At 46.7% G+C, this 57,671-nt stretch carries 53 protein-coding genes (2 of these 53 cut by a window edge); 28 read left to right on the top strand and 25 right to left on the bottom strand.

All coding sequences use genetic code 11. The features are described 5' to 3' along the window. Both BC343_RS23550 and dapF read right to left on the bottom strand, forming a co-directional pair. Window positions 1-137, bottom strand: the 5' end (the start) of a protein-coding gene (locus BC343_RS23550) for an acyltransferase family protein (RefSeq protein WP_078350257.1). The gene continues 898 nt to the left of window position 1, outside the view; the window shows 137 of its 1,035 coding nt (coding positions 1-137); the start codon lies at window positions 135-137; the stop codon falls past the left edge of the window. Continuing rightward, window positions 137-925 carry a diaminopimelate epimerase gene (gene dapF, locus BC343_RS23545; protein ID WP_078350256.1) on the bottom strand — a complete coding sequence of 263 codons (789 nt, stop codon included), beginning with the start codon at window positions 923-925 and terminating at the stop codon, window positions 137-139. The genes BC343_RS23550 and dapF overlap by 1 nt, the downstream gene beginning before the upstream one ends. 195 nt (window positions 926-1,120) lie before the next feature. Here dapF and BC343_RS23540 point away from each other — a divergent pair, with 195 nt between their 5' ends. Together BC343_RS23540 and pdeM are read left to right on the top strand one after the other, a co-directional pair. Then, complete coding sequence (locus tag BC343_RS23540; RefSeq protein WP_078350255.1) at window positions 1,121-2,659, top strand: Do family serine endopeptidase; 1,539 nt, start codon at window positions 1,121-1,123, stop codon at window positions 2,657-2,659. A gap of 100 nt (window positions 2,660-2,759) precedes the next feature. After that, entirely contained in the window at window positions 2,760-3,488 is a 729-nt protein-coding gene (gene pdeM / locus BC343_RS23535) for a ligase-associated DNA damage response endonuclease PdeM (protein ID WP_238381844.1), read from the top strand. A gap of 98 nt (window positions 3,489-3,586) precedes the next feature. Here the strand turns inward: pdeM and BC343_RS23530 are convergent, their stop codons facing one another. Both BC343_RS23530 and BC343_RS23525 read right to left on the bottom strand, forming a co-directional pair. Then, the gene (locus tag BC343_RS23530; RefSeq protein ID WP_078350254.1) at window positions 3,587-4,729 is read right to left on the bottom strand and encodes a TlpA family protein disulfide reductase; all 1,143 of its coding nucleotides are present in this window, start codon (window positions 4,727-4,729) and stop codon (window positions 3,587-3,589) included. Between the two features lie 106 nt (window positions 4,730-4,835). Further along, entirely contained in the window at window positions 4,836-8,639 is a 3,804-nt protein-coding gene (locus BC343_RS23525; protein ID WP_143822323.1) for a carboxypeptidase-like regulatory domain-containing protein, read from the bottom strand. A gap of 199 nt (window positions 8,640-8,838) precedes the next feature. On the opposite strand from BC343_RS23525, the gene BC343_RS23520 reads away from it, so the two are divergent. The 3 genes from BC343_RS23520 to BC343_RS23510 all read left to right on the top strand — a co-directional run bounded on the left by BC343_RS23520 (window position 8,839) and on the right by BC343_RS23510 (window position 12,499). Then, entirely contained in the window at window positions 8,839-9,624 is a 786-nt protein-coding gene (locus tag BC343_RS23520) for a succinate dehydrogenase cytochrome b subunit (protein WP_078350252.1), read from the top strand. A gap of 83 nt (window positions 9,625-9,707) precedes the next feature. Continuing rightward, window positions 9,708-11,642, top strand: a complete 1,935-nt coding sequence (locus BC343_RS23515; protein WP_078350251.1) for a fumarate reductase/succinate dehydrogenase flavoprotein subunit — start codon at window positions 9,708-9,710, stop codon at window positions 11,640-11,642. Window positions 11,643-11,713: 71 nt separating this feature from the next. Continuing rightward, entirely contained in the window at window positions 11,714-12,499 is a 786-nt protein-coding gene (locus tag BC343_RS23510) for a succinate dehydrogenase/fumarate reductase iron-sulfur subunit (RefSeq protein WP_078350250.1), read from the top strand. 142 nt (window positions 12,500-12,641) lie between these two features. On the opposite strand, the gene BC343_RS23505 is transcribed toward BC343_RS23510, so the two are convergent. The 4 genes from BC343_RS23505 to BC343_RS23490 all read right to left on the bottom strand — a co-directional run bounded on the left by BC343_RS23505 (window position 12,642) and on the right by BC343_RS23490 (window position 17,340). Beyond that, entirely contained in the window at window positions 12,642-13,118 is a 477-nt protein-coding gene (locus BC343_RS23505) for a TlpA family protein disulfide reductase (RefSeq protein WP_078350249.1), read from the bottom strand. Between the two features lie 29 nt (window positions 13,119-13,147). Further along, window positions 13,148-14,164 (bottom strand): Gfo/Idh/MocA family oxidoreductase, encoded by a 1,017-nt coding sequence (locus BC343_RS23500; RefSeq protein ID WP_078350248.1) that lies wholly within the window; start codon window positions 14,162-14,164, stop codon window positions 13,148-13,150. 39 nt (window positions 14,165-14,203) lie between these two features. Beyond that, complete coding sequence (locus tag BC343_RS23495) at window positions 14,204-16,633, bottom strand: zinc-dependent metalloprotease (protein WP_078350247.1); 2,430 nt, start codon at window positions 16,631-16,633, stop codon at window positions 14,204-14,206. Between the two features lie 125 nt (window positions 16,634-16,758). Continuing rightward, window positions 16,759-17,340, bottom strand: a complete 582-nt coding sequence (locus tag BC343_RS23490) for a DUF4142 domain-containing protein (RefSeq protein WP_078350246.1) — start codon at window positions 17,338-17,340, stop codon at window positions 16,759-16,761. Between the two features lie 192 nt (window positions 17,341-17,532). Here BC343_RS23490 and gcvH point away from each other — a divergent pair, with 192 nt between their 5' ends. From gcvH to BC343_RS23465, 4 genes are all read left to right on the top strand, one after another. Further along, the gene (gene gcvH / locus BC343_RS23485) at window positions 17,533-17,913 is read left to right on the top strand and encodes a glycine cleavage system protein GcvH (RefSeq protein WP_078350245.1); all 381 of its coding nucleotides are present in this window, start codon (window positions 17,533-17,535) and stop codon (window positions 17,911-17,913) included. 373 nt (window positions 17,914-18,286) lie between these two features. Further along, window positions 18,287-18,502 (top strand): FeoA family protein, encoded by a 216-nt coding sequence (locus tag BC343_RS23475; protein ID WP_078350243.1) that lies wholly within the window; start codon window positions 18,287-18,289, stop codon window positions 18,500-18,502. Between the two features lie 16 nt (window positions 18,503-18,518). Further along, window positions 18,519-20,630: a ferrous iron transport protein B gene (gene feoB / locus BC343_RS23470; protein ID WP_078350242.1), complete on the top strand. Its 2,112-nt coding sequence runs from the start codon at window positions 18,519-18,521 to the stop codon at window positions 20,628-20,630. 200 nt (window positions 20,631-20,830) lie between these two features. Further along, window positions 20,831-21,442 (top strand): SprT-like domain-containing protein, encoded by a 612-nt coding sequence (locus BC343_RS23465; protein ID WP_078350241.1) that lies wholly within the window; start codon window positions 20,831-20,833, stop codon window positions 21,440-21,442. On the opposite strand, the gene BC343_RS23460 is transcribed toward BC343_RS23465, so the two are convergent. Genes BC343_RS23460 through BC343_RS23450 form a run of 3 tightly spaced genes read right to left on the bottom strand, consistent with a single transcriptional unit; the run spans window position 21,405 to window position 24,245 of the window. Next, window positions 21,405-22,001, bottom strand: coding sequence for a zeta toxin family protein (locus BC343_RS23460; protein ID WP_078350240.1), 597 nt, complete (start codon window positions 21,999-22,001; stop codon window positions 21,405-21,407). The genes BC343_RS23465 and BC343_RS23460 overlap by 38 nt on opposite strands. Further along, complete coding sequence (locus BC343_RS23455; protein WP_078350239.1) at window positions 22,001-22,255, bottom strand: hypothetical protein; 255 nt, start codon at window positions 22,253-22,255, stop codon at window positions 22,001-22,003. The genes BC343_RS23460 and BC343_RS23455 overlap by 1 nt, the downstream gene beginning before the upstream one ends. A 13-nt stretch (window positions 22,256-22,268) precedes the next feature. Then, the gene (locus tag BC343_RS23450; protein ID WP_078350238.1) at window positions 22,269-24,245 is read right to left on the bottom strand and encodes an alpha-ketoacid dehydrogenase subunit alpha/beta; all 1,977 of its coding nucleotides are present in this window, start codon (window positions 24,243-24,245) and stop codon (window positions 22,269-22,271) included. A 59-nt stretch (window positions 24,246-24,304) separates the two neighbouring features. Between BC343_RS23450 and BC343_RS23445 the strand changes: the two genes are divergently transcribed. Continuing rightward, the gene (locus BC343_RS23445) at window positions 24,305-25,159 is read left to right on the top strand and encodes a DUF4198 domain-containing protein (RefSeq protein WP_078350237.1); all 855 of its coding nucleotides are present in this window, start codon (window positions 24,305-24,307) and stop codon (window positions 25,157-25,159) included. Between the two features lie 92 nt (window positions 25,160-25,251). Here BC343_RS23445 and BC343_RS23440 read toward each other — a convergent pair whose 3' ends face one another. From BC343_RS23440 to BC343_RS23425, 4 genes are all read right to left on the bottom strand, one after another. Next, a complete protein-coding gene (locus tag BC343_RS23440) occupies window positions 25,252-26,586 on the bottom strand; it encodes an MFS transporter (protein WP_449406589.1) in 1,335 nt (444 codons plus the stop codon). 100 nt (window positions 26,587-26,686) lie between these two features. Further along, window positions 26,687-27,466 carry a molybdopterin-dependent oxidoreductase gene (locus BC343_RS23435; RefSeq protein WP_078350235.1) on the bottom strand — a complete coding sequence of 260 codons (780 nt, stop codon included), beginning with the start codon at window positions 27,464-27,466 and terminating at the stop codon, window positions 26,687-26,689. Then, window positions 27,456-28,148, bottom strand: coding sequence for a cytochrome b/b6 domain-containing protein (locus tag BC343_RS23430; RefSeq protein WP_238381843.1), 693 nt, complete (start codon window positions 28,146-28,148; stop codon window positions 27,456-27,458). The genes BC343_RS23435 and BC343_RS23430 overlap by 11 nt, the downstream gene beginning before the upstream one ends. 25 nt (window positions 28,149-28,173) lie before the next feature. After that, on the bottom strand, window positions 28,174-28,965 hold the full coding sequence (locus BC343_RS23425; RefSeq protein ID WP_078350234.1) for a DUF1223 domain-containing protein: 792 nt from the start codon (window positions 28,963-28,965) through the stop codon (window positions 28,174-28,176). Between the two features lie 178 nt (window positions 28,966-29,143). On the opposite strand from BC343_RS23425, the gene BC343_RS23420 reads away from it, so the two are divergent. The 5 genes from BC343_RS23420 (at window position 29,144) to BC343_RS23400 (ending at window position 31,591) form a co-directional block, all read left to right on the top strand. Then, complete coding sequence (locus BC343_RS23420; RefSeq protein ID WP_078350233.1) at window positions 29,144-29,722, top strand: sigma-70 family RNA polymerase sigma factor; 579 nt, start codon at window positions 29,144-29,146, stop codon at window positions 29,720-29,722. Continuing rightward, window positions 29,698-30,000: a hypothetical protein gene (locus tag BC343_RS23415; protein ID WP_238381842.1), complete on the top strand. Its 303-nt coding sequence runs from the start codon at window positions 29,698-29,700 to the stop codon at window positions 29,998-30,000. The genes BC343_RS23420 and BC343_RS23415 overlap by 25 nt, the downstream gene beginning before the upstream one ends. Before the next feature lie 59 nt (window positions 30,001-30,059). After that, window positions 30,060-30,293, top strand: coding sequence for a hypothetical protein (locus tag BC343_RS23410; protein WP_078350232.1), 234 nt, complete (start codon window positions 30,060-30,062; stop codon window positions 30,291-30,293). Window positions 30,294-30,400: 107 nt separating this feature from the next. Next, window positions 30,401-30,991 carry a peroxiredoxin-like family protein gene (locus tag BC343_RS23405; protein WP_078350231.1) on the top strand — a complete coding sequence of 197 codons (591 nt, stop codon included), beginning with the start codon at window positions 30,401-30,403 and terminating at the stop codon, window positions 30,989-30,991. 87 nt (window positions 30,992-31,078) lie between these two features. Further along, window positions 31,079-31,591 (top strand): hypothetical protein, encoded by a 513-nt coding sequence (locus tag BC343_RS23400; protein ID WP_078350230.1) that lies wholly within the window; start codon window positions 31,079-31,081, stop codon window positions 31,589-31,591. A 140-nt stretch (window positions 31,592-31,731) separates the two neighbouring features. Here BC343_RS23400 and BC343_RS23395 read toward each other — a convergent pair whose 3' ends face one another. From BC343_RS23395 to modA, 3 genes are read right to left on the bottom strand one after another with little or no spacing between them, the layout of a single operon-like run. Next, the gene (locus tag BC343_RS23395; protein WP_078350229.1) at window positions 31,732-32,349 is read right to left on the bottom strand and encodes an ATP-binding cassette domain-containing protein; all 618 of its coding nucleotides are present in this window, start codon (window positions 32,347-32,349) and stop codon (window positions 31,732-31,734) included. Beyond that, window positions 32,346-33,017: a molybdate ABC transporter permease subunit gene (gene modB, locus BC343_RS23390; protein WP_078350228.1), complete on the bottom strand. Its 672-nt coding sequence runs from the start codon at window positions 33,015-33,017 to the stop codon at window positions 32,346-32,348. The genes BC343_RS23395 and modB overlap by 4 nt, the downstream gene beginning before the upstream one ends. Beyond that, window positions 33,018-33,779 carry a molybdate ABC transporter substrate-binding protein gene (gene modA, locus BC343_RS23385; protein WP_078350227.1) on the bottom strand — a complete coding sequence of 254 codons (762 nt, stop codon included), beginning with the start codon at window positions 33,777-33,779 and terminating at the stop codon, window positions 33,018-33,020. It lies immediately after the preceding gene. Window positions 33,780-34,014: 235 nt separating this feature from the next. Between modA and BC343_RS23380 the strand changes: the two genes are divergently transcribed. The 6 genes from BC343_RS23380 to BC343_RS23355 all read left to right on the top strand — a co-directional run bounded on the left by BC343_RS23380 (window position 34,015) and on the right by BC343_RS23355 (window position 43,037). Then, the gene (locus tag BC343_RS23380) at window positions 34,015-35,244 is read left to right on the top strand and encodes a glycoside hydrolase family 5 protein (protein ID WP_078350226.1); all 1,230 of its coding nucleotides are present in this window, start codon (window positions 34,015-34,017) and stop codon (window positions 35,242-35,244) included. A 114-nt stretch (window positions 35,245-35,358) separates the two neighbouring features. After that, window positions 35,359-37,263: a 7TM diverse intracellular signaling domain-containing protein gene (locus BC343_RS23375; RefSeq protein WP_078350225.1), complete on the top strand. Its 1,905-nt coding sequence runs from the start codon at window positions 35,359-35,361 to the stop codon at window positions 37,261-37,263. Window positions 37,264-37,549: 286 nt separating this feature from the next. Next, window positions 37,550-38,065 (top strand): DinB family protein, encoded by a 516-nt coding sequence (locus BC343_RS23370; RefSeq protein ID WP_078350224.1) that lies wholly within the window; start codon window positions 37,550-37,552, stop codon window positions 38,063-38,065. 519 nt (window positions 38,066-38,584) lie between these two features. Continuing rightward, window positions 38,585-40,459, top strand: coding sequence for a glycoside hydrolase family 30 beta sandwich domain-containing protein (locus BC343_RS23365; RefSeq protein ID WP_078350501.1), 1,875 nt, complete (start codon window positions 38,585-38,587; stop codon window positions 40,457-40,459). A 214-nt stretch (window positions 40,460-40,673) separates the two neighbouring features. Continuing rightward, on the top strand, window positions 40,674-41,906 hold the full coding sequence (locus tag BC343_RS23360; protein WP_078350223.1) for a family 16 glycosylhydrolase: 1,233 nt from the start codon (window positions 40,674-40,676) through the stop codon (window positions 41,904-41,906). A 249-nt stretch (window positions 41,907-42,155) separates the two neighbouring features. Then, window positions 42,156-43,037: a hypothetical protein gene (locus tag BC343_RS23355; protein WP_078350222.1), complete on the top strand. Its 882-nt coding sequence runs from the start codon at window positions 42,156-42,158 to the stop codon at window positions 43,035-43,037. Window positions 43,038-43,113: 76 nt separating this feature from the next. Here BC343_RS23355 and BC343_RS23350 read toward each other — a convergent pair whose 3' ends face one another. Together BC343_RS23350 and BC343_RS23345 are read right to left on the bottom strand one after the other, a co-directional pair. Then, window positions 43,114-43,302: a DUF6358 family protein gene (locus tag BC343_RS23350; RefSeq protein ID WP_078350221.1), complete on the bottom strand. Its 189-nt coding sequence runs from the start codon at window positions 43,300-43,302 to the stop codon at window positions 43,114-43,116. A gap of 1 nt (window position 43,303) precedes the next feature. Next, the gene (locus tag BC343_RS23345; RefSeq protein ID WP_078350220.1) at window positions 43,304-43,618 is read right to left on the bottom strand and encodes a rhodanese-like domain-containing protein; all 315 of its coding nucleotides are present in this window, start codon (window positions 43,616-43,618) and stop codon (window positions 43,304-43,306) included. 123 nt (window positions 43,619-43,741) lie between these two features. Here BC343_RS23345 and BC343_RS23340 point away from each other — a divergent pair, with 123 nt between their 5' ends. The 4 genes from BC343_RS23340 to ypfJ all read left to right on the top strand — a co-directional run bounded on the left by BC343_RS23340 (window position 43,742) and on the right by ypfJ (window position 49,306). Beyond that, window positions 43,742-44,860: a DUF4407 domain-containing protein gene (locus BC343_RS23340; RefSeq protein ID WP_078350500.1), complete on the top strand. Its 1,119-nt coding sequence runs from the start codon at window positions 43,742-43,744 to the stop codon at window positions 44,858-44,860. Between the two features lie 240 nt (window positions 44,861-45,100). Beyond that, window positions 45,101-46,966, top strand: a complete 1,866-nt coding sequence (locus BC343_RS23335) for a M61 family metallopeptidase (RefSeq protein WP_078350219.1) — start codon at window positions 45,101-45,103, stop codon at window positions 46,964-46,966. A gap of 4 nt (window positions 46,967-46,970) precedes the next feature. Next, window positions 46,971-48,269, top strand: a complete 1,299-nt coding sequence (locus tag BC343_RS23330) for a M20/M25/M40 family metallo-hydrolase (protein ID WP_078350218.1) — start codon at window positions 46,971-46,973, stop codon at window positions 48,267-48,269. Window positions 48,270-48,460: 191 nt separating this feature from the next. Further along, window positions 48,461-49,306, top strand: a complete 846-nt coding sequence (ypfJ, locus tag BC343_RS23325; RefSeq protein WP_078350217.1) for a KPN_02809 family neutral zinc metallopeptidase — start codon at window positions 48,461-48,463, stop codon at window positions 49,304-49,306. 82 nt (window positions 49,307-49,388) lie between these two features. Here the strand turns inward: ypfJ and radA are convergent, their stop codons facing one another. Further along, a complete protein-coding gene (radA, locus tag BC343_RS23320) occupies window positions 49,389-50,870 on the bottom strand; it encodes a DNA repair protein RadA (RefSeq protein ID WP_078350216.1) in 1,482 nt (493 codons plus the stop codon). A gap of 174 nt (window positions 50,871-51,044) precedes the next feature. Between radA and BC343_RS23315 the strand changes: the two genes are divergently transcribed. Further along, window positions 51,045-52,142, top strand: coding sequence for a carbohydrate-binding family 9-like protein (locus BC343_RS23315; RefSeq protein WP_078350215.1), 1,098 nt, complete (start codon window positions 51,045-51,047; stop codon window positions 52,140-52,142). Window positions 52,143-52,207: 65 nt separating this feature from the next. Here BC343_RS23315 and BC343_RS23310 read toward each other — a convergent pair whose 3' ends face one another. From BC343_RS23310 to BC343_RS23295, 4 genes are all read right to left on the bottom strand, one after another. Beyond that, window positions 52,208-53,008 (bottom strand): hypothetical protein, encoded by an 801-nt coding sequence (locus tag BC343_RS23310; protein WP_078350214.1) that lies wholly within the window; start codon window positions 53,006-53,008, stop codon window positions 52,208-52,210. Window positions 53,009-53,126: 118 nt separating this feature from the next. Next, on the bottom strand, window positions 53,127-54,677 hold the full coding sequence (locus tag BC343_RS23305; RefSeq protein ID WP_078350213.1) for an Rne/Rng family ribonuclease: 1,551 nt from the start codon (window positions 54,675-54,677) through the stop codon (window positions 53,127-53,129). A gap of 219 nt (window positions 54,678-54,896) precedes the next feature. After that, a complete protein-coding gene (locus BC343_RS23300) occupies window positions 54,897-55,751 on the bottom strand; it encodes a tetratricopeptide repeat protein (RefSeq protein ID WP_078350212.1) in 855 nt (284 codons plus the stop codon). Between the two features lie 6 nt (window positions 55,752-55,757). Continuing rightward, window positions 55,758-56,075, bottom strand: coding sequence for an HU family DNA-binding protein (locus BC343_RS23295; protein ID WP_262493464.1), 318 nt, complete (start codon window positions 56,073-56,075; stop codon window positions 55,758-55,760). Window positions 56,076-56,209: 134 nt separating this feature from the next. Here BC343_RS23295 and mutY point away from each other — a divergent pair, with 134 nt between their 5' ends. Beyond that, the gene (mutY, locus tag BC343_RS23290; protein WP_238381841.1) at window positions 56,210-57,280 is read left to right on the top strand and encodes an A/G-specific adenine glycosylase; all 1,071 of its coding nucleotides are present in this window, start codon (window positions 56,210-56,212) and stop codon (window positions 57,278-57,280) included. A gap of 23 nt (window positions 57,281-57,303) precedes the next feature. Continuing rightward, window positions 57,304-57,671: the 5' portion of a single-stranded DNA-binding protein gene (locus BC343_RS23285; RefSeq protein ID WP_078350210.1), read on the top strand. The gene runs 61 nt beyond the window's last position; only the first 368 of its 429 coding nucleotides appear in the window; the start codon lies at window positions 57,304-57,306; the stop codon falls past the right edge of the window.

The raw sequence follows: 57,671 nt of genomic DNA, 5'->3' as shown, positions 1-57,671 counted from the left end.
CAAAGCATGCCGCAAATATTGCGGTACCAATTATCCTTGTATTCGATATAGGCCTGTTGATGAAAAAAGACCACAGCACAGGCGGCAAAAAAGCGCAATAAATCTATCGTATTGTTACGGCCTGCCGGTTTGTTCATCAGGCTATTTCTATCTCCCCTTCAAACACCAACTCGGCCGGCCCTTCTAAAAATATATTAGTGAATTTTTCGCCATTGTTGGTAAAGCGGATATTGAGGTCGCCGCCCAATACCCTAATGGGGGTGCTGATATTACCAAACTGCCCGTTGTGTTTAGCCATGGCGAGCGCTACAGCTGTAACCCCGGTTCCGCAGGCATAGGTTTCGTTTTCTACTCCACGCTCAAAGGTGCGCACAAAGTAGCCCTCGCCGGTTTTCTCCGCAAAGTTTACGTTGATGCCGTTGGCTTTGTAGGTAGCATTATTGCGGATGGCATAGCCTTCGTTGTAAACATCTTTTACGGCTAAGTCGGCAGCCAGCTTTACGTAATGCGGCGAGCCGGTGTTGAGCACGTAAGCTTCGCCGTCTTTGCTGATGTCGTTCACATCTATCATCTGCAGGCTCACCCAATTGCCTTCGTCGGTAATTTTGGCATGATGGGGGCCATCTGTAGCCAGAAAATTTGTCGTATCGTATATAATGCCCAGGTACTTGGCAAAGGCCACTATGCAACGGCCGCCATTGCCGCACATGCTGCCTTCGTTGCCATCGGCATTGTAATAAACCATTTTAAAATCGTAGCCATCCAGGTTTTCCAGCAGCATTAAGCCGTCGCCGCCAATGCCGAAACGCCTGTCGCACAGCTTTGCCACGGTTTCTTTATCAGGCTGATTCACAACGCCTTCGCGGTTGTCTATCAAAACAAAATCGTTGCCGGCACCCTGGTATTTGTAAAACTTTATATTCACGTTAAAATATTATATGTTGGCGGTAGTTTTAATATAAGCTAACAAGCCATAACAAATGTATGCCCTTGTTAATTTAGTTTTAACAATTTTTAACAAAATTGCATATAACTTATCATTGTTTATATCGTCTATATGGTATTAAATTTGAATCCCGGTAGATAATACCGCAAACAATAAATAGAATTGAATAAAAATATGAAAAGATTTGGTTTAACATTACTTACCGCCTTTGCGGGCGGTGCGTTGGCCTTAGGCGTATACAAGTTTGCCGAAAACAAATACGACCAGGGCATGAGTTTCGAAGACAAACAGAAAGTTTATTTTACCAGTAACCGCTCAAATGCGCCTACGGTATCATCTGCCGGCACGGCCGATTTTACACAGGCTGCTGCAGAAGTTACCCCGGCTGTAGTTTACATCCGTACCACGTATTCGCCAAAAAGCAATGGCAACCAGGATCAGTTCGAGCAAATGTTCGGGCAGATGTTTGGTCAGCGTATGCGCCCTCAGGGCCCGCAAATGGCATCGGGTTCGGGTGTGATCATTTCGCCTGATGGTTATATTGTGACCAACAACCACGTGGTTGCCAAAGCGGAGAAAATTACCATTACTACTAACGACCACCGCCAGTTTGAAGCGAAGGTAATTGGTACCGACCCTAATACCGATCTGGCGCTGATCAAAATTAACGGCACTAACCTGCCAATTGTAAAACTAGGTAACTCGGATGCCGTGCGTGTTGGCGAGTGGGTATTGGCTGTGGGTAACCCTTTCAAACTTACCTCTACCGTTACAGCAGGTATTGTTAGCGCAAAAGGCCGCAGCATTAACATCATTGGTAAAGATGATGACCAGGACCAAGACCAAAACCCTTTCGGCCCGGTTACTCAGCAGCAACCATCTTTGCGTAAAGGTATCGAGTCGTTCATCCAGACAGATGCTGCCATTAACCCCGGTAACAGCGGTGGTGCATTGGTGAACACTGCCGGCGAACTGATAGGTATCAACGCTGCTATTGCATCGCACACTGGTTCGTACGAGGGTTATGGTTTTGCTATCCCGGTTAACCTGGCCAAAAAAGTATTGAACGATATTAAAAAATATGGTTCGGTTAAGCGTGGTTACATTGGTATCAGCTTTGCCGACCTGAGCGACCCCGAAGCGGCACAAGGTGTAAAAACTGATAAAACTAACGGCCTTTATGTAAACTCGTTAGTTGAAGGTGGTGGTGCAGAAGCTGCCGGTATTAAACCCGGTGACATTATCACCAAGGTAGAGGGTAACACCGTTTACGAATCATCAGACCTGCAAGAGCGCGTGGCACGTTTACAACCCGGCGATAAAATTAACATCACCGTATTACGTAACGGCAGCGAGAAAAGCTTTGATGTAACCCTGAAAGCCGAAAGCCCTACTGCTAAAACTGCAGCACTTTCTAAATCAGCATCAGAACTGTTCAACAAACTGGGCGCAAGCTTCCAGCCGTTGAGCCAGGCGCAGAAAGCTAAATTCCATGTAAACAATGGTATATTGGTTACGCAAGTACGCCCGGGTGGTATATTTGATGATACCGAAATTCCGGTAGGTTCTGTTATCACATCTATCAACAAGCAGCCAATTGCCAGCATTGATGATATGGATAACGCCCTTACTAACCTTAAAAACGGCCGACTAATCATCACCGGTTACTATCCTAACGGTGGCAGCTTCAGCAACGTTTTTGAGATACAATAAGCGAAATTTTTGGAGTGAATATAAACAGGAAGCCCGGCCGACAGCCGGGTTTTCTGTTTTAGAACCATATTGTAGAGATGCAATACCTTGCGTCTCCCGCATGCAAAACCAGTGTATGGGCACGCCCGATATTGCTACAAATATTAGTATCTTTACCCCCGTTATGACGATGAGTGCGGGAACACCTTTTAACTTTTTGGAGCAAGACCTTTTACTACTGCCGCAAAAAGCTATTTACTGGCAGCAGGAAAAAGCTTTGATAGCTGCTGATGTGCATTTGGGGAAGGTGGGGCATTTCCGCAAGGCGGGTATAGCCATTCCGCGGGATATGGAGCAGGATGACCTGGCCATGCTATCAGACCTTATAGCCGAGCACCGCCCCGAAAAGGTCATCTTTCTTGGCGATCTGTTCCATAGCGACCTGAATGCCGATTGGGATTGGTTTGTGATGTGGCGCAGGCAATTCCCCAAGCTACAGATCATACTGGTAAAAGGTAACCATGATATTATCCACGACAAGCATTACCTCGACCTGGATATTGTATTGACGGAAGAGTTAAGTATGGGCCCGTTCCTGATGTTGCACCACCCTCTTGCAGACGCGGCAGTAAAAGCCGAAGGCGGCTACGTGCTTTGCGGGCATATACACCCGGGTGTTAACTTAGTAGGCCGCGGCAGGCAAAGCATCACCCTCCCCTGCTTCGCTTTCGGGAAAAACCAGGCCATACTGCCATCTTTCGGCAGGTTTACGGGCAGGGTAGCCATCCGCAGCCAAAAAAGCGATAATATCTTCGGGGTGCTGAAGGATAAGGTTATCGCCATTAGTTAAGTTGAAAGCCTAAAGTATGGAGTCGCAAGTCTTAAGCTCTGAGTCAGAAGCCAGTGTTTTTACTTCAGACTCAAAACTTGCGACTTCGGATTTAAGACTTACTTCTGTTTCTTCAGATAATCATGCACTTCGGTATCAATCTCGTTGAAGGGCACGTTAGATTTGATCATCTTCCAATCTTTACTTACTAAAAAGTACATCGGCAAGGTTTTAATTTCCCATGCTGCTACGTTTGGCGATTGGTCGGCTTTGCCATCGCTTAGTTGCTGCCAGGGTTTACCATCGTTCTTGATGATGTTTTTCCAACCGTCAACATTGTCGGTTATAGCTACCGATACTACTTCAAATTGCTCCCTATCGGCAGGCGTGAGGATGATGCCCTTTACCAATTGGTTATGAAACAATTGGCTGGTTTCGTTTTCGGGTTTCCAAAACTCTACCAAAACAATTTTTTTGCTGATGGCGGCTTTGTTGAATGATTTTCCATCAGCCGTAGTTCCGGCAATTTCGGGGGCGCCGGCACCGGAGAACTGGCTAAGCAGGCTGCCCAGTTTGTTGCGTATCTTCAAGCCATCATCACTTAACTGCACCTCATTGGGGAATTTTTGGAAGATGGTGCTATACTCCTTTGCATACTCAGGATAGTATACCTGTTGCATAATATGCGCACCTATTTTGCCTTGCGGATGCTTGTTGGCGTATTCGCCAAGTACTTTCAGGTCAAGCTCGCGGCGGTCTTTTTGTATGGCGCGTGTGCTTTCGTAAAGGGCAGCGCGTTTATCCTTAGGCATTGCAGCAACCTCTGCCGACTCCAAATATTTTGTTAACGAATCTATTTTATGGTCAATAGCTGCGGTATGCCTTGCCTGTAGCTGATAGTAATCGCTCAGTTCTTTTTGCGTTGCCGAGGTAGTGGTAATTGTTGGATACGCGTTGGGCTTGGCGGTGTTGGTTTGTATGGTATAGTTTCCGTTCTCCAAATAAACATCGTAAGCTATTTTGCCGGTAATGGGCTTATTGTTATCAATAACCGTGAGGCTATAGTAACCCGGCGCTTGCAGTTGCATATTTTTGGTTAGCTCGCCATTTTTCAAAGGCTCGTTAAAAGCCTGCTCGCCTGCTTGTTTTAATATGGCTCTTCCGTTGGTAATTCCGTCAGCTTTAATGGTAAGTTCTAAGTGTGGGGTTTGCTTACAGGCTGCAAGTACAAGAAGAATGGGGGCTATGTAGCGTAGTTTCATACGGGTGGTTTAAGCGCCCCTAAATAAGGTAAAAAATCACATCGTCCCAAACAAAAATCCAAGAAACCCCGAAGCGCCATTTAGCACTTCGGGGCTGTAAATACATTTAAAAATCAAGGTCGCCAATGTACACGGCGCCTTTGCTGTCCTTCTGCATTTGCAGCACTATAATTTCCTTTTTTTCCTGCGGCGTACCAAAGCGGGTATACAATTCGGCCATAATAGTAGTAGGCCCGGCTATGGTGGCTTGTGTATCGCCATAGTAGTTTACCTCTATTTTATAGGTACCTTTGATGGCTTTCTTCAGCAGGAATTGTTCGGGGCCGAAGCCCTGGGTCATATCATCGGATATACGGCCGCCTAAGGCAGTACGGTTGTGGCTGTAGAAGCATTTTTCGCCATTAGGGTCGGTTACCCAAAGGTCAATATCAGTATTGTTCTTGTTCCAGTTCATCACAATGCGTATATCGGCAGGCAAGGCTTTGATAACCGTTTTAGGTACAGTCCCGGTTTTGATCTTCTGTTTATGCAACGCAATGATGCGGTTTATCTCCGGCAAAAATATCTCTTCTATACCATCATAAAGGCTTTCGGCTTCGTTGGTGTAGCGGGTAACCATGGCTTTGTAAAGTACATCTAACGCCTGCTGATATTTGCCGGCATCCTCAAGCGCCAGCCCGTAGTCTCGGAAGCTTTGCGGATCCATCGGGCGCAGTTCGGTTATCTTTTTAAAGGCAAATACTTCGCCTTCGTAGTCGCCAAGTTGTTTTAGTTTATAGCCCAGCATTTTGTAAAGCTCATAGTCGTCTAAGCCCATTTCGGCCAGGTTGCTTAAAATGCATCGGCCTATTTCTTTGTTACCGGTTTTTATAAAGTGATCGGCAACATCAAAATAATAAACCGGGTTACCCGCCTGGTTTTGGCGCAGCTCCAGATATTTTTGGTATTGTGCTTCTTTAGCGGTTTTTTGGATAGTTTTTAAGTACTCCATATCGGGGGCCTGGTAGGCTATGCTGATACCATTTGCAGCTACCGGTTCGGCATCTGCAACCGTATCCGCAGCTGGGGCGGAAGGCTTTGCTGCTGCATTGCCTTTTTTGGTGGTGATAACAATTACACCGTTTGATGCCCGGGAGCCATAGATGGCGGCAGAAGCATCTTTGAGAACATCGATAGATTGGATATCATTGGGACTTATTCCCGATACATCTGCAGGCTTGCCATCTACCACGTACAAAGGTTTATCGTTACCGATGCTTGTAGCAGTCCTGATTACAATGTTCGGGCTGCTGCCTGGTGCACCTTGCGGGCTTGTAACAGCAGCGCTTCCCCGCTGTGTATTGCCGGAGTTTTGCGCCCGTACCTGTATTCCCGCAACACGGCCTTGCAATGCGGTACTACCGTTTGGGGTTGGGGCTGCCACTGCCGGCTCCGGTGCTGTATCTTCTCTAACGTCTGCCGCGGCCGACTTATATTCTGCTGCGCTCGCTGATGACGATACCAAACCGGTTACATCCTTCCTCCGTTCGGCGCTGTAACCTGTTACCACCACTTCTTGTAACGAGTTGCTGGATTGCTCTAAGCAGATATCAAAGTTGCGCCTGTTCCCTACGGTTATCTCCTGCGTTTTAAACCCAATAAAAGATACCTGCAAAACAGATCGGGCACCAGCCTGCAAACTAAAATCTCCGGCAGCATTGGTTTGTGTGCCTAAATTAGTACCCTTTAACTTTATGCTTACGCCGGGTAATATTTGCCCGTCGCCTTTATCAAATACGCGGCCATGTATGCCCGGGCCGGTATTATTTGAGGGGCGCATGTTGTTAGCCTGTTGCTGTGCAGGTGGGTTAGGCCTCGCCTGCACGGTATTGTTTGTGGTTTTTATCAGGCTGAAATTCACCACACCATCGTTACCAATATTCATTTCTTCGGTATGATAGCCTGCGTGCGATGCTTTTAGAACTTCGCCCTGCCTTACCTCTAAAATATAATTACCAGATCTATCGGTAGTGGCACGGGCGCCACTGTTACTTACTATAACAGTTGCACCAACCAAAGGCTGCCCCGTGCCCGAATCTGTAACCTGGCCCCTTACGGTACCCCTTGCCACTGCCTTCGGCTGTTTTTCAGGCTCTGCTTTCTTCGGCGTAAAATCGGCGTTCCACCATTCGGTAAGCGTTTTCAGCATATTTTCGGCAGCCCCAAGATTAGCATCTGCGGCAATGGGCTCATTTGCATTATCGTTACCCCGCCTTTTCATAATGGCATTGTATTCGGCTTGCAATTCGGCCGGTGGCTCTATACCATATTGGATATAATCGTTAACCGTTTCCAGTACAATGAGTGAGGTATTGCGCGTAACTATTCCGAAGCGTTTACCTAACGATTCTATTTCCTGCCTGTTGGCATCATAGCTAATATCCAGTTCGCTTATCTTTTTCTGTGCCCACAGTTTGGCAACATTTACCTCGGTGGTTAGGCTGCTTTGCAGATCAAGCGAAACTCGTTTTTCTATACTTACCTTATTGCCATAGCCATATTGCAGCGTGATGCTTTGATTTGGGTTTTTAGTAATACCGGCTATAGAGAACGCGCCGCCAACCGTAACCGGCAGCGACGGGTAACTATCGCTCACTTCGGAGCCTTGCTTTATCCCCATAAACCTAAGTGGCTGAATAGTTAATGACTCCAAAGCTTTGGCGCTGTCGGCGCGGTTAAGGTCTATCAATTCGCCGTATGTTTTCAGCGCTACCATTTTCAGGTTGCTGTAATCGGTCACGGCCGACGAAGTAATGCAATAAACGGGTTTACCATTAAAATGTATTTGCCCCTCACCAAAAGTTTGGTTGCCATCGCTCATTAATAAGTACTCATCGGCAGGGTATTTGGCTAAAGCAAGGTTACCCAGGTTGGTGGCACCGTCATAAGTGGTTTGTTCCAGCTCGGTTTTCAGGGCATCCCAATTACCGTTAGTAACATCGAACGTTTTGTTTTTGAGAATACTATTACTGAATAGAACCAATGACACTTTCACGTTATTTAATTTCCTGAAGTAAGCATCAAGCAGGGCTAACTCTTTTTTCACATTGCGGTTCGCTCCGCTTAGCGAGGCATCCCACAATAAACCAACTGTTTTGGGTGCAGGTTTTCTGATGCTTTGCGCCGGTACCGATGTATTGATGAACCAATAATATTTATTGCCCAACTGCTGCATCATTACTTCAGCAACATCTTTTGGTTTGGGGATAGAGAACGATAGCGGGCGGTTTGGCGTGTAGTTTTCTTTTTCGATAGATGCCGAATAAGTGTTCCGGCGTTTATCAAAAGCAAGTTCGCCGCCATCTGCCACAGGGGCTTCAGCATTTTGGATAACTGATGCCGTAAGCGAGAACTTTTTTACGGTATCCTGCATATTAAGCGGCAGGGTAAATCTTAGGCTGCCATTCGCTTCCATGGGTATTTCTTCTTCGTACCCAATAATTACCGTGCGGGTACTATTAGGGTTTATGGGATATATACGGGTACGGAAGCTGTTGCCTGCTACCTTTTCCAGCAAGCCCGGGTCTACACGCCTGCGTTCTATAGCCTCAAAAACTACGGTACCTTTGCCGCGATCAACCGGCACGGCCTCGCGCATTTTGCCGTTTATATCCAACGCGTAACGGCTTATGGCAACGCCGTCTTTCAAGGGGAATGTTAGCGTCCCTTCCAGTATGCGGTTGGTAGAGTTATAAAAAGTCATTTGCCAGGTGGTGCGGCTTACGTTGCCGTAAACGGCTACGTCAATCTTCAGGTTTTGCAGGGTTACGCCGTTGTTGCTTTTGCCATCAACCGTAAGTTGGGGTGCCTGGGCATTGGCGGTGATAAGCGTAGTTAAAAATAAGAGGAGGGTTAAGGTTAGCCTTTTCATATTTGGTTTGCTTTCCTTTATGATGCAGGCTTTGGGTTCTTTCCATAAACTTTCTTCATTAATATTTTTGCGGCAATTGTCACGCAATTGTTTTTCTTTTAGATTGTTTCTAAATAGCCGATAATGCCTTTTAAAGCCGAAACCATTTATATCTTTTGGCTTTTAATAAATACTTTTGCCAAATAAATCAGAATCAATAATGAGCGAATTCAAACAAACCTTTAACTCATCACTGGGAAAGAAGCTGATAATGGCTTTAACTGGCTTGTTTTTGTGTACTTTCTTAATTGTTCACCTTGGTGGTAACTTATTACTTTTTGTAGACGACCAGGGCTTTGCATTTAACAGCTACGCAAACTTCTTAACGCATTTTCCTCCTATCGAGGTTATTGCCTACATCCTGTACATCAGCATTATCGTTCACGCGGTATACGCATTGGTGTTAACCCTTAAAAACCGCAAGGCTCGCCCTGTTGGCTACGCTGTTCAGTCGGGTTCAAAGGCATCATGGTCGTCAAAAAACATGGGCTTGCTGGGTTCTATCCTGCTATTGTTCATCGTTATCCACATGAGCGATTTTTGGTATGCTTACAAGTACCAGCACGTAATTGGCTTTAAAGAGTACCGTACCGACCTTGCTACCAACCAAACTACTGTTAGCGATTACACGCCTGCAAGCGCCGAGTTCGAGAGGTCTATCTCTACCGAAAACAATGTTGAAATTGTGCGTGTGAAAGATATCCATTCGAGGGTACAGGCAAGCTTTAGCCAGCCTATCTACGTGGCATTCTATGTAATTGCTATGATAGCCGTAGCGTTCCACTTGCTGCATGGTTTCCAGAGCGCGTTCCAAACTATGGGTTGGGTACACCAAAAGTATACACCAATAGTGCGCTTTATAGGTACATGGTTCTTCGGCGTTATTATCCCATTGGGTTTTGCGCTGATGCCGATCCTGTATTACATTCACAGTTTGTCGAAATAGTTTGACCGTTTAGTTCAGGCTAACACGGGCGAACTCACAGTTCGCCCGTGTTAGCCACTCAAAAAATATAAAGAAGAAAGAACATGGGTTTAGATGCTAAAATTCCTCAGGGGCCGTTGGCCGAAAAATGGAGCAAGCATAAATTTAACTTAAAGCTGGTTAACCCCGCTAACAAGCGTAAATACGATGTTATTATTGTGGGTACCGGTTTGGCCGGCGCTTCAGCAGCTGCATCATTGGCCGAGTTGGGTTACAACGTAAAAGCGTTTTGTTTTCAGGATAGCCCCCGCCGTGCGCACTCTATTGCTGCACAGGGAGGTATAAACGCTGCAAAAAACTACCAAAACGACGGTGACAGCGTTTACCGTTTGTTTTACGATACTATTAAGGGGGGAGACTACCGTGCACGCGAAAGTAACGTTCACCGCCTTGCCGAAGTATCGGTAAACATTATAGACCAGTGCGTGGCACAGGGTGTACCTTTTGCCCGCGAATACGGCGGCTTGCTTGATAACCGTTCATTCGGTGGTTCGCAGGTATCGCGTACGTTCTACGCCCGTGGCCAAACGGGACAGCAATTGCTGCTGGGCGCTTACTCGGCGCTTAACCGCCAGATAAACCTGGGAAAGGTGAAAATGTACACTCGTACCGAAATGCTGGACGTTGTAACTATTGATGGCCATGCTAAAGGTATTGTTACCCGTAACTTAATTACCGGCGCTATAGAAACACATGCAGGCCATGCTGTATTATTAGCAACAGGTGGTTACGGTAACGTATTCTACCTTTCAACCAACGCAATTGGCTCTAACGTAACTGCTGCATGGCGTGCACACAAACGTGGTGCATTCTTTGCAAACCCTTGCTATACCCAAATTCACCCAACCTGTATCCCGGTAACCGGCGACCACCAGAGTAAGCTTACGCTGATGTCGGAGTCGTTACGTAACGACGGGCGCGTTTGGGCACCAAAAACGGTTGAGATAGCTAAGCAGCTGCAAACCAAACAAATTACTGCCGCACAGGTAAAAGAAGAAGACAGGGATTACTTCCTGGAACGTAAATATCCATCTTTTGGTAACCTGGTTCCGCGCGACGTGGCTTCGCGTAACGCAAAAGAAATGAGCGACGAAGGCCGCGGTGTTGGTACTACCGGCTTAGCCGTTTATCTTGATTTTGCCGAAGCTATTCAGCGTATGGGCGAAGATACCGTACGTGCCAAATACGGTAACTTGTTTGATATGTACTATCAAATTACCGACGAGAACCCGTACAAACAACCCATGCGTATTTACCCTGCGGTACACTATACCATGGGCGGTCTTTGGGTTGATTATAACCTGAGCACCAACGTACCGGGCCTTTACGCCATGGGCGAGTGTAACTTTAGCGACCACGGCGCTAACCGCCTTGGTGCATCGGCACTGATGCAGGGTTTATCAGACGGGTACTTTGTTATCCCTTACACCCTTGGCGATTACCTGGCTACCATTGGCCCGAAACCGGTTGATAAAAACCACCCTGCTTTCGAGAAAACCAAACAAGAGGTTATTGCCTACAACAACAAACTGTTATCGCTTAAAGGCAACAAAACTGTTGTAGAATACCACCGCGAACTTGGCCACATTATGTGGGAGTATTGCGGTATGGCGCGCACCGAAGAAGGCTTAACCAAAGCTAAAGCTATGATAAAAGAGCTGAAAGCTGATTTCTGGAAAAACGCTATACTAACAGGCGGTAACGACGAAGTGAACGCAGCATTAGAAAGAGCCGGCCGCGTTGCCGACTTTATTGAGCTGGGCGAATTAATGGTTACCGATGCCTTGAACCGCCGTGAATCATGCGGTGGCCACTTCCGTTTAGAATCGCAAACAGAAGAAGGCGAAGCATTACGTAACGATGAAGAGTATGCATACGTAGCCGCCTGGGAATTTAAAGGCGAAAACGTAGAGGAAGAGCTTCATAAAGAGGAACTGGTATTCGAAAACGTTAAATTAACTCAAAGGAGCTACAAATAGTCTGAAGTCCGAAGCCCGAAGTCGTTAACCGACTTTAAACTTTAGACTCAAGACTCAAGACTTTAAAAGAAATGAGCGGAAACATGAACCTGACGCTGAAAGTATGGCGCCAAAAAGATGCGCAAGCAGCGGGAAAATTTGTAACCTACAAAGCCGACAGCATATCGCCTGATATGTCGTTTTTGGAAATGCTTGACGTAGTTAACGAAAGCCTGACCAAAAAGAACGAAGAGCCTATATATTTCGACCACGATTGCCGCGAAGGTATTTGCGGGTCGTGCTCGCTGTACATAAATGGCCACCCGCATGGGCCAAAGCAAGCTATTACCACTTGCCAGTTACACATGCGTACCTTCCACAATGGGCAAACCATCACCATTGAACCATGGCGTTCGGCGGCCTTCCCGGTTATTAAGGATCTGGGTACCGACCGCTCTGCTTTCGACCGTATACAACAGGCAGGTGGTTTCATCTCGGTAAACACCGGGGGTGCACAGGATGCCAACGCTACCCTAATACCAAAAGTTGTTGCCGATGAGGCTTTCAATTCGGCTACCTGTATTGGTTGCGGTGCCTGCGTGGCAGCTTGTAAAAATGCTTCGGCCATGCTATTTGTATCGGCAAAAATTACACAGTTAGGCTTGTTACCGCAAGGCCAACCAGAACGTTACAGCCGCGTACAGGCCATGGTTGCCCAAATGGACGAAGAAGGTTTTGGTAACTGTACCAACACCGGTGCCTGCGAAGCAGAATGCCCTAAAGAAATTAAGCTAACCAACATAGCCCGCATGAACAACGACTACTTCAGCGCGAAATTATTCCGCGAGAACCATGTTCATGATGGCGGCGGCGAATAATAATTGCTTAAGCTATTAATAAAAAATCCCCGGTCATTTGATATGGCCGAGGATTTTTTGTTTTCTACTATCCACCCATGTCATTTCGATATGACATAGTGGTATTAAATCTTCCTGACTTTCCGACTGCGGACTTCCGGCTTTAAGCCTTCTTCACCGCTGCCACCAACTCAGGTATCTTAGGTACTTTCTCAAATGCCTGCACCAGGTGCCCATCTTTACCATAAATGGCAATATACGGTGTAGACCTTAGCTGGTAGTATTTCTGTACCGCGTAGGTGTAGCCTTCGGTACCCAGCGTGAAGTTTTTATAGGCACCCAAGCCATAGTCATCGCTGAAGTTCTTCACCATTTTTATATCGGTGAAGGTTATCATTATTACCTGCATGTTTTTAAAGGCATTCATCACCGGCTTCATATCATATATAAGCTTTTGGCAATGGTTGCAATCGGGCGCGAAGTAGATAAGCATTGTTGGCTTATCCTTTTTCAGGTCGGCAGGGGTTGTCCAGGTGTTATCCAGTTTCAGCATTTTGTATGGTGCAATAACCGGCGGCTGGGCTTTTGAGCATCCTGCTATGGCGATGAGCAGGGTAAAGGCAAATAATAGTTTCTTCATTTCTTTATCAAAAAAAGGGGCTAAGTTTATTATGCTTCCAGCATTTCTATCTGCCAGGCAATTTGTTCTTCGGTTACAGGGTATAACGCATTATTGCGCACCGTATGATAAACAGCATCAAATATTTGCATGTAGCCGCCCTTGTCAGATGGTACAAGCTCTGTGTTTTTCACATTATCTACACCTACAATTGTCAGTACGCCATCTTTGCCTTCCGGCTCTATGCCATAAGCGGCATCATCCGGCATCATGCCCTTATCTAATTGGGCTTCCTGCACGTCGGTGCGGGTTTTTACTAAGCTACCTAAAGTACCGTTGAGAATGAAGCCCGGCTGCTCCTGTGCTATCAGCAGTCCTGACGTTAAGAATACATTCAACTGATTAGGGTAAATTAAATGGAAAAAGAAGTAATCGGGCACTTCCGAACCTTCGCGGTAAATACCTACCGTTTTGTTGTAGGATAGGGGCTTACCGAACAAGGCAATGGCATTATCAACCAAATGCGCCCCTAAATCGTAAACCAAACCGTTTGCCGGGGTTTCTTTGGTTTCCTTAAAGGCTTTTACGTTTATCTGCATTTTGTAACGGTCTAAGCGGAAGATAACCTCTTGCAGCGTACCTAAGCGCCCGCTTTCTATTACTTTTTTGGTAGATATAAAACCACTATCGTAGCGGCGGTTTTGGTATATCATCACATGTTTGTCCGTTTCGCGGCCAACATCAAACAATTCTTTTACTTGCTCTACAGTAGCTGCGGCGGGCTTTTCTACCAACACGTGTTTACCTGCGCGCATGGCTTTTATAGCATGCTCAAGGTGAAGGTTGTTAGGTGTGTTTACTATAATGAGTTCTATCTCGGTATCGTTCAGCAATTCGTCTATACTATCGTAGCTGATGATATCCGGGTAAACCGCAGCTGCTTTTTTTTGGCTACGCTCTACAATTGCTTTTAACGTGAAACCGGGGTTGGTATGAATAAAAGGCGCATGAAAAATGCGGCCCGACATGCCGTAGGCCATCAGGCCTGTTACTATGGGTTTTGCCATATTATTGTATTTAGAGAGCCCCAAGATAGGGCTTAATTATTAATAAACGCCATCCGCATTTGCACCAATTGGCGAACCATCGGGCATGGCCAATACTTTTGCAGGTTGAAATTTATCCGGCGTAGCCTCAAACTGTTTTATCTGCGCCAGCCCGAACAGCAGGTTTGCTTTACGGCTATCTGTTGTGGTTGGAAGAGCGCTTTGCATCCATTTCTTCAGGTCGTCTATTTGCAGTAAGGCTATACCGCGTACACTTTCGGCGGCATTGGTATTGGCGGCCAGTTGCAGTATTTGTTTTAGTGCAAGGTTATTTACCAACCGCTGTAGTTCGCCTTTATAGCCCGGGGCTTGCGGCGCTTTCCAGGTTTGGGCAACAAGCTTATTCAACACGGACAGCAAGCCGGGCTGCGTATTGTCACGCGATTGGTACTCTACCAATCTTGCTGCGCGCTCGGGGTGCAGCATGAATGATAGTGTTGTGCTCGCCGCAGACTCAGCAGCAGCCATCGGGTCGAACGTTACCCCCGTGCGTGCTTTAAAGGTTTCCCTTGTGCGCGGGTAGCCTGTAGGCCGCGGCGGTATCATGGCTATCAGTTTTTCGGGCAATGCCAAAGCATCAGGTTTTAGCGTCCCCATCAAGGCATCAAATGCTTTCCACTGCTCAGCCGGCGGAACCATTTTGGTTACGGTTTGCCTATCGTTTTTCAGGGCGAAGGTGTAATATAACCCGCCCAGCATTTTTGCCGCGGCTTCAGTTTGGTAACGGTGAATGAGGTACATCGGCACCAGCACTTCTTCCAGCGTAGCCATTGGTGCATCCTGCCTTATGGCTTTTACCGAAAAATTATCCAGCACGGATTTGCGGAGCGCCATCAAGCGGTTCAGCTCATCGGCGGCATTATTGCCGCTATCCCAAAGGTGCGCCTGTGGATGTGCGCTGCCTGAGGGGCGAGCGTCTTCGTCGGAAATGAAAAGGAAGCCCTTTTTAATGGTTTCGCCAATAATGCTTTTCAAGGCTTCATCTTCGTTCGTCCCTGCGGGAAAATCCTGGTAGCCGTAAAGAATAGCGCGCTTATCATAGCCACCTATTTCGGTTTTATAGGCTTTACTTACATCTATAGTCCCATCAGTGTTCAGGGCGACTACGGGTGGTGGGTAATCCATTACCGATGCCCTATCGTTTACGCTGGCGGTGAAGTTGTGCTGTAAGCCGAGCGTATGCCCAACTTCGTGTGCCGAGAGTTGCCTAAGCCTGGCCAAAGCCAGTTGCAGCATTTTATCGCTAACGGGCTTGCCATCTTCGTAAGGCTGCAGCAAACCTTCGGCGATAAGGTAGTCCTGCCTGTCGCGCAGCGAACCAAGCGACACCTGCCCTTTAATAATTTCGCCTGTGCGCGGGTCGTTGATAGATGCCCCATACGACCACCCCCTTGTAGAGCGGTGTACCCATTGGATAATATTGTAGCGGATATCCATCGGGTCGGCATCCTCGGGCAATAGTTTTACAATAAAGGCATTTTTATAACCGGCGGCTTCAAAAGCCTGGTTCCACCAGCTTGCACCCTCAATTAATGCACTGCGCACAGGTTCGGGTGCGCCGCGGTCTACATAATAAATAATGGGTTTTACGGGTTCGCTAATGGCAGCGGCGGGGTCTTTCTTTTCGAGGCGATGGCGGCTCAGCAAGCGTTTTACTATCGGGTCACCAATGGGTGTTGCAAAATCCATGTACTCGATACCGAAGTAGCCCGAGCGTGTATCAAATTTGCGGGGCTTATATTTATCGTCCGGCAGTTTTATGAACGATTGATGCATACGCACCGTAACCGAATTGGCATCGGGTGTAACAGAACTTATCTCGGAACCGTTTGCCTTGCCCGCCAGCGTGATGATGGCCTCGAACTCGGTATTATCGGGAAAGCTTTTGGTATTGGGTAAATACACTGCCGAGCGGTTTTCGTCAGCGCTATAACTGCCTTGCCCGCTATCGCCAAGCCTGTCGCCCAGGTGGTGGCTGTCTTTCAGGATGAAGGGCGTAAGGTCTACCAGCACTTTATCGCCATCCGTAGCAACAGCGGTGGCTCCCCAAATAGCGGATTGCGCAAAGGCTTCCTCTACCGATTTACGTTCATCGGTATTATTGCTAACCGCCCGGTAATTGTAGTTAGGCTGTATCAGCATCACCTTTGGGCCTATCTTAATAAACTTCACAATGCGGCTATCGCCTATCTGCCCGCGGTCGAGCCCCAGATCGTTAGAACCAACACCGGCCGGCAGCGAGTTCACGTAGAGGAACTCCTGGTTAAATTTATCTATCTCGAGATATATCTTGCCGGTTGCTTCGTCCCAATAAAAATTAAAGTAGCCTTTGTATTTTGTGAGCTTTTGCGTTCGTTCCTGATAGGTTTGGGCTTGCAGTTTTGGCGCTGCTATAAGCAGCAGAATTATAAAAAGGAAATGTTTTTTCATGAGGGGCGGATTTTATCTGCCTAAAAATATTCAATTACGCGGCCTTATGCAAAACGTGCCCAATAAAAAAGGGAGAAGCTGTGCGCTCCCCCCCTCAGGTATAATATCAGCTAATAGTGCCTTAATTATTTCATACTTTTTTGGATAGCCTCAATTTTAGCCAAATGCGCCTGCACGGTAGGCAGCGTTTTGGTGGCAAAGGCCATAAGTTCTTTATCTTTGCAATTTTTAGATGCATCTTCCAGCATCGAGGCTACTTTTTTGTGGCCCTCTACCATCGCGTCTACATAAGCTTTATCAAACTCTTTGCCCGATTTCTTTTCCAGCTCAGCAGCCTTTTTCTGATGCTCTTCGTCCGGCGCGGTAGGCAAGGTTATGTTCTTTTCTTTGGCAATGGCCATTAATTCTTCGTTGGCTTTGGTGTGGTCCATAACCATCATGCTGCCGAACTCTTTTACTTGCGGGTCAACAGCTTTTTCTGCGGCTAATTTACCGGCGGCTACTTCGGCCATGCCGGCGCTTGCCACATCCGTCGCAAATTTGGCATCCATTGGGTCAACTGCAATACCGGTGCTGCCATCGGTGGTGGTGTCTTTAACGGCGTTCACGCTATCAGCGGTTTCTTTACTGTCTTTTGAGGCATTATTACAGGCCTGGAACGATAATGCGGCAAGGGCTATCATCGCTGCTAAACTAATGTTTTTCATTTTGTAGGTTATAATTTGTTTTTATAGTTAACATGATGCGGGTGATTTAGTTTTTGAAGAAAAATATTAAACAGTGTGGCTATCTTAATCATAGCGATGGGTTTCAAACCCATCGCTATATTTTGAAAATTTTTCGGTGTATTGTTATACCTTAAAGTTTTGCTATTTTTGAGCACATTAATCAAAACAGCTATGAATTTCCCTGCCGAGTTAAAATATACTAAAGACCACGAGTGGATACGCATTGAAGGCGATACCGCAACCATTGGCATTACCGAATTCGCACAAGGCGAGTTGGGCGATATTGTTTATGTTGATGTCAACACCGTAGGGCAGGAAGTTGCCAAAGAAGAAGTTTTTGGTACCATTGAAGCCGTAAAAACTGTGTCGGATTTGTTTATGCCGCTTGCAGCTACTGTAAACGAGTTGAACCCTGCACTTGATGGACAGCCGGAACTGGTAAACAGCGACCCATACGGCGAAGGCTGGATAGTAAAAGTTACTTTAAGCGATGCCTCTGACGTAGAAGGTTTACTTTCTGCCGATGAATATGCAAGCCTGGTAGGCGCATAATAAAGCATTGCCCATAAATATTACAGGCCCGCTATTGGCGGGCCTTGTTTGTTTTTGTAAATTGCATTGCCTTTGCCTTTAGTAATATTAAAGCTAATGCAATAAACCCCATGAAACTGTTCAAATACTTCGTTATCCTCTTGGCTGGTTCAGCACTGCTAAGCTCTTGCGGGCTTTTCAAAAAAGATTGCGGCTGCCCGCATTTCGGCATGAGGAAAGCTACTGTTAGTGTTAACCGCGCGTAATAATTCTCGGGTACAAAGCCTGTATTACACCTTCTATACTCATCGGCTATTACGCAATGCGTGTTTAGCCACCCATCTTATTTGGATTTAATATAAATAGGCTTAACTTTGTGTCAAATTTACCCAGAATGACACTTTCACAGCTTGAAGTAGGAGAAACCGGCATTGTTAAAGAATTTACTGATCTGGAGATGTCTGTAAAGCTGATGGAAATGGGTTGCCTCCCCGGCGAAACTGTAAAAGTATCGCGCATTGCCCCCCTTGGCGATCCTATTGCTATTCATGTATCGGGCTACCAGCTTAGCCTGCGTAAATTTGAAGCATCAACTATTATTTTGAAGTAGCCCTATTTTATAGCCATTGAAAGCTGATATCCGAGTAGCACTTGTTGGTAACCCCAATACCGGTAAATCCACCCTATTTAACGCATTAACAGGCTTAAACCAAAAGGTGGGCAATTTTCCGGGCGTTACCGTTGATAAGAAAACCGGCATCAGCCAATTGCCCGATGGCCGCCGTGCTGAGATAGTTGACCTGCCCGGCACCTACAGCCTCTACCCCAAAAGCCGCGACGAATCTATCGTGTTTTCGGTACTGGCCGAGCGCGATACCGAGCTTACGCCCGACCTGATAGTGGTGATACTGGATGCTACAAACCTTAAACGAAACCTTTTACTATACACCCAGGTAGCCGACCTGAAGATACCCGTTATTGTTGCGCTGAATATGATAGATATGGCCAACAAAGGGGGCATTACTATTGATACCGCGCTGCTTTCTAAAAAACTGGGGGTGTCGGTGGTGCCGGTATCCGCCCGTAAGCTGGAAGGTATAAACGAATTAAAACAAGCTATATCATACGCCAATAAAATTGCCCTGCAGCAGGATAGCATTGATGTACGTTCCGTCGCGCCTGAGTTGATATCCGATATTTGCGAAGAGGTAAAAACCAATAACCCATACTTTGCCCTTCAATTGGCTCATCAGCACGAAACGCTGAAATTTTTAAAGCCCGAAGAAAGTGACCGGATAGAAGCGTTGGAACATAAGCACAGCTTCCACTCGCAAAAGGCACAAGCTACCGAAACCATTGCCCGCTACAACTACATCAACGATGTATTGTACGATACGGTGAAAACTCCGGCCGCTGCACACGACGAAAGCATCAGCAATAAAATTGATAAGATACTTACCCACCGGGTGTTCGGCTTTATCATTTTCCTGGGCGTATTACTATTTATGTTCCAGTCGATATTTGCATGGTCATCTTACCCGCAATCGCTGATAGAAGATGGTTTTGTTTGGGTGGAAGGCCTCCTGCGTGGCGTAATGCCCGAGGGCCCGCTGGCCGACCTGCTGATAGACGGCGTTGTTGCCGGGCTGAGCGGCGTGCTGGTTTTCATCCCGCAAATTGCCGTATTGTTCGCCTTTATATCTATACTGGAAGATACCGGCTACATGGCCCGCGTTACCTTCATGATGGATAAGATAATGCGCAAGGTGGGGCTTAACGGGAAATCGGTAGTGCCATTGATAGGCGGTTTTGCTTGTGCCGTGCCATCTATCATGAGTACCCGCACCATTGAGAACTGGAAGGACCGCATGATAACCATTATGGTTACCCCATTAGTAACCTGCTCGGCACGTTTGCCTGTTTATACGTTGTTAATAGCGCTGGTAGTCCCTAACCGCAATGTTTGGTGGATATTTAACCTACAGGGGCTTGCACTTACCGGCATGTACCTCCTCAGCCTGTTATCGGCAATTATTGTTGCCTGGGTAATGAAATTTGTTTTGAAGGCGCGCGAACGCGGTTACTTCATTATGGAGCTACCTGTTTACCGTATGCCAAGGTGGAACAACGTACTGTTCTCTATGTTCGAGCGCTCTAAAGCATTCGTGCTGCAGGCCGGTAAGGTAATTATTGCTGTATCTATCATCCTGTGGGTATTATCGAGCTACGGACCGGGCGACAGGTTCAAAAACATCGGAACCAAATACAGCCAGCCGCAAATAGTAAAAACCATGACACCCGATAGCCTGGCGCGTGTTATATCAACCGAAAAGCTGGAAAACTCTTACGCCGGTGTTTTAGGCCATGTGATAGAACCGGTGATAAAACCAATAGGTTTCGACTGGAAAATAGGTATAGCGCTGATAACTTCTTTTGCCGCCCGCGAAGTATTCGTAGGCACTATGGCAACTATCTATAGCGTTGAGGGTGATGCCGACCGTATAGAATCCGTACAGGATAAAATGCGGAATGCCAAAAATCCTGACGGCAGCCCGGTATTTACTTTAGCGGTTGCTTTCTCGCTAATGATGTTCTACGCCTTTGCTATGCAATGCGCCAGCACGGTAGCTGTAGTATACCGTGAAACCAAAGACTGGCGCTGGCCCGCCGCTCAATTCGCTTACATGACGTTTTTGGCTTATGCTTCTGCGTTTTTGGTTTATACGCTGTTAAGATAGCTTGAAGCTAAAAGCTGAAAGAACAAAGCGGAAAGCTTTTTGCAACTGCGCCTTAATCGGTCCTGCTTTTGGCTTTAGACTTTAAGCTTTCATCTTTTCACTTTCGGCTTTCACCTTAACTTCGTCACCGCACTTCAACCTTTCAGCTTTAGACTTTCGGCTTTTAGCTTAAACCATTATCTTTGATACAGAGGTAAAAATTGGATAAAGTAAAAGTTTTAGAAAGATATCTTCCGCCGGATGCGGCACCCTTGATAGGCCGCTGGATAGATTACTTTAAATGCGAGTTTAAAATTTCGCGCAACCGCGGCACCAAGTTTGGCGATTACCGCGCCCCTTTTGATGGCAAGGGCCACCGCATCTCCGTTAATTACGATCTTAATCCTTACGCTTTTTTGGTGACCACTGTGCACGAGTTCGCCCATCTGCACACCTGGAACGAACACAAGCACAAGGTAAAACCCCATGGCGCCGAATGGAAGGCAAATTTTAAAAGGATGATGCAGCCCTTCTTCCAAAAAGAAGTTTTCCCACCCGATATAAAATTGGCCATCAGCAATTATCTGGATAACCCGGCCGCCTCCAGTTGCTCCGACTTAAACCTTTACCGCTCCCTCCGCAAGTACGACCCGGTGAAAGAATCGGTACATACGGTAGAGAAAATACCCATCAAATCGGTTTTCAAAATAAAGGATGGCCGCGTGTTTCGTAAAGAAGAAAAACTACGCAAACGTTATAAATGCGTTGAGATAAGTACCAAGCGGGTTTACTTATTTAGCCCTGTGGCAGAGGTGGAGTTGGTTGAGGGGTAAGTAATTCTTTGTAGAAAGAATGGTCTTTGTGTTTAGGGCTCAGCCATATCAGTTCCCCCTTTTCAAATATAGCTACTCGTGACCGTTCGGTTTTTGAGTTGTCGAAAAGATATACACGGTCAAACAGGCTAATATGGGATGATAGGTTTGCCTTGCTCTTATTATACCTCCGGGCTATATCCTCTACATCAACAGGGTGACCCAAATTTAATTCCCGTTCTTCAACCCGGTTTATGTTATCCATCACGGATGTAAGCGTGATATAATATAAGATCGTTTTAAAACCCGCTGCTTTCGCTGCTATGCAGTCATTGATCTCCGATTTGCCTGAAAAGGTAGTCTCAAAGGCAAAATCGGCGTTAATACTTAAGGCCTGGTGCCGACGCTCGAGTGCTAACTTGGCAGCACCGACTCTGAAGTTAAAACTGCCGAGTTCAATTTTAGCAATATCATCAGGGTTGATAACGTGCGTTTTAATTCGCCCGCGTTTTATAAGATGCTTAGTCAAAGTTGTTTTACCGGAGCCATTCGGCCCTCCAACAATAACTAATGTTGGCATTATAAGGAATTTAATGATTTGATCTTTTCTTCTAACACCCTAAAATCTTCAGTAAGATGCCTCCGAACAATGAACTTGGCACCGCTTGAGTATTCCTTAACAAATAGTTCGCCTTCTAAAGTTTCGGGGTATTGCTCATCACGATAGAAAATAGGGATACCGGCTTTCAGCATAGCTTGTGCGCCCAAGCCCGCATCTTCATCAATGCCTTTTTCGATAGGGTCTTGTTTGTATATTTCTTCTAACGTTAGCATATTACTAAGTTACCTAAAATTTCAACAACTTTTCCATACACTCCTCCAATCTTGCTTTGGCCATAAATTGGTCTTCGAGGGCTTTGTTCATGGGGATGGCGGTATCGAGGCTGGCGCAGCGCATTATCGGTGCATCGAGGTACTGAAAGCAATGCTCGCCAATGTAGGCTGCAATTTCGCCGCCGAAACCGCTGGTGAGGGTATCTTCATGCAGTATCAGCACTTTGGATGTTTTCTTTACTGTTTTTGCCACGGCTTCTTTATCCCATGGTTGCAGGCTGCGTAGGTCGAGCACTTCTATGGCGTGTTCCGGGTGCTTTTCGGCATATTCTAATGCCCAGTGTACGCCCATGCCGTAGGTAATAATGCTGGCCTTGGTGCCCTGGCTCACAATGTTGGCTTTACCTATTTCCACATAATATTCTTCGTCGGGCACGTTGCCGCTTACGCTGCGGTACAGCGCCTTGTGCTCAAAAAACATTACGGGGTTGGGGTCTTCTATAGCCGCCATCAGTAAGCCTTTGGCATCATCGGGAAAGGCCGGGTAAACCACCTTCAGCCCCGGGGTTTTGGTAAACCAGGCCTCGTTACTCTGCGAATGGAACGGACCCGCGCCGGTGCCGCCGCCCGTCGGCATGCGTATCACAACATCAACAGGCTGGCCCCAACGGTAGTAGGTTTTGGCTACGTTATTTACTATCTGGTTAAAGCCGCAGGTAACAAAATCGGCAAATTGCATTTCTACAATAGCCTTATAGCCGTTAAGCGAAAGCCCTACGGCTGTACCCACAATGCCCGATTCGCAAATGGGCGTATTGCGCACGCGCTCTTTGCCAAACTCTTCTACAAAACCCTGCGTAATTTTAAAGGCACCGCCGTATTCGGCAATGTCCTGCCCCATTATTACCAACTTAGAGTATTTGCGCATGCTTTGTTTGAGGGCATCGCTTATGGCATCAATGTAGCGTTTGTTGCTCAGCACTTCGTATGATGGGCGGTTAGGCGGGTTCAGCATGCGGTACATACTGTTCACCTCGGTTTGCACGTGCGGAACGATATCCGGCTCGCTAAATACCTTCTCTATCTCAACATCTATCAGCTTGGCAAATTCGCTGCGCAGGTAAGGCACCCAATCGAGGCGTAATACTTGTTCTTCCAGCAAATACTTTTCAAAATTTTCCAGCGGGTCTTTCTTCTGCCATTTTTCGAAGAGTTCGGGCGGGACATATTTAGTGCCCGAGGCTTCCTCGTGCCCGCGCATGCGGAAAGTCATGCATTCCAGCAGTACGGGGCGCGGTTTTTCGCGCATGCTTTTGGCCAGTTCGTTTACGGTGTGGTAAACTTCCAGCACGTTATTACCATCTACGCGACGGCCCTCTATGCCGTAGCCAATGGCACGGTCTACTAACGATTCGCAGCGGTATTGTTCGTTAACGGGAGTTGATAGCCCGTAACCGTTGTTCTCTATCAAAAATATAACGGGCAGATCCCACACAGCGGCAATATTTATAGCCTCGTGGAAATCACCTTCGCTGGTAGCACCTTCGCCGGTGTAAACCAAGGTAACTTTTTTGCGAGCGCTCAATTTATCGGCAAGTGCAATACCATCGGCCAGGGCCATTTGCGGACCGAGGTGCGATATCATGCCAACAATTTTGTGTTCCTGCGTGCCAAAATGGAAGGAGCGGTCGCGCCCGCGGGTAAAGCCGGATAGCTTTCCCTGCCATTGGGCCATTAAGCGCGATATGGGAATGTTGCGGGCCGTGAATACACCCAGATTACGGTGCATGGGTAAAATATACTCATCGGCATCCATGGCCAGAGTGCTACCAACTGCTATAGCTTCCTGCCCGATGCCCGAAAACCATTTGCCTATGCGGCCCTGGCGCAGCAGAATAAGCATCTTCTCCTCGACCAGCCGCGGCAATAATAATTTCTTGTAGAACGTTATTAAACCGTCATTATCGATATTTTTGCGGTCGAAAATCATCCCGGTAAAGCTAAGAAGTTTTTGAAACTTTGTATGTTTGAACTAATCATCTTTTTGCTATGAAGCACCTATACGCCATTTTATTTTTTTTGATTGCCTTAACTGCACTTACGGCATTCGCACCCGACACCTATTTATTGCCCGAAAGTTTTTACCTGCACAAAGGCGATCAGCTTACCGTGCACCTGCTTAACGGGGAAAATTTAACGCAGGAGGGGGAAGACGGTTATAATTCGCAAAAAACAACAAAATTTAATATTTACGAAGGCGGTAAAGCTATCGACTTGCTTAAAGTTACAAAAGATAGCGCTGCCCCGTTACTAAAGTATACTGTTAATAGCGGCAACATGACCATGGTGGAGATGAACACCAAAGACGAAAGTATTGAGCTGCCACACGAAGATTTTGTAGCCTACCTTACCAAGCAAGGCTATACCGACCTTGCTGAAAAAATAAAAGACGATACCCGCCTTAACCTGGTGGAGAAATACCGCTATTATTTAAAAACGCTGATAAACGTTGGCGATGGCGGCGGTAACATTTACAGCAAACAAACCGGCAGCGACCTGGAGATAGTACTAAAACAAAACCCCTACAAAAAAAGCTATGGCGACGATATTACCGCCGTGGTTTACTTTTTAGGCAAGCCTTTAAAAAACAGCAACGTGTTGCTTTACATAAAAACAGCCAGTGGTAACGTGCACCCGCAACTGCTGGCCACCGATGCTACCGGGCAGCTTTATTTTAGCCCCAGCCGCGATGGCATTTACATGCTGCGCTGCGTACACATCGAACCATCAAAAACCAACGATGCCGATTTTGAAACATGGTTTGCTACGTACTCGTTCGCTTTCAGTAACCGCGACGAACTGCCGAATACTTATAAAGAATTTGGGTTTGGGGATAAACATTAGTCAGTTTGCAGTTGCCGGTTTGCAGTTAGCAGTGAATCTGTTTCGAACTACAAACCGGCAACAGCCAACTGACAACTGCACACTGACAACTGCTACCTCCCCCTTCTCTCCCTAAACCTGCTAAAAAAGCCTATCGCCAGCAGGCAAAGTACGCAGCCGCAGAGTCCATTTAGGCGCAGGCCGTAATCGTTACCCGGGTCTTTACCGTAAACGGTGAGGAAAGCGAACAGGGCTATTCCCAGCGTTTGGCCAAGTTTTACAAACAAGTATTTTACTGCAAAAAACATCCCCTCGCGGTTTTCGCCGGTGCGTTTGGCATCGTGTTGGGCAATTTCGGCAAGGATGGCGTTGGGGAGGATGCCCAGCGACGCAAGGGGGAATGATGCACTTAGCACCAATGTGTATATCTGCGCGGTGGGCGTCATGGGGAGTTTCCCTAAAAAGAATATCGCCACAAAAATTAAACTCAATAAGCCAAACGAGAATAGCACCACCGGCTTTTTACCTACTTTCTTCGACAGGTAGTTCACCAGCGGATAAAACAGCAGCGAAGTAAGCACCATGGCACCCATCAACTCGCCTCCGCGCGATTCGGGCAGGTTGAGCAGTACCGTGATAAAGAACAGCAAGCCGCTGGAGATGATGCTGAGCGCCATGTAGTACGAAAAATCGGAGATGAGGTAGTACTTGAAATTCCGGTTCTCGAAGGTCTTTTTAATGGCGGGCAACAACGGCAAATGCGACGGCACGCTGTTGGAGTATTTCTTTTCGTCGATAGCCAATACCGGTACCAGCATTACCAGCCCCGAGAATACAGATAGGACCCAAATAGTATATTGTACGGCGGCGTCGCGGTCGGTAAGATGGAGGGCGTGCTCCAGCAAATCGGCAAAGTTGTTCACCAATGCCGATAGGATAATGCCAATAACAAAGCCCACCTGTTGCAGCGAGGATAGCTTCACCCGTTCCTGCCCGGTGCTGGTTAACTCGGGCAGCAGAGCGTTATAGGGGATAATGTAAGCCGTTGCCCCCATAAAAAACAATATGAGCGTAGCCGTTAGCCACCAGGCGTTGTGTGCCGTAACCTGGCGCGACCATGGGTAGAACGTAAGCGAGCAAAACACCACCGCCGGTAAAATAGCCCATTGCATGTAAGGGATACGGCGGCCTTTAGGGTGCGTACTTTTATCGCTAAGCGAAGCAATAAAAGGGTCAAAGAAAGCATCGGTAAGCCTACCAGAGGCCGTAATGAGCGACATGATGTTGAATATACCGAAAACCATGAGCTGGGGTATCAGCGGTTTTAGCCCGGCGTTGCTTGGCGGCAGGTAAAAATAGGGCAGCATTACAATGATAATGTTGCTCATGGTGCTCCAGCCTATCATTCCGCAGGCATAAGCAAGCTGTTTAGAAAGAGGCAATTTCACCGGCACCATTACTATGCAATATGCAAATATTAAGTGGAATGAGGTATTGATATCACCTTTTTTATAAACAGTTGGGCAGATATTGCCCTTTGGTAAGTGCCTACAGTCCCGAATAATAATCATACCCCGCCCGTGCCCAGTAATCGGGCGGGCGCGTGTTGCTGAATGTGATGCTGCCTATGCGCTTGATATTTTTAATGCCGTATTTAACGGGGATGATTAGCCGCAGCGGCGCACCGTGGTTTATGGGGATGGGCTGGCCGTTCATTTCGTAAGCCAATATAGTTTGCGGGTGCAGGGCGCTGGGCATATCCAACCCCACCTGGTAAACTTTGTCGGGTGTCATCATACCCACGTAGGCTGCTTTGGTTTCTTCGGCTAAACCGAAATGCTCTATAAAGTCGATCACTTTTAAGCCGCCCCAGTGCTGTATCTGGTCCCAGCCTTCTACGCATTTAAAATCGTATATAATTTCGGTTTTGGGCAGGGCCTTTATCTGGTCGATGGTAAAGCTGAGTACTTCGCCACTTTGTTTCACCACCTGTAAGCGCCAGTCGGCTATTTCGAATTTACTTTTTAACCCAATAAAGCTGTTTACCTTTACGTTTTTGGCAGCCATTTCTTTGGGATAGGTTTTCACCAAATGGTTATTGCTAAAAAAATTACGGAAAGCCAGTTCGGTTTTATTCAACGCCCGGCGTAGCGGTAGTCTTGCCCCTGCTGTTGCGCTTGCCGTTTCTTTAGGAGCGTTGTAAAGCCAGCTCCAACCCTTCCAGGCAGCAGCACCCATTACGCCAAACACACCGAACGAGATAAAATTGCGGCGGTTTATTTTTTGCTCAATAGTGAGCTCTTTTTTTGGCTTCGCTTTATTTTCCATCTTCGGCGGGGACTGTTAGTTTTTTGGGGGCACTGTTCACTACTTCGAAGCCGGATATCACCGAGCGGAAGTTATTCCAGCCCGCAAGTATCACCTGTATAATATGTATCAAAAAGAAAAACACGTAGCCAATTGTAAGTGCAAAATGTAGTATACGGGCAAAGTGGTAGCCACCGCATAGCCAAACTACCGTACTGAACTGCACCGGTTTGTAAATGGCTAAGCCGGTTACCAGCGAGCCGAAACCCATTAAAATTATAGCCGTGTAGGCAATCCGTTGGGCGGCGTTGTATTTGTTCTGCGGTGGTGCCATTTTGCGTATATGCAGATCGTGCAGCAAGACTTGCCATGCTTCTTTGAACGATTTGCGTTGCGGCACTAACTCGCGCCACGCTCCGGAGATTATAGTGTACAGCACATACACCACACCGTTTAGCGCGAAGGCCCACATAAATAAAAAGTGGAAGGCCATACCCTCTGATAGCCTTTTGGGGATATTAAAGGTTTTATAAAACCCCTGCGGGAAAAACTTGAAATACGTATGCCCGAACAACGTGATAGAATAGGTATCGCTGGCCCAGTAAATTAGCATACCGCTCCATATCATAATGGTGAGTATAGGGAAGTTCACCCAATGCGTCCAGCGCATCAGCAGCGAGTGTTTTTCTTTGATGGTTTTCATTGGCAGGGGGCTTTGTGTGTAACCATTAGCTGTTTGTTGAGGCGGGTAAGGCGGCTCGCGCGGCAGCTTGTACAGTCCCGGTTTTGGTATCCTGTACAAAGGCTATCAGTTCATAATTATCTGCGGAGAAGTTTTTGGGTAAGGCAATTTCCGCATTTCCGCTTGATGTTCGGTTGAGCGGGATGTTCTGCAATTTCAGAACTATCTGCACATGCGATAAATTACGCCCTTTGTTTTCGCCCGCTTTAACAGCAGAAGTTGCTTGCTTTTGCACCAAGGTCAATACCAATGAGGTATTACCTGAGGCTGCCTGCACATCGTAATTCAGAGAGGCTTTATTATTATTGATGCGGATATCGCTCAGGCTTAACTGCACTTTGCCTGCTTCGGCAATACCATCGCTTATGGCTTTGCGGAGCTGCCCTTCCTGCGAGCCAACAAACTCGGTTCGCCCGTTCACTACTACCTGCGGGGTGTAAACCGAGCTGAGGTTGAACCAATCGGCATAGGTATTTTGCCTGCGCGAAAACTCTGCATTGCTAAAGGCATCGCGCCAGCCAAGGCGGTTCCAGTAATCAACATGGTAGGCTAAAATGTACACCGGTTTGCCGGCGCTTTCTTTCTCGATCTTGGCCACCACTGCATCGGCAGCGGGGCAGCTACTGCAGCCTTCGGAGGTAAAAAGCTCCACTACTGCGAAGCCTTGCCCGGCAAGGATAGCAGTTTTATCTTGCTTCTTGTTACCGATGTAGGCGGCTATGGCAACACCTGTGCCCAGCCATAAGGCAAAACCCAGCAATATTTTAACGGCTTTCATTATCTTTTTTTCGCTTTGTAGTTTTTATACCATTATCCTTACAAAATATTTAACATTTTTATGCGTATGTAGCGTATAAAGGTTAGCGGCGGTATGCGGGCTATTGGTAATAATGTAAATTTCGTTGTAAGGTTTTACATATCCTAACTACTAAGCTTTTGTTTAACACGAACCAAACATGGCCACACCTCCCGAAAGCCATCAGCTCGACCCTAAAAATTGGGTAAAAGCTTATGCTGATTATTTATATATGTACGCCATAACGCGCGTAAACGATGCCGAACAGGCGCAGGACTTGGTACAGGAAACTTTTTTGGCAGGTTTAAATGCCATGAGTAAATTTGCCGGCAAAAGCAGCGAACGTACCTGGCTAACCGCTATTCTGAAGAATAAGATAATAGATGTGTACCGCAAAAAGGCATCGGGCTTGCGCACACAGGAGCTGGTGAATACAGGCGGCGAGGATGCTGACTTTTTTGATGCCACCGACGGGCACTGGAAAGCTGAACACGCCCCGCAGCCTTACGGCATAGAGAACTACGACCCATTGGAAGGCAAGGAGCTGAGGGGTATATTGAAAAGATGCATGGAGAAACTGCCGCCGCTATGGCAGTCGGTTTTTGCCATGAAGCATATGGACGATGAAGCCACCGAAACGGTTTGCACCGAGCTGAAGATAAGCCCGGCCAATTACTGGGTTATCATTCATCGTGCTAAACTTAACCTGAGGGCATGCCTTCAAAAAAACTGGATATAACCATGAACCCCTTGAAAGGAATAATATACAACTGCCGCAAGGCAACCTTCCTGGCCGATAAAAAGCTGGAGGGCAAAATATCTTTTGTGGAGAATATACAGTTGCGCATACACCTGGTAGGTTGCGATGCCTGCAAGCTTTATTTAAAGCAGAGCGGCAAGTTAACCGCCATGGTGAAGGATCTTATGAAAACACCAGTAGGCAGCAACGTGCGCCTCGATTCGGATTTTAAAGAACAATTACAGGAACGTATAGATACCCACCTTAGCAAAAATTAAAAAACGCTGTAAGGTTTGTTTTTACCGGCCGACTAAACCGGAAAGTAAATTAAACAAACATGAAAACTTACAGTAAAACAATTTTAGCCGCAATTTTATTTACCGCCTCGTTCTCTTTCGCCGCCTTTAACGCAAGCGAGGCAGCAACCGCTATGCCCGTTCCGCAACAAAAAATGCAGGGCGATACCACCAAAATGAAAAAAGAAAAGATGAAGAAAAAGAAAATGGCCATGGCTAAAAAGCACGACATGATGAAGATGGATAAGATGAAAGATACCACTTCGAAAATGTAACCCCACAACGAGAAAACAATAAATAATTGGGAGGTTGTTTTTGTTTAGGTAAAGGAGGGCCGTGCCCTTCTTTGCCTTTTAAAGCACCTCAGTAAAACAGGATAAACATGAAAAACTATATACTAACAGCACTCAGCGTGTTAATGGGCCTACTATTTTCCGCACAGGCTATGGCGCAAACCGGCTTAAAAACCGGGACTATCGCACCCGCTTTTGCCGCTACCGATAACTCGGGCAAGCAAGTCAACCTTAAGGACTTATTGAAGCAGCACAAAGCTGTTGTGCTTTTCTTTTACCGCGGGCAATGGTGCCCGTATTGCAACAAACAAATGCAGCACATTCAGGATTCGTTGCAACTACTGCAGGGCAAGGGCGCCTTTGTTATAGGCGTAACGCCCGAAACAGCCGACAATATCAAGGTAACTGTTGCTAAAACCAAGGCATCGTATTCAATTGTGCAGGATAAGGGATATACCATTATGAACGCTTACGGCGTAAAGTACACCATGGACGATGCCACCGTTGCCAAGTACAAAGGCTACGGGTTAGATATGGCCAAGGCAAATGGCAACCCGGATAACGTGCTGCCCGTTCCGGCTACTTATGTTATTGATAGCAGCGGCAAAATTACCTTCGCCCATTTCGATAAAGATTACAGCAAGCGCCCGGCGATAAAAGATATTTTGGCGGTACTTTAAGGAAGTGCCCCGCCCGAATAACAAAATTTAGTAATTTGCTCAAAGTTAATCCTGCTTAGCTTTGAGCATTTTTATTTGATAAACACCATGAAAAAACTATTCACCCTCATATTATTCGTTTACGCAGCCAACGCTTTCGCGCAGGAGAAGAACCAGCAAACCAGCAAATTCGCCATAGTGGGCGATGTGGAAAAAGAGTCGGTAATCACACTCGATTCATTAAAGCAATATAAAGTAAGCGAGATAGGCGATATCAACGTAACCGACCATACCGGTACTTTTAAGCATAAAGACGATAAGCTAAAAGGCGTTTTGCTGAAAGATGTATTATCGCACACCAAATTTAAAACCACCAGCCCAAAACTGCTTAGCCGTTTCTACTTTGTTTGCACCGGCGTTGATGGCTATAAAGTAGTATACTCATGGAACGAATTATACAACACCATGGTGGGCGACCATGTATACATAATTATGGAGAAGAACGGCATCAGCATAGATAAAATGCCTGAGAGCATACAAATGACCTCCGCCGCCGATATGAAAACCGGGCGCCGTTATTTGCATAATCTGGATAAGATAGTGGTAGCGCAAGTGCAGTAAAGTCTTAAGCCGAAAAATCAAAACGTCATGTTGAATTTATTTCGACAGCCCATCATACAAGTTGCCACAAAGCATATCCGCTAAGCAAGTTCGGTACCTGCCGCGTGGGGTGCTGAAACAAGCAGCATGACGATAGGGCTTTAATTTATTTCCAACTCATCATCAGCCACCCCATCCAACTCCTGCGGGTTATGGCTAACTATTAGCGCAGTCGCTCCTAACTCTTTAAAAAGCGGCCGCAGTTCGCCAATCAAATCCATTTTCATCTTTACATCCAATGCCGAGAACGGCTCATCCATCAGCAATAGTTTTGGTTTGATGGACAATGCGCGTAAAATAGCCAGGCGCTGCTGCTGGCCGCCGCTGAGGTATTGGGGTTTGTGGGTGGTAAAACTATCAAGTTTGCCTATTGCTAACAGCCGGTTTATCCATTCTGTATCTTGAGTTACATATTCCAGATGCTGTTGCACCGTCATGTTAGGGAATAACGCATAATCCTGGAAAACGAAGCCGGGCATACGCTGCTGTGGTTGCAGGTCGATGTTTTGTTCGGCATCGAACCAATTAATATTGTTAACCGCAATAATGCCCGCATCGGGTTTCACCAATCCGGCTATCATTTTAAGCAGCGTGGTTTTGCCCGCACCTGATGGGCCTGTGATGCGCACAATGCTGCCCGGCGCGATATCCTTTTTTATCCGCAACTCTTGCACGCCCGCGTAGGCTTTTAGTTTTTTGGTGATATCGATATTGATCATTCCAGCGGGCTTTTTACCTGGTACTTATTGTAAATGAATACGCTTATTACCAGCACAAAGGTTATGGCGAACAACACGAACGAATAGTTATTTGCGGCGGGATAATCCATCCGTTCCACGGCATCGTAAACCGCAATAGATGCCACGCGTGTTACGCCGGGTATATTGCCGCCTATCATCAGCACTACGCCGAACTCGCCAAGGGTATGCGCAAAGGTTAATACGATGGCTGTTAGTAGGGATGGTTTTATATTGGGCAGCAGTACGTGCCAAAAGGTTTGCCATTCGGTTTTGCCCAGCGTGAGCGATGCTTGCCGTAGCGATGCCGGCAATTGCTGAAAAGCGGATTTTACCGGGCTTACCATAAAGGGCAGGCTGTAAATAACGGAGGCAATAACCAATCCCGGGAAACTGAACACCAGCCGCAGGCTAAAGGTATCCAACAGCCATTGCCCAACGCCGTGGCGCGGGCTGAATGCCAGCAGCAAATAAAAACCCAATACCGATGGCGGCAAAACCAACGGCATGGTAATAATAGCTTCGGTAATAATTTTATACAGCGAGCGCTTTTTAGATAGCCACCAACCCAAAGGCAAGCCAAGCAGAAGCAACACTACGGTGGTAATGCCTGCCAGTTTCAGCGTAAGCCATATGGGGGTTATATCCATTTAGTTAACCTTGTAGCCAAAGCGGGTGAATATCTTTTTTGCGGGTGCGCTTAATATATAGCGGTAAAACTTTTCGGCCTGCGGGTTGATCTGTTTTTGTTTTACCAGCACCATACTCTGTTCAATAGGCTTGTAGGTTTTGGGGTTTACAACTTTATAATAAAGTTTGGTTTTTATATCAGCATCTTTTACCAATGATAGTGTGGTAAAGCCCACCTGCACCACACCCGTAGTAATGTAGGTGTTCACCTGCGTAATGCTCTCTCCAAGCACTATCTTATCTTTCATTTTATCGTAAACACGCTCGTATTTCAGCGCCTCTTCGGCAGCTTTTCCGTAAGGGGCAATTTCGGGATTGCCGATAGCAATTTTCTCGATGGAAGCGGCGGATAAAAGCTTTTGCCAGTTATTAAAGTCGAGTTTTTGCGTGCTGCAGATGATGAGTGCGCCGGAGGCATACACTACCGGTTTCTGCACGGCAAGCCCGCTCTTAAAAAGCTCCTGCGGAAAACCCATATCGGCAGAAAGGAAAACATCGAAGGGTGCCCCGTTCTTTATCTGTGTGGTGAGGTTACCTGATGGGCCGGATATGGCATCTACAATTATACCCGTGCGCTTAGTAAAATCTTCCTGCAAAACCTTCATTACCGGTTGCAGGTTGGCCGCAATGGCTACCTTTAGGTTTTGCGCGTTGGCGGTTATGCCGTTCATACCAGCCAGGAATACCGATACCCTTAATAGAAGCCTGTAAATTTTATTCATACCCGTTCATCAATAAATACAAATTACGCATATCTGCCGCCCAACACAAATATAAACTGTAAAACAAATGGGGCGAATACATTACATTTGTGTTACCTGTACACCAATATAAACTATTGCCAATAATGAAAAACTATTTTGCTGCACGTCCGCAGGGCGGCCTTGTGCATTACTGATACCGAATCTCATAAATAAATCAACTATATCTCTCAAATCTCATCCTATCTCACACCACATGAAAAAAGTACTCATTTTACTCGCGGTGCTTACGGCAAGCTTGGGCTTGTGCGCGCAGTCGCCCAAATTCATCAGCACAAAGGGCAAAGAAATTATCGGCGTTGACGGCAAGCCTTTCTTTATTAAAGGCACCAATTTGGGCAATTGGCTGGTGCCCGAGGGCTACATGTTCAAGTTTAAAAGCGTTAACTCGCAGCGCCTCATTAACCAGGCCGTTACCGAATTGATAGGCCCCGAAGAAACCCGCCTGTTTTGGAAGAAGTTCCAGGATACTTACATCACGCAGGCCGATATTAAGTTCATTAAAGCCTCCGGCGCCAACTCTATCCGCATACCATTCAACTATAAGCTATTCACCAGCGAAAGCTATATGGGTATGAACAACCCTAACCGCGGGTTCGAACTGCTCGACCGTGTTATAGCCTGGTGCAAGCAGGAAAAACTCTATGTGATGCTGGATATGCACTGCGCACCCGGCGGCCAAACCGGGGATAATATCGATGACGGCGACGGTTACCCCTTCCTGTTCACCAGCGCGGCCAACCGAAAACAAACCGCCGATATCTGGAAACGCATCGCCGATCATTATAAAAACGAAAGCATCATATTAGGTTACGACCTGCTGAACGAACCTATTGCCCATTACTTTAAGGTTGATGAACTAAACCCGCACCTGGAGCCTACTTATAAAGAGATCACCGCGGCGGTGCGCTCGGTAGATAAAAACCACATCGTATTCATCGGCGGCGCGCAGTGGGATAGCAACTTTAAAATATTCGGGAAGCCTTTCGATACCAAGGCGGTTTACACTTTCCATAAATACTGGACGGACGCCACAAAAGCCGTAGTGCAGGAATACATTGATTTCCGCGAGAAATACAAAGTACCTATTTACGTTGGCGAAACCGGCGAGAATACCGACGAATGGGTGCGCGATTTCCGTATCGTATGCGAGCAGAACAATATTGGCTGGCACTACTGGCCCTACAAAAAGCTGGATAACACCCGCGGCTTTATGAGCTTTAACGTGCCCGATGGCTACCAGGAAATAATCGACTATACCGAAAAGCCCCGCGCAAGTTTCGAGGAAGTGCGCAAAGCCGCCCCTGCCGATAGAGCTAAAATAAAAGCCGCGCTTTATGCTTTTTTAGAGAACTGCAAGTTTACCAACAGCACACCGCAGAAAGGCTATATAGAAGCCTTGGGGCTAAAAGTACCGGCCAAATAATTGTGTAGTTTACCCTTAATAGGTTCAAAGCGATAATTCGCTTACATTGCTCAACTAATTATAACCCTACCGCCCGTCTCGTTCCCCCGAACGGGGCGGGTTTAATGAAAAAGCATGGATAAACGTTACCAAAAACTGGTATGCCTTTTTGTGTTATTGGCTGGTTTTTTTAAGCCTGCTTGTGCACAAACCTTAGTGCCCGTTGCCGATACCGCCAAGCAGCATGTTTTCCGTTTCGGCGAGTTGGAATCTTTCCCCGATACTACCAATAAACTGGGCATTGCCGATATAACCACCACATATACCAGCAAATTCGTAGCTAACACCGCGCCTACACCGCAAGTTGTAGATGCCAATACCACCTATTGGTACCGCATAAGGCTCGATCAGCAGATTGCTACCAAAAACAACTGGCTGCTGGAGTTTTTCGACCAAACTATTGATAGCATCACGGTTTATTCGCCTACCAAAGAGGGGGTGTACAGCGCCACTATGCTGGGCAGTAACCGCCCGTTTTCGCAAAGGTTGTATGCGCATAAAAACTTCACCTTTAATATCAGTACCGAGTTAAAGGGCGAGAACTACTACTACTTCAAGCTGCGGTCTAACCAGTCGGCCAACGTCATTATTGTGCTGCGGTCGGTAAACTGGTTTATTGCCTATGCGCTGGATGAGTATTTCTATTTCGGGATATTCTACGGCATGATACTCGTATTCGGGCTGTACAATTTCATGATGTTCGTGGCCATGCGGCAGCGGCAGTACCTGTACTACATTGTGTATAACCTCAGCATCGGGCTTTACGAAATGTGTACCGACGGCATTGCCTACCAATACCTGTGGCAAATGGCACCCGGGTGGAACCACTATGCCTACGGGATTGCCTTGTTTTTGGCCAGTACATTTGCAATGTTATTTGCTCAAAGCCTGCTCAATTTAAAAGAGAATGCGCCCGGGTTTAATAAGCTCATCAATGGGGTAATTGTGGCGCGGTCGGCTTTTTTTATGCTGTGTTTGGCGGTAGATAAAAACTGGTTCAGTTATAAAATTATCGAAATAGTGCCACTCTCGGTTGCCTTTGCTTCGGGCTGTTATGTTTTGTATAAGGGTTACCGGGCGGCGCGTTTCTTTGTTATCGGTTATAGCTTTTTGTTTACGGGCTTCGTCATCAAATCGCTCATTGCGCTTAATTTATGGTGGTTGCCGGTTACGGCGCTTAACTTTTACAGCCTCAGTTTTTGCTTTATTATGGAGATGCTGTTCATCACCTTTGCTATTGGCGATAGGGTGCGCATGCTTAAACGCGAGAAGGACATAGCGCAGGAACGCATGATCAAGCAACTCCAACAAAACGAGGAGCTAAAGGATATGCTGAACCGCAACCTGGAAGTACAGGTAGCCGAGCGCACCAGCGAGTTGATAGAAAAATCGTCGCTCATTGAATTACAGAACGAAGAACTTGTTGCCGTAAACCAATTGCTGCAGCAACAGGCGGAAGAAATATCGCGCATGAATGTCCTGTTGGAAAAGGATAATCTGAGCCTGCATAACGATATCGAGAAGGTAACGCACGATAGGGTAATGAGCGCCGAGGTAGATTTTGAGGAGTTCAGCAAAATATATCCCGACCGCGAAACTTGCTTCAAATTCCTATCAGACCTGAAATGGGAGCATGGTTACGCCTGCAAAAAATGCAGCAACACTCACTACGGCAACGGCCACCTGCCCTACAGCCGCCGCTGCTCTAAATGCGGCTACGAGGAATCGGTTATTGCCTACACCATTCTGCAGAACACCCGCATACCCATCAATAAGGCCTTTTACATGATATTTTTGATGTATAGCACTAAGGGCAAAATATCATCGCATAAATTATCCGAGATACTCTCCATCCGCCAAAGCACCTGCTGGGCCTACAGCAGCCGCATTAAAAAAGCCATGGAAGCCCGCAAGAAAGAGATCAAAAATGCAGGGAGCAAAGGCTGGAGTAAACTGGTTATCGATAATTCGGAAGAGTAAGCTTCGGATGTGCAGGTGTGCCGATTGCAGATGTGCAGATGAAGCTGCCCCCTAACCGAGCCCCTATAGCCATTATGTCATTGCGAACCGCAGTGGGGAGGCTGAAGCGATGGCGCGGTGTGGCAATCTCATACTACATTCCGATTATGCCAATCATAGAATCGGAGAATCTTCTCATCAGGCGAATCATGGTTCAGAAAAAATAACTTTCTCAACTCCCTACTGACATACTGCTGTCATTAGCCCATGGTTTCTTTGTATCAACAAACAAAAACAACAAAAGATAATGGAAAACCAAGTAATTGAAACCAACGCAGATGTAACCGTAATAACCGCAGGCGAACTTTTATCACACTGGCAGGGCCACCGTAAATTGAGCCGCAAAGTATTGAACGCTTTCCCGGAAAATGAACTTTTCGGATTTTCTATCGGCGGTATGCGCACCTACGCAGCCCTTGCAAAAGAAATTATTGGCCTTACCAGCGGAGGCATTAGTGGTATTGTTACCGGCGACTGGTCCACAAAACCCGAATTGGATTATTTTGACACCACCGCCGATATTAAATCGAAAGCCGAATTGCTGGCGGCCTGGGACGAGGTAACCGAACAACTTGATACGCTTTGGCCACAAATACCTGCGGCTCGTTTTGCCGAAGTGGTTAAGTCTTTTGGCCAGTGGGACAATACCGTTATCGGTACTATACAATATGTAATGGATAACGAGATACATCACCGTGCACAAGGCACTGTTTACCTGCGTGCTTTGGGTATTGAGCCGCCTGCATTTTGGGAGAGATGGTAGTGCTCCTCACGTCCTTGCGAGCGATAGCGCGGCAATCTTCGGTTTAGCATTACCGCTTTGCATTGCGGATTTGCATATAGGGGATCGCTTCGTGCCTCGCAATGACGGAATGAGTTTTATTTAAACCTGAACCGCTTACACCCCATAGCTATATTGCTTAAAAATTAAACTGTGAAGTAAGCGTATCGCAACTATTTTTTCTTTTTTTCAAAAGCCGCTTTAAACAGTTTAAAGCGGCTTTTTGCATTTCTGCCTTTGCGACGTAAGCGTATCAATATATTTATAATTATCTAATTATCAGCTTATTGCAGTATTTGAAATTTGTTTGTAACGTAAAAATTACTTTAAATTTGCCTTAACCGATATAAACCGGCATCTGCCTTTTTCTTGAAGAATACCCATATGCACGCTTGCTGCTCATGGCTTGCCCTGCCTTTGGTTTACATTAAAGTTAATGGCTTGCAGGCATTTACGGCTTTTAAGTACGCAACACCAATTAACACCAAACCAATAACAACTATGAGAATTGCTTACCCAACAAGGTTACTCGCATTAATGCTGACAACCTTTGCCCTCTTGCTTAATGCCTGCAAGAAAGATGCACGCACCCAAACTATTGATGGCGCGCAAACTACCACCACCACACCGCGCAACGCCACCAGCGCGGTAACCACCTGGCTCACCACGGCCGACCAAAGCAACAAACTAACCCAAGGCAGCGTAAGTTTTGCTGCCGATGCGGGGACAAATGCCAACACCATCACGGTCGACGAAGGCACCACCTACCAGGGTATCGACGGTTTCGGCTTTACCCTGACCGGCGGCAGTGCCCAATTGCTTAATGGCCTGGGCGGCAACCAGGCAAATGTGCTTAATGAGCTTTTTGGCACCGGCAACGGGCAGATAGGTATAAGTTACCTGCGTATCAGTATCGGCGCATCGGACCTGAGCTCGTCTGATTTCACCTATAACCAAACCGCAGGAGATGTGAACATGAACAACTTTAGCCTGGCGCAGGAGAACACCGATTTCCTGCCCATCCTGAAAAAGATCATTGCCATTAACCCAACTATCAAAATAATAGCTACCCCCTGGACGGCCCCTACCTGGATGAAGGTTAACACCACCGGCAACAACGGCTACACAGGCGGCAGCTTAAACACGGCTTACTACGATGCCTATGCCCGCTACTTTGTAAAATACCTGCAGGCAATGAAAGCGCAGGGTATTACCATTGATGCTATTACCCCGCAGAATGAACCCCTTAACCCCTACAATAACCCCAGCATGGTAATGCAGGCCAACGAGCAGGTTACCTTCATCAACAACAACCTTGGTCCTCAAATAAGGGCGGCCGGCTTCAATACCAAGATCATCGCCTACGATCACAATGCCGATGTGCCCAGCTATGCCACTACCGTAGTTGGCCAGGCAGGCAATTATGTAGATGGCTCGGCCTTCCACTTGTATGCCGGCGATATTAGCGCGCTAACCGGTGTGCACAACGCCTACCCTAACAAAAACGTTTACTTCACCGAGCAATGGGTGGGCGCACCAAGCAACTTTGGCGGCGACCTCGGCTGGCATATCAACACCCTCATCATCGGCGCTACCCGCAACTGGAGCCGCAACGTACTGGAGTGGAACCTTGCTGCCGACCCTAACAACAACCCGCATACCAATGGTGGCTGCAGCACCTGCCTTGGCGGTATCACCGTGAGCGGTACTTCTATCACCCGCAACGTGGGCTACTATATTATCGCCCATGCCTCTAAAGCAGTACGCCCCGGTGCCGTGCGCATAGCATCTAACATTGCGGGCAGCATACAAAACGTAGCCTTCAAAAACGGCGATGGTACCAAAGTACTCATCGCATCTAACAGTGGCAACAGCACCACCAGCTTTAAAGTGAAGTGGGGCAGCGAGTCATTCACCTACAGCCTGGCAGCAGGCGCGGTGGTAACCTTTAAATGGAGCGGTACACCCGGCACTGGCGGTGGTGGCGGCACAGGTGCGCCAATAGGTTCTACCATCACACTGAAGGGATTCAACAACCAATACGTTAGCAGCGAGAACGGTACACAAGCCATGAACTGCAACCGCGCCACAGCCGGCGGCTGGGAGCAATTTACCGTGGTTGATGCAGGCGGTGGCAAAATAGCGCTGCAAAGCCAGGGCAAATATGTAAGCAGCGAGAATGGCACACAAGCCATAACCTGCAACCGCACCACCATTGGCGATTGGGAGAAATTTGACTGGGTGCCAACCACTGATGGCAAAGTAACCCTGCGCGGCAACAACGCCAAATTCATCAGCAGCGAGAACGGCACCCAAGCCATGACCTGTACCCGCGCGTCGGCATCGGGCTGGGAAGCTTTTGGGGTGAACCAGTAACACTGATGTTTTTATTCCCTCCTTGGGGAGGGGTGTGTTGGGCGTGTGTAGTGGCAGGGAGGGGTTCGCCGCCTTGCAATTGCAATTTGCTTTGTGGCTAAACCCCTCCCTGCATTTGCGCTCAGGCAACCGCACCCCTCCCCAAGGAGGGAATGAAAACGTATCCTTCGTTACTATATCTAACAAAACCAATTAACACTTAATACTAACTTTTATGAAAAAGCAATTACTTACCCTAATGAGAAGCGCCGGGCTTGTGCTCGGCATCGGCCTAGCCATGGTATCCTGTAAAAAGGATGTGAAATCACCTGCGGACGAGAAAGTAGCAGCTACTGCAACGGAAGCTACCAGCACTACCCCACGCGCATTAACCCTGGTATGGCAAGACGAGTTTAACGGCAGCGGCGTTGACGGCAGTAAGTGGAACGTGGATGTGGGCAACCCTAACGTAAATAATGAGAAGGAGTACTACTCTACCGGCAACGTGGCCGTGACCGGCGGCAACCTGGTGATCACCGCCAAAAACCAAAGCATGGGCGGCCAGCCTTATACCTCGGGCAAGCTAACAACTTCGGGTAAATTCTCGGTAAAATACGGGCGTATCGAAGCCAGCATTAAACTACCCGCCTTCCAGGGAAGCTGGCCGGCATTTTGGATGCTGGGCCAAAACATTGGCACAGTGGGCTGGCCACAATGCGGCGAGATAGACATTATGGAACAAACCAATACCAGCAACCTTACGCTCGGCACCATGCACTGGAACAATAACGGGCACGTATACTATGGCGGCAATACGCCTGTAAATGTTACCGGCTACCACCTGTACGCGGTGGAATGGGATGCCAACAGCATTAAATGGTATGTAGATGGCACCTTGTTTCACACAGGCAACATCCAAAACAATATCAACAGCACCGAGGAGTTTCAGTTGCCATTCTTCATTATCCTGAACCTCGCGGTTGGCGGCGATCTGCCGGGGAACAACATCAATGCGGGAGCAATGCCCGCCAGCATGTATGTAGATTATGTGCGGGTTTACAGTATTAGCGGCGGCACAGGCAGCACGGCACCAATAGGCCAAACCGTTACGCTGAAAGGCTTCAACAACCAATATGTAAGCGGTGAGAATGGTACACAAGCCATGAATTGCAACCGCCCAACCGCATCGGCATGGGAACAATTTACTGTAGTTGACGCCGGCGGCGGCAAAGTAGCCCTGCGCAGCCAAAACAAATATGTATCATCAGAGAACGGCACACAAGCCATCACCTGCAACCGTACAACCATTGGCGATTGGGAGAAATTTGATTGGGTACCTACCGGCGATGGTAAGGTAACCTTCAGGGGCAACAACGGCAAATTCATCAGCAGCGAGAACGGCACACAAGCCATGACCTGTACCCGCGCCACAGCCTCGGGCTGGGAAGCGTTTGGGGTGAACCAGTAAAGATGCATTTTTTTTAATTCCCTTCTTGGGGAGGGGTGTGTTGGGCTTGTGTAGTGGCAGGGAGGGGTTAGCCCATATTACAATAGCGGTATGCTTATCGGCTAAACCTCTCCCCGCATTCGCGCTCATTTCCACCGCGCCCCTCCCCAGGGAGGGAGTTGTAAACCCATTGCTATCATCAATACAATTAATTCCCCTAATTTACGGCCTGCCCATTGCACGGGGCGGGCTGTTTTAACATCAGTTTTAATGAGAATATCCACCATTATCTGCCTTTACATTTTCTTCGGCACCGCCGCGTTACATGCGCAGCAGAAGATACATTTAGATATTGCCACCGGCTACCAGCGCGAAGACTTTAAATGGTCCATCGCAGGGAACCTGCAGGGGCAAAGCCCCAATATCTACTCCGAGCTACAATGGAAAAAGCTTGGCGGGCAAACAATATCGGCAAATTTGCAGTGGAATTTTTCAGGCAGGTTGATGTTGATCGGGGCTTATTCGCGTACATCTATCCGCACAGGCACCGTACGCGATAACGATTACAACGGCGATAACCGAACCAACCCCGCGTACGATGAGCTTTTTGATGCGGACAAAGGTTTTACACGGGATATTGTCGCTGGTTTGGGCTACAGGCTCATACAAACAGAAAACTTTAGTTTAACGCCTTACGTCGGTTACAACATCAGTAAACAGTCGCTGCATTTATTGGATAGAAGCGGGCAGTTCCCCGATCTAAACAGCACCTACGATACCGATTGGAAAGGGCCGTTCGTGAAAGCAATAGGCGTTTTAAAAATATCCGGCAAGCTATCATTAAATGGAAATATCCAATACACCCAAGCTAACTACAATGCTAAAGCCGATTGGAACCTTATCTCATCCTTTCAGCACCCGGTAAGTTATCGGCATATCGCAAAAGGTTATGGGTTAGAAGCAGGCGCATCATTGAATTATCACTTAACCAAAAATATTGCAGTAAACGCAGGAGGCGGGTATTATACCTGGCAAACCGGCGAAGGGATTGATGAACTTTTCTTATCCTCGGGAGGCTCCGAAAAAACACAATTGAATGGAGCGGACAGAAAGGGTTATAGGCTATCGGCAGGTGTTGTGCTGAGTTATTAACAGAGCGTAAGCATATCAAATAGAAAATGCCTTTGAACCTAACAGGACAAAGGCATTTATTTAATAAGAGCGTTACCTACTTCTTCCTCGTAAGCTCCTTTACCTCTTTCATCAGTTTTATTTTAAGCGATATAAAAATCGCAATAATAAATACCGCGCCTAATACGTAGGCGTATTGAGTATGTTGTATACCCCACCAGCCAATAGCCACGGCTATAATAATACCGAGGTTATAAACTACGTTGAGCGCTAATTTCTTACCCATACTAGTAAACGCTGATGGTTGGGTCTATTTGGGCTTGCCAGGCTAAAATACCGCCGGTAAGGTTATACAAATTGGTGTAACCCTGCGCCTCTAACTGGTGTAATGCTACCGAACTGCGTTTACCGCTGCGGCACATAATAACTACCGGTTTATCTTTAGCTACCTGGTCGGCCTCAATTAAAATGCCACCCAGGGGTATATGCTTGCCGCCCAGGTTCGAAGTTTCGTACTCAAAATCCTCACGAACATCTATCAGTTGAAAATCTTCGCCGCTATCCAGCTTATCTTTTAGTTCCTGTACGCTTATTTCTTTCATCTTTAAATGTAATTATTAGCCAAAGGTATGTTTTTTCTCAATCAAATAATTGTCCCGCTTTTGTAACAATAAGGGGCCAAGGGCGTTTCATATATGGCTGCATATTATTACAGCTTAATGTACATGAAAAAAGTTACCCGTTTTTTTTGGTTCTGTTCGGGCGCACATATAGATACTTTAAAAAAATACCCCATCGAGCATAATAAATATGTAGGCATTGGCGCCACCATATTTTTTACCGCATTATTCGCCGCTTTATCGGGCGGCTACGCTATGTATTTCGTATTCGCCGGCAACGAATTTGCAACGGTCTTCGCTATACTTTTCGGGCTTTTATGGGGCACTGCCATATTTAATATGGATAGGTACATCGTATCAAGTATCAATAAAGAGGGCAGCACCAACCAGCAGATATTACAGGCATCGCCCCGTATTTTATTGGCCATTATGATAGGCGTAGTAATATCGCGCCCGCTCGAGTTAAAAATATTTGATAAAGAGATACGCCAACGGCTAAAAACCGCTTACCTGAAGGGGCAGCATACTAAAATAGATTCGTTGCAGAAAACCTATCAGCAAAAATACGCGCAAGAATTAGGCAAGAACAACGACCTGAAAAAGGAAAAAGATTCGCTGGAGCGTGATATCAACCGCTCGCGTTACGAGTTAAACCAGGAAGTATTTGGCGACAAAACCAACCAAACATCGGGCATAAGCGGTTACGGCACCTATGCCAAACAAAAAGCGCAGGTGCTTCAGGAGAAAGAAGACCGCCTAAAGACCGTTACTGAAAATCTGGGGCAGATGGACGATTACCTGAGCCGGCGTAAGGATTATGAGGGAGTAAACTCCACCCGTTTGTTCAGCGATAAGCAATTGGATAGCCTTAGCAACGTGGCCGGCTTTGCCGACCGTAACTGGGCGCTGGGCCAGTTGAGTTACAACGTAGATGGCACACGCGACCTTGATACCTACCTGGCCATATCATTCATCGGCTACCTGTTCATCCTGTTCGAGTGTTTGCCGGTGTTTGTAAAACTCATGTCGCCCAAGGGGCCTTATGATACGGCTATTGCTAAGATTGCCGAAGCGAACATTCACTTCGCCGAGAAAGACAAAGACCGTGACATAGCCGTAACCGACAGCACCTACGACCATAACCTGGATGCCGACGTAGAACGGCGAAAGCGCATCATCACCGCGCAATCGGATTACGATTACGGCAGGCATAGTTTTGATTAAAACCACCCTGTCATTCCGAGCGAGCCTGGGCAGGCAAAGTGCGAAGGAGCGACGAGGAATCTTCGACACAATGCAATGCGCTCATGTCAAACGTCTAAGATTTCTCCTCACGCAGCGAACTTCCTGCCCACGTTCGATCGAAATGACATCGATGATGTTTAGCCCCCCACGAAGCGTAATAAAATTGATAGAAAACATTTACCGATTAAATGGTAATTTCAGCGCTGTAAATACTGATCGATGAAGAAATTACTTACCCTGGCAGCAGCCTCCATGCTGGCTGCGTCGGCATTTGCGCAAAAGCAAAAGCCGCTATACTACACTATTTCCTTCCCCAACGCAGCCCACCATGAGGCAGAAATAACGCTTACCATCCCGCAGGCAGATAATGGCTCTATAAAAGTTCACATGAGCCGCTCCTCGCCCGGGCGCTATGCCACGCATGAGTTCGGTAAAAATATTTATAACCTGAAAGCTGCCGGCGTAGACGGCACCGCGCTTGAAATAAAGCAGTTGGAGGGCGACTTGTATGAGATACAAGGTGTAAGTGGCCCATTAAAGATCAGCTATACACTGTTTGGCAATTGGACCGACGGCACGTACGCCAGCATTGATGCCAGCCACGCCCACCTAAACATGCCCGCCACTATTCTTTGGGCCGAGGGACAAGCCAACACCCCGATAAAAGTACAGTTTAACGATGCCGATAAATACGGGTGGAAAGTATTTACGCAGCTAAAAAGCGAAGGCGACAATGTGTACAGCGCTACCAACCTGCAATACCTGATGGATAGCCCCACAGAGCTATCGGCATCTAAAGTAAACAGCTGGACGGTTGATAATAATGGCAAAGCCGAGAAAGTAAGCATAGCCGTACACTCCGACGATAGCCAGCCCGTAATTGATGGCTTTGGCAAAATGGTGCAGAAAATGGTGCTGGAAGAAAAAGCCGTTTTTGGTGAGCTGCCAACGTTCGATTATGGCGAATACGTTTTTCTGGATGATGTGCACCCAACAACTTCCGGCGATGGTATGGAGCACCGTAATTCAACCATTATAGTACAACCTATAGATAAAGTTGAAGGTAACGAAGCAAGATTGCTGGGCACTTTCTCCCACGAATTTTTTCATAGCTGGAATGTGAAGCGCATTCGCCCAAAATCGTTGGAGCCTTTTAATTTTACGCATGCCAACATGAGCAGCGAGCTTTGGTTTGCAGAAGGTTTTACCCAGTATTATGGCGAACTAATTTTGGAGCGCGCAGGCTTCCGTAGCGTCGACGATTATACCCGCACACTTGCCGGTTTGGTTAACCAGGCTCTTAACACGCAAGGTGCAGCTAAATATTCACCTGCCGCCGCAAGCCGTTACGCCGTGTTTGCAGATGCCGGCGTATCTATCGACCCGAATAACCAGATCAATATGTTCACCAGCTATTATACGTATGGTGGTGCAACGGCTTTGGCGCTCGACCTGCGCCTGCGCAGCGAGTTTAACCTTACGCTAGATGATTATATGCGTCAGGTTTGGAACGCCCGCGGAAAGGTGATGAAACCTTACACCATTGCCGATTTGCAGACCGATTTGGCAACGCTTACAGGCAACAAAAAATTTGCGCAGGATTTCTTCGCCAACTACATAAACGGCACACAAAAAAACAACTACGAGGCACTGCTGGCCAAAGCGGGTTTTGTATTGCAGCGCGTGCAGCCGGGTAAAGGCTGGGCAGGCCCATTAGGCGGCGCTGGCGGCCGTGGCCGAAGCGGGCAGGCATATACCGGTAATGCCGATGGTATGGCCTTGCAAGCCAACACGGTTGCAGGTACACCCATTTACAAAGCAGGCATTGATGCCGGCGATGTGATCACCAAAGCCGACGGTAAAGAAATAAAAGATGCTACCGCTTTTACCGAAGTATTGGCTACCAAAAAGCCCGGCGATAAAATTACCGTAAGCTTTAAAAATCGCGCCGGGGCGCACGAAACGGTTATCACCTTGGAAGAAAACCCCAATTACGAAGTAGTAACATTTGAAAAAGCCGGCAAACAGCTAACAAAAGAACAACAAGAATTCCGCGATAAGTGGTTATCATCAAAAGTAAAATAGCATTATGAAGAAATATTTAATAGCAGCGGCCCTGGTGGCCTCGTCAGCCTACAGCTTTGGGCAAGATGTTAATAAACTGATTAAACAGGATGATGTAGAACGCGTCATAAAAACCCTTAGCGCTGATGACATGCAGGGCCGTGGCACTTTTACACCCGGTATTGATAAAGCAGCTACTTTTATTGAGGGGGAATTTAAAGCAGCCGGCATTAAGCCATTAACCGGCGCAACCGGTTTCCGCCAAAATTTCAGCATGGTACGCACTACTCCCGTGAGTGCAAAACTTACCATTAACGGCACCGAAGTACCTGCCGATAAATTTGCAGTAAAGGCTTCGGGCTCATTCAATTGGAGTAGCCTTGATGGTGTAGAGGTAGTAAAGGTTCCGGCCGGTAAAAACTTCGGTGCCGTATTCCAGCAGCTCTCTAATAGCGGTAAAAGTACCATTGCCTTAGTAGATACCAGCTACGCGGCCATGTTTAAAAGAATAGTTGCTTATGTAAAACGCGGCGGTACATCTTTTAAAGGCGCAGCAGAAAGTAAACCTGTTGTATTTGTAATGGCAGGTATCGACGAAGCGAAATCGGTTACATTGACCTACGAAGCCAAAACAGAAGAAAAGCCACTGTTCAACGTTGCAGGTATGATACCCGGCAAAACTAAACCGAACGAGTACGTAGTTTTCTCGGGCCATTACGATCACTTGGGTATAATAAAACCAATGGAAGGCGATAGCATTGCCAACGGCGCCGATGATGATGCATCGGGCACTACGGCCGTTATCGAGTTGGCCAAGTACTACAAAAAACTAAACAATAACGAGCGCACACTGGTGTTCGTGGCCTTTACTGCTGAAGAAATTGGCGGCTTTGGTTCGCAATATTTCTCTAAACAGATGAACCCTGACCAGGTGGTTGCCATGTTCAACATCGAGATGATAGGTAAAGCCTCTAAATTCGGCGAGAACTCGGCGTTCATCACCGGTTACGAACGGTCGGACTTTGGTAAGATACTACAAAGCAACTTAGAAGGTACTGCCTTTAAATTCCACCCCGACCCTTACCCGGAGCAAAACCTTTTCTACCGCAGCGATAATGCTACTTTAGCCGCATTAGGCGTTCCGGCACACACTATCTCTACCGACCAGATAGATACCGACAAACTGTACCACACGGTTAAGGATGAGTTCAGCAGCATGGATGTAAACAATATCGTGGCAACCATCCGCGCCATTGCGCTAAGCTCGCGCTCAATAGTTGCCGGTAAAGAAACGCCAACGCGTATACCTAAGCTGGAGAGGTAGTTAATAGAAGTTATTAAAAGTTGGAAAGGTTGGAAAAGTGGTAATGGGGCAATGGGTGCTTCAACATCTCCAACCTTTCTAACTTTTTCAACCCTTTCAACATCTCCAACTTTTTTCACCCTCTACAACCAAAACAAAAAACATTTCTCCTACCCTCCCCGTTATCCCCATTAATTAAATCGACATCAACTATGCAATGGTTTGGCAGGCGCGAAAGCAGTAATACCGAAGAAGGCAGCAGCGGCGGTGGCCGTGGCGTAGCTTTCGGTGGTGGTTTGGTGGGCATTATTGCCCTGGCTATTTACTATTTCACGGGGATAGACCCATCGCAGATCGTAAACCAGGTGCAAAACAGTTCGCCGCAGGAAAACACCGCTTCGGCAGGGCCGGATAATAACCAAAAGAAATTTGCCCGCGTGGTACTGGCCGATACCGAAGATATTTGGGGCAAGTTGTTTAATGATATGGGCCGCACTTACCAGCCCACCATTATGCACTTTTTTACCTATGGGGTGAATACCGCCTGCGGGCAGGCATCATCGCAAAGCGGGCCTTTCTACTGCCCCGGCGATCAGAAAGTATATATCGATGTTTCTTTCTTTGATGAGCTAAGCAACAAGTTTGGTGCGGGCGGGGATTTTGCCCAGGCCTACGTAATAGCGCACGAAGTTGGCCACCATGTGCAGGACTTGCTTGGCCTCAGCGCCAAAATGGAGCAGGCCCGCCAACAGTTAAGCCAAACAGAATATAACAAGCTATCGGTTAAGCTGGAGCTACAGGCCGATTTTTATGCAGGAGTTTGGGCGCACTACGAAAAGAGTATGAAAAATGTGCTGGAAGAAGGCGATATAGAAGAAGCCCTTAACGCCGCCCACCAAATTGGCGACGACCGCCTGCAGCAACAATACCAGGGCGAAGTTACGCCCGATACCTTCACCCATGGCAGCAGCAAGCAACGCATGTACTGGTTTAAAAAAGGCTTCGATACCGGCGATGTAAGCCAGGGGAATACCTTTGCCGCCGGCGATCTGGAATAAGGCATCTTACTTTAGCCTACTACCAATTGAAACGCCTTGCTGCCTGTTTAAACGGGCAACAAGGCGTTTTAGCTTTGCATGCTTAGCCAAACAATAGCCCGAATACTTCCTCTATCCTACCCACGGCTTTTACGTCAATAGTGTAGCGCGATAGGTCTAATCTGTTTTTATCTTTTGCGCCCGAAGGCATATTGTATTTAGAAATAAATATCTGCTCGAAGCCCAGTTTCTGCGCTTCGGCAATACGTTGCTCTACGCGGTTCACGGCTCGTATCTCTCCCGATAGCCCAATCTCTCCCGCAAAGCAGGTTTTAGCCGGGATGGGGATATCCTCATGCGATGAAATAATTGCCGCCGCAAGCCCCAAATCTATCGCCGGATCTTCCACGCGTATACCACCGGTAATATTCAGGAATACATCTTTTGCGCCAAGGCGGAAACCGCAACGTTTCTCTAATACTGCAAGTAACATACTCATACGTTTGGTATCAAAGCCTGTTGAGGTACGCTGCGGAGTGCCGTATGGCGATGGGCTTACCAGTGCCTGCGTTTCTATCAACATGGGGCGCATACCTTCCAATGTGGCAGATATTGTGATGCCGCTCAGTGGCTCATCGCGCTGCGAAAGCAATATCTCCGATGGGTTAGATACCTCGCGCAGCCCTTCGCCCAGCATTTCGTAAATACCCAGTTCAGACGATGAGCCGAAACGGTTTTTTATGGTGCGTAGTATGCGGTATACGTGGTGGCGGTCGCCTTCAAATTGCAGCACGGTATCAACCATATGCTCCAATATTTTTGGCCCGGCTATCATTCCATCTTTGGTGATATGCCCTATCAAAAACACCGGCGTAGATGTCTCTTTGGCAAAACGCAACAACTCGGCCGTACACTCCCGCACCTGCGATACACTTCCCGGCGTAGACTCAACATGAGCCGAATGCAACGTTTGTATTGAATCGATCACCAACAAGTCGGGCTCCAGTTCTTCTATTTGTTTGAAGATATTTTGGGTGGAGGTTTCGGTAAGGATGTAACAGGATGAGTCTCCAGCCCCCCGCCCCCCTGAAGGGGGGGTAGAATTGCCACTGCGCTTATCAAAAGCTCCCCCTTCAGGGGGCGGGGGGGGCGTCGACTGTGTTAACCTCTCCGCCCTCATTTTTATCTGGTGGTCGCTTTCCTCGCCCGATACGTAGAGCACTTTAATGCCGGGCATATTCAGCGCCAGTTGCAGCATCAGGGTTGATTTTCCTATGCCCGGCTCCCCGCCTATCAGCACCAGAGATCCGGCAACAATGCCGCCCCCTAATACACGGTTAAACTCCTTATCGGGCGTAAGCAGGCGATGTTCTTCCTTGAAAGTGATATCGGCCACCTGCACGGGTTTATTGGCGCGGACGGATGATGCCGGACTGGCTTTCCAGGTTGGTACTGAGGCAGCAGGTTTTTCAAGGACTTCCTCTACCATAGTGTTCCATTGCTGGCAGGCAGGGCATTTTCCCAACCACTTTGGCGATTCGTAACCGCAGCTTTGGCAGAAGTATGCTATTTTGGTTTTGGCCATTTTTTAGATGTGCAGATTTCAGATGTGCAAATATGCAGATGGCGTAAAGATAACTATTTGCTGTTATAAATTGCTAAAAATATTGGCAATTAAAAGGATTGCAAACACTTCGGGCAACTTGCCATTTCTTTAATGCCGTTCGCAATACGCCTGCATTATTTATATATTTAACCCATGCTTATTAACAGAAATGTACTATTTGCCTTAGCTATATTATTTACTCAACAAACATTTGCGCAGGATGCTTTTAAGGCAATGCCGCATTTGTTTACCCCACCGAAAAATTATGTGGCAACTTTCGCCACTAAGGAACCTAAAATTGACGGCGACCTAAACGATGCCGTTTGGCAAAAAGCCGCCTGGACGGATGAGTTCGTTGATATTGAAGGCGACCTGAAACCAAAGCCGCATATGAGCACCAAACTAAAAATGCTCTGGAACGATAGCTGCTTGTTCGTCGCCGTGCAAATGCAGGAGCCTCACCTTTGGGCTAACTTAACTAAGCACGACGATGTTATTTATAACGACAACGACTTTGAGATATTTGTAGCGCCCAATAACGATACCCGCAATTACTTTGAGATAGAAGTAAACCAGCGCAACAAAATATTCGACTTATTTTTACCCAAGCCCTACCGCGATGGCGGCGATGCCCTCATAGCATGGGATGCTGCGGGTATGAAGTCGGCAGTAAAATTACAGGGCACTTTAAATAAAAGCGGCGATACCGATAAAGGCTGGACGGTTGAGTTTAAAATACCATTCAAAGCCATTACTATGGGCTTTGGCAGAGGCATACCTACCGAGGGCAGCCAATGGCGCATCAATTTCTCGCGAGTAGAGTGGGATACCGATATAAAGGATGGCAAATACGTAAAACAAACCGACAGCAACGGCAAAAACCTGCCCGAGCGCAACTGGGTATGGTCGCCCCAAGGTATCATCAGCATGCACATGCCCGAGCGCTGGGGCTACCTGCAGTTCACCCGCAAAGCCAGCGCCGAGGGTATAACCGTTAAAACGCCCTATGCTGACCTCCAAAAGCAATACCTGTGGCTGGTATATTACAGCCAGCAGCAATACTTCCGTGAGCATCATAGCTATGCAAACAACCTCGCCGACCTGGGCATCAGCTTATCATCTTATGAAATAGAAGGAGTAAAAAACACGCTTTACGTTGAAGGTGGTAAGTATTACTTCTCGGCAAATATTACCGATGGGAAAGGAAAGGTTTGGGTGATCAATAATGTGGGGATGTTGCAGGGGAGGTAGCTCTCAATTTATATCCGTCAACCGGAGTACTTTGTATTGAGAAACACTGCGGTGACGAAAAAACACTATATATTAACTCCGGCAATTATGGCCTTTACTACTGATTTGTAAAGGCTGTCGGATAATCGGTTGTACATATTATTATCTTTAGAATTATTGAATAATAAATCGTTCCATGTGCCCATTCCTCCGAATACCCAAGCCTCGCCGGCAGAGAATAAAACCTGCCGCGAGAGTAAAGCCATATTCTCCTCTATAATAAAATCTTTATAATAACCTATAGCTGGGTGCGAGCTTTCTAAATTCTGCTTGGCTTTACTAAATGTCTCTGCCCAATATTTAAGCTTATGCTTATCAGAAAAGGATATTATTTCTTTTAAAGATGAATCCAGCTCAGCTTTAGCTTTATTCAGGGATGCTAAAGTTGGCGAGGCAGAAGAATGGCCGCTTGAGGCTAAAAAATATTTAACTCCCCAAATTCTGCGATCCTTGGCCTGCTCATTGGTAACCTGTTCATTTACCATCCAATAATCAGAATGATTAGCAAAAACAACCTCGACCATCCAAACATCCGAGCCCTCTACAAAACCGGCATCCAGTCTTTCGCGTCCAACATTATCTCTATTCTTAGGCTTGTAGAACAGCTTGAGTCTTTGACATCCGCTCTTCTTCAAAAACACAAACCATTCTTGTATATCTTCAGCAACAACGCCATGGTTTTCACTACTCTTATCATTAACAAAAGTTACCCTGTTACAATATTTTAATGTAGAGTTTTCAAAATCGAGTTTTTTCCAATTTTGATCCATCAAAAATGCATTGCCATAAGAAATTATTGCGATAAGTTGAGCTAAGGTGCCAATCATGATATAAAGCTACTACTTTCTATTATGGTATTCTAAACCAAAAAGAGCAGATGTTAATTAAAACACCTGCTCTTTTTTCATCTGCATATCTGCACATTTAAAATCTGCACATCTGCATCTATAATTTGATCTCTTCATCTTTCGATGAGAAGAAGTGGAACTCGGTTATCTGGTAAGCCGGGTTGGTTTTCACCTTTATCCATTGGTTGTATTTAAAGTACCATTTCATCTGGCGGTTAAATAAACCTTTTTTAATGTAGGCCTCAATGTATGGGTGTACACAGAGGGTAATGTTTTTCTCGTTCTGCTCTTCCAGGATGTAGTTGAAGTTGTTTTCAATATCATCCAAAAGCAAAATGGTTGGGCGGATAGTGCCGGTGCCGTGGCAGGCGGGGCATATCTCGCTGGTAACAATGTTCATTTCGGGGCGCACACGCTGGCGTGTTATCTGCACCAGGCCAAACTTGCTCGGCGGCAATATGGTGTGCTTGGCGCGGTCGTGAGCCATTTCGGCCTTCAACCAATCGAACAGTTCCTTACGGTTGGTCGGCTTGTGCATGTCAATAAAATCGACAACCACTATACCACCCATATCGCGCAGGCGTAACTGGCGGGCAATTTCGCGTGCGGCCTCTTTATTCACCTGGAAGGCGTTCTCTTCCTGGTTCTCTTTATTGGCCGTGCGGTTGCCGCTGTTTACGTCTATTACGTGCAGTGCCTCGGTATGTTCAATTACCAGGTACGCGCCACCTGCAAGGTTTACGGTTTTGCCAAATGCACCCTTAATTTGCTTCTCGATACCGTGATGCTCAAATATGGGCTCTTTATGTTTATGCAAACGTACAATACCCTCCAGCTCGGGCGATATCTCGTGTATGTATGATTTTACGTCTTCATACATGCTTTGTTCGTTCACATAAATGTGCTGAAAATCCGGGTTCAAAATATCCCTCAGGATAGTTGATGTTCTGCCGATCTCGCCCAAAACTTTCTTAGAAGGCTCGGTACCGTGGAGTTTTGTAACAAAAGTTTCCCACTTGGATATCAGATCCAGCAGGTCTTTTTGTAACTCGTCCACACCCTTCCCTTCAGATACGGTGCGTATAATAACACCGAAATGCTTGGGTTTAATGCTTTCAACAACTTTGCGCAAGCGTGTGCGCTCGGTATTGCTTTTAATTTTCTTAGAGATAGATATCACTTCAGAAAAAGGCACCAATACAACATAGCGGCCCGCAATAGAGAGGTCGCTGCTTAAACGGGGCCCTTTTGTTGATATGGGCTCCTTAGCAATTTGTACCGGCACAAGCACACCTTTGGCCAAAACATCAGAGATCTTGCCCCCTTTGTTTATATCCGCCTCCAGCTTAAAGTTGTCTAATAGCTTAGATTGGTATCCCCCGCTACGTACCTGTTTGGTAAGCTTAAGCAGGCTTTGCACCTGCGGGCCCAAATCAAGGTAATGCAAGAAGGCATCCTTCTCGTAGCCAACATCCACAAAAGCAGCATTCAGGCTCGGCATAATTTTCTTTATGCGGCCCAAATACAGATCTCCAACAGTATAATTATTGGTGATTTGCTCTTTATGGAGTTCTACAAGTTGTTTGTCTTGTAATAATGCAATAGTAGCCCCGTTGGGGGATGAATCGATAATTAATTCTTTTATCAATTGCTACTCCATTTCTTAAAACAGTGCCGTAAGCACCGCGTGGTGGGAAAAAAATAAACATAAATAGTCCCACCCGGTTGGGTGGGACTATAAGCTATTTAAACAGCTTATTTTTTCTTGTGCCTATTTTTCCTTAAACGTTTTTTACGTTTGTGGGTAGCCATTTTATGTCTTTTACGTTTTTTACCGCTTGGCATAATAATAATTTTTAAGTGTGATTTATTTTTTTAATTCCTTTATAAATTCATCTATCCGGCTTGCTTCAGCAGCGTCACCAATTAGTTGCTTGCATTTTTCGTAAGCTGCAATAGCTTCTTGTTTTTGGCCAAGCTGTTTATAGCTTTCGGCCAGGTAAAAGTAGGGCTCAAGCTCTTCTTTTATGGCTATCATGGTTTTAAACCTGCCCACCGCTTTATCGTACTGCCCACTCTTCATGGCAAACATGCCTAAGTTGAGCAAAGCCGAGTGGTTTTTAGGGTCGGCCTTTACTACCTCGAGCAGTAAAGTAATACCCTGCATAGGCATGCCGCCGCCATTTACCATGGCAACGCCTAAGCCTGTTTTTGCTTCCAGGTCTTCAGGCTTCAGTTTAGTAGCATTCTGAAATGCTTCTGTAGCCTGCGCGCTTAAGGCTACCTGTTCGTTCGGGTCTTGCGAGCGTTTGGCGGCTTCGTTAAAACGGTTGCCGGCATTCACCCAGTCTTCAAACGTATTGGTTTGCCTGGCAATTTCCTGATAGTAAAAAGCTGCCGGGGCGGGTTGCACTGCTGCATCCCATAAAGCTGCCAAAGCGCGTTGTGCAGATGGTTTTGCTGCAAGGCTTGCGCTGTTAAGCTGAGCCTCGGCATCCTGTATCTGCTTTACTTGCTCAGCATCTAAAGCTTGTTTTGCTGCGGCCGAAACCGAAGCAACGGTTAATTGTGCCTGTGGTTTTGCGCTGGCGTCGGTAGCGGTTGCTGCCGCCGGGCGCGCGCCTGCCTGCTCAGATTTTACAATACCTTTAACAGGCTGCAGGTACAAATAGCCCATAGTAGCAACTACTATGGCACAAACGGCTATCTGTTTTTTATTCATAGCTTATTATTTTACTGCTTTAGCAGTTTTGTTGCCTGTACGTACTTTTTCTACGAAAGTTTTAGCTGGCTTAAAGCTTGGCACGAAGTGCTCGGGGATAATAATGGCAGTGTTTTTTGAAATGTTACGTGCGGTTTTCTTGGCTCTTTTCTTAACAACAAAACTACCGAATCCTCTTACGTAAACATTCTCGCCGCCTACCATTGAGCTTTTCACTACTTTGAAAAACGCTTCAACAGTTTCCTGCACGTCCACTTTCTCGATACCTGTTTTAGAAGAGATTTCAGCTATAATTTCTGCCTTGGTCATATCCTGTTTCTTTATTAAAAATTGTATAAATACTTAACTGTTTTGGGGTTGCAAAAGTATCGCTTTAAATTTAAAGATTAAAATAAATGGCGCATTTTTTTTGTGCAGCTGCCAAAAGGGCTTTAATAGGCTTAAATTATGATACTGAGATGGATAAAGTATCTTTGCTGCAGATGAATATTTCGGCAGAATTGATAGGGTGGTACGAGGCAAATAAACGCGATCTGCCCTGGCGCAACACCACTGATGCATACATTATATGGCTATCAGAAATTATATTACAGCAAACTCGAGTGGAGCAGGGGCTACCCTATTTTGAACGGTTTGCCGATAAATACCCAACTGTTTCGCACTTCGCTGCCGCGCCCGAGGATGATATATTACGGCTGTGGCAAGGGCTGGGTTATTATTCCCGCGGCCGAAACATGTTAAAAACAGCACAACTGGTGCAGCAGCATTATAATGGTGTTTTCCCTACCGCTTACGAGCAGCTTATTAAACTAAAAGGTATTGGCGAATACACGGCCGCCGCCATATCATCATTCTCGGCCAACGAGGCTCGTGCCGTGGTGGACGGGAATGTTTACCGCGTACTGGCGCGTTATTTTGGCATTGATGAACCCATTAATTCGCCCAAAGGGAAAAAGCTCTTTCAACAACTTGCCAACGAGGTATTGGACCATGAGCGTCCCGCCCAACATAACCAGGCCATGATGGAGTTTGGTGCCATGCTTTGCAAACCTAAAAACCCCGCCTGCGGTATTTGCCCCATAAGGCTGGGCTGTGTGGCTTTTAAAACTAATGCAACTACATCGCTGCCGGTAAAACTAAAAACAGTTAAAGTGCGCAAAAGATATTTTAACTATTTGTTAATTACAGAGGGCGACAAGGTATTGCTGAACAAGCGCGGCGAAACCGATATATGGGCCAATATGTACGATCTGCCGCTTATTGAAACCGATGGGACTGTTGAGCCGCACAAACTTTTTGAACTTCCGGATGTACAACAAATATACGGCAATGGTATAGCTATCAGGAATATTGAACCTGAAATCAAGCATGTGCTAACGCACCAGCAATTGTTCATCAGATTTATTGTGTTAAACGGACAGCCTGAAAAGCTGCAACCGGGTTGGTTTTACACCAAGGTTGATAATTTAAATAAATTAGCTATGCCGAAGCGTATTTTTATATTTATAAAAGATTTTTTTAATTTCTAAATAATTCTTCGTTAATTTATGGCATGTCTGGAATTAATAAAGTAATACTTGTTGGTCATTTAGGAAAGGACCCGGAAGTAAGGCATTTGGAAGGCGGCGTGGCCGTGGCGAGCTTTCCGTTAGCTACTTCTGAAACGTTTAATAAAGATGGCCGAAAAGTAGAACAAACCGAATGGCACAATATTGTAATGTGGAGGGGGCTTGCAGACGTAGCCGCCAAATTTTTACAAAAAGGAAAACTGGTTTACATAGAAGGAAAACTACGCACCCGCTCTTTTGAGGATAAAGAGGGTATTAAAAAATACACCACCGAGGTAGTGGCCGAAAACTTTACTATGCTCGGCCGCAAAACCGATTTTGAGAACGAAGCACCACCACGTAGCAACAGCAA

Source organism: Mucilaginibacter pedocola, from assembly GCF_002013915.1.
Taxonomy (GTDB): Bacteria; Bacteroidota; Bacteroidia; order Sphingobacteriales; family Sphingobacteriaceae; genus Mucilaginibacter; species Mucilaginibacter pedocola.
This window is presented reverse-complemented; position numbering and strand designations above follow the sequence as displayed.

What these genes read in the sequence shown, in the direction of transcription:
- BC343_RS23540 (WP_078350255.1), top strand. Translation starts at nt 1,121, where the DNA reads ATGAAAAGATTTGGTTTAACATTACTTACCGCCTTTGCGGGCGGTGCG.
- pdeM (WP_238381844.1), top strand. Translation starts at nt 2,760, where the DNA reads ATGCAAAACCAGTGTATGGGCACGCCCGATATTGCTACAAATATTAGT.
- BC343_RS23530 (WP_078350254.1), bottom strand. Translation starts at nt 4,729, where the DNA reads ATGAAACTACGCTACATAGCCCCCATTCTTCTTGTACTTGCAGCCTGT.
- BC343_RS23525 (WP_143822323.1), bottom strand. Translation starts at nt 8,639, where the DNA reads ATGAAAAGGCTAACCTTAACCCTCCTCTTATTTTTAACTACGCTTATC.
- BC343_RS23520 (WP_078350252.1), top strand. Translation starts at nt 8,839, where the DNA reads ATGAGCGAATTCAAACAAACCTTTAACTCATCACTGGGAAAGAAGCTG.
- BC343_RS23515 (WP_078350251.1), top strand. Translation starts at nt 9,708, where the DNA reads ATGGGTTTAGATGCTAAAATTCCTCAGGGGCCGTTGGCCGAAAAATGG.
- BC343_RS23510 (WP_078350250.1), top strand. Translation starts at nt 11,714, where the DNA reads ATGAGCGGAAACATGAACCTGACGCTGAAAGTATGGCGCCAAAAAGAT.
- BC343_RS23505 (WP_078350249.1), bottom strand. Translation starts at nt 13,118, where the DNA reads ATGAAGAAACTATTATTTGCCTTTACCCTGCTCATCGCCATAGCAGGA.
- BC343_RS23500 (WP_078350248.1), bottom strand. Translation starts at nt 14,164, where the DNA reads ATGGCAAAACCCATAGTAACAGGCCTGATGGCCTACGGCATGTCGGGC.
- BC343_RS23495 (WP_078350247.1), bottom strand. Translation starts at nt 16,633, where the DNA reads ATGAAAAAACATTTCCTTTTTATAATTCTGCTGCTTATAGCAGCGCCA.
- BC343_RS23490 (WP_078350246.1), bottom strand. Translation starts at nt 17,340, where the DNA reads ATGAAAAACATTAGTTTAGCAGCGATGATAGCCCTTGCCGCATTATCG.
- gcvH (WP_078350245.1), top strand. Translation starts at nt 17,533, where the DNA reads ATGAATTTCCCTGCCGAGTTAAAATATACTAAAGACCACGAGTGGATA.
- BC343_RS23475 (WP_078350243.1), top strand. Translation starts at nt 18,287, where the DNA reads ATGACACTTTCACAGCTTGAAGTAGGAGAAACCGGCATTGTTAAAGAA.
- BC343_RS23460 (WP_078350240.1), bottom strand. Translation starts at nt 22,001, where the DNA reads ATGCCAACATTAGTTATTGTTGGAGGGCCGAATGGCTCCGGTAAAACA.
- BC343_RS23455 (WP_078350239.1), bottom strand. Translation starts at nt 22,255, where the DNA reads ATGCTAACGTTAGAAGAAATATACAAACAAGACCCTATCGAAAAAGGC.
- BC343_RS23450 (WP_078350238.1), bottom strand. Translation starts at nt 24,245, where the DNA reads ATGATTTTCGACCGCAAAAATATCGATAATGACGGTTTAATAACGTTC.
- BC343_RS23445 (WP_078350237.1), top strand. Translation starts at nt 24,305, where the DNA reads ATGAAGCACCTATACGCCATTTTATTTTTTTTGATTGCCTTAACTGCA.
- BC343_RS23435 (WP_078350235.1), bottom strand. Translation starts at nt 27,466, where the DNA reads ATGGAAAATAAAGCGAAGCCAAAAAAAGAGCTCACTATTGAGCAAAAA.
- BC343_RS23430 (WP_238381843.1), bottom strand. Translation starts at nt 28,148, where the DNA reads ATGAAAACCATCAAAGAAAAACACTCGCTGCTGATGCGCTGGACGCAT.
- BC343_RS23425 (WP_078350234.1), bottom strand. Translation starts at nt 28,965, where the DNA reads ATGAAAGCCGTTAAAATATTGCTGGGTTTTGCCTTATGGCTGGGCACA.
- BC343_RS23420 (WP_078350233.1), top strand. Translation starts at nt 29,144, where the DNA reads ATGGCCACACCTCCCGAAAGCCATCAGCTCGACCCTAAAAATTGGGTA.
- BC343_RS23415 (WP_238381842.1), top strand. Translation starts at nt 29,698, where the DNA reads ATGCCTTCAAAAAAACTGGATATAACCATGAACCCCTTGAAAGGAATA.
- BC343_RS23410 (WP_078350232.1), top strand. Translation starts at nt 30,060, where the DNA reads ATGAAAACTTACAGTAAAACAATTTTAGCCGCAATTTTATTTACCGCC.
- BC343_RS23405 (WP_078350231.1), top strand. Translation starts at nt 30,401, where the DNA reads ATGAAAAACTATATACTAACAGCACTCAGCGTGTTAATGGGCCTACTA.
- BC343_RS23400 (WP_078350230.1), top strand. Translation starts at nt 31,079, where the DNA reads ATGAAAAAACTATTCACCCTCATATTATTCGTTTACGCAGCCAACGCT.
- BC343_RS23395 (WP_078350229.1), bottom strand. Translation starts at nt 32,349, where the DNA reads ATGATCAATATCGATATCACCAAAAAACTAAAAGCCTACGCGGGCGTG.
- modB (WP_078350228.1), bottom strand. Translation starts at nt 33,017, where the DNA reads ATGGATATAACCCCCATATGGCTTACGCTGAAACTGGCAGGCATTACC.
- modA (WP_078350227.1), bottom strand. Translation starts at nt 33,779, where the DNA reads ATGAATAAAATTTACAGGCTTCTATTAAGGGTATCGGTATTCCTGGCT.
- BC343_RS23380 (WP_078350226.1), top strand. Translation starts at nt 34,015, where the DNA reads ATGAAAAAAGTACTCATTTTACTCGCGGTGCTTACGGCAAGCTTGGGC.
- BC343_RS23375 (WP_078350225.1), top strand. Translation starts at nt 35,359, where the DNA reads ATGGATAAACGTTACCAAAAACTGGTATGCCTTTTTGTGTTATTGGCT.
- BC343_RS23370 (WP_078350224.1), top strand. Translation starts at nt 37,550, where the DNA reads ATGGAAAACCAAGTAATTGAAACCAACGCAGATGTAACCGTAATAACC.
- BC343_RS23365 (WP_078350501.1), top strand. Translation starts at nt 38,585, where the DNA reads ATGAGAATTGCTTACCCAACAAGGTTACTCGCATTAATGCTGACAACC.
- BC343_RS23360 (WP_078350223.1), top strand. Translation starts at nt 40,674, where the DNA reads ATGAAAAAGCAATTACTTACCCTAATGAGAAGCGCCGGGCTTGTGCTC.
- BC343_RS23355 (WP_078350222.1), top strand. Translation starts at nt 42,156, where the DNA reads ATGAGAATATCCACCATTATCTGCCTTTACATTTTCTTCGGCACCGCC.
- BC343_RS23350 (WP_078350221.1), bottom strand. Translation starts at nt 43,302, where the DNA reads ATGGGTAAGAAATTAGCGCTCAACGTAGTTTATAACCTCGGTATTATT.
- BC343_RS23345 (WP_078350220.1), bottom strand. Translation starts at nt 43,618, where the DNA reads ATGAAAGAAATAAGCGTACAGGAACTAAAAGATAAGCTGGATAGCGGC.
- BC343_RS23340 (WP_078350500.1), top strand. Translation starts at nt 43,742, where the DNA reads ATGAAAAAAGTTACCCGTTTTTTTTGGTTCTGTTCGGGCGCACATATA.
- BC343_RS23335 (WP_078350219.1), top strand. Translation starts at nt 45,101, where the DNA reads ATGAAGAAATTACTTACCCTGGCAGCAGCCTCCATGCTGGCTGCGTCG.
- BC343_RS23330 (WP_078350218.1), top strand. Translation starts at nt 46,971, where the DNA reads ATGAAGAAATATTTAATAGCAGCGGCCCTGGTGGCCTCGTCAGCCTAC.
- ypfJ (WP_078350217.1), top strand. Translation starts at nt 48,461, where the DNA reads ATGCAATGGTTTGGCAGGCGCGAAAGCAGTAATACCGAAGAAGGCAGC.
- radA (WP_078350216.1), bottom strand. Translation starts at nt 50,870, where the DNA reads ATGGCCAAAACCAAAATAGCATACTTCTGCCAAAGCTGCGGTTACGAA.
- BC343_RS23315 (WP_078350215.1), top strand. Translation starts at nt 51,045, where the DNA reads ATGCTTATTAACAGAAATGTACTATTTGCCTTAGCTATATTATTTACT.
- BC343_RS23310 (WP_078350214.1), bottom strand. Translation starts at nt 53,008, where the DNA reads ATGATTGGCACCTTAGCTCAACTTATCGCAATAATTTCTTATGGCAAT.
- BC343_RS23300 (WP_078350212.1), bottom strand. Translation starts at nt 55,751, where the DNA reads ATGAATAAAAAACAGATAGCCGTTTGTGCCATAGTAGTTGCTACTATG.
- mutY (WP_238381841.1), top strand. Translation starts at nt 56,210, where the DNA reads ATGGATAAAGTATCTTTGCTGCAGATGAATATTTCGGCAGAATTGATA.